This is a genomic window from Streptomyces sp. NPDC001568, assembly GCF_042893755.1.
In the GTDB taxonomy this organism is placed as follows: Bacteria; Actinomycetota; Actinomycetes; order Streptomycetales; family Streptomycetaceae; genus Streptomyces.
In genome coordinates this window covers 1-56905 of sequence record NZ_JBIAVF010000012.1, presented here as the reverse complement: position 1 = coordinate 56905, position 56905 = coordinate 1, and the positions used below count along the sequence as shown (strand labels likewise).

The 56905-nt window shown below is 71.3% G+C and carries 53 protein-coding genes (1 of these 53 cut by a window edge); 14 read left to right on the top strand and 39 right to left on the bottom strand.

What is annotated here, in order from left to right:
- Positions 1-320, bottom strand: the start of a protein-coding gene (infC, locus tag ACFY0I_RS22545; protein ID WP_388899161.1) for a translation initiation factor IF-3. It extends 424 nt beyond the left edge of the window; only the first 320 of its 744 coding nucleotides appear in the window; it begins with the start codon at positions 318-320; its stop codon lies beyond the left edge, outside the window.
- Positions 321-642: 322 nt separating this feature from the next.
- Between infC and ACFY0I_RS22540 the strand changes: the two genes are divergently transcribed.
- Positions 643-1032 (top strand): DUF1844 domain-containing protein, encoded by a 390-nt coding sequence (locus ACFY0I_RS22540; RefSeq protein WP_388898625.1) that lies wholly within the window; start codon positions 643-645, stop codon positions 1030-1032.
- 128 nt (positions 1033-1160) lie between these two features.
- Here the strand turns inward: ACFY0I_RS22540 and ACFY0I_RS22535 are convergent, their stop codons facing one another.
- The 3 genes from ACFY0I_RS22535 to ACFY0I_RS22525 are packed head-to-tail and all read right to left on the bottom strand — an operon-like array spanning position 1161 to position 3936.
- A complete protein-coding gene (locus ACFY0I_RS22535) occupies positions 1161-1907 on the bottom strand; it encodes an SseB family protein (protein ID WP_388898623.1) in 747 nt (248 codons plus the stop codon).
- A gap of 2 nt (positions 1908-1909) precedes the next feature.
- Positions 1910-3124 (bottom strand): type VII secretion-associated serine protease mycosin, encoded by a 1215-nt coding sequence (mycP, locus tag ACFY0I_RS22530; protein ID WP_388898621.1) that lies wholly within the window; start codon positions 3122-3124, stop codon positions 1910-1912.
- The gene (locus tag ACFY0I_RS22525; RefSeq protein WP_388898618.1) at positions 3121-3936 is read right to left on the bottom strand and encodes a hypothetical protein; all 816 of its coding nucleotides are present in this window, start codon (positions 3934-3936) and stop codon (positions 3121-3123) included. Before ACFY0I_RS22525 ends, mycP begins: the two co-directional genes overlap by 4 nt.
- A gap of 258 nt (positions 3937-4194) precedes the next feature.
- Between ACFY0I_RS22525 and ACFY0I_RS22520 the strand changes: the two genes are divergently transcribed.
- On the top strand, positions 4195-5388 hold the full coding sequence (locus ACFY0I_RS22520) for an amino acid deaminase/aldolase (RefSeq protein ID WP_388898615.1): 1194 nt from the start codon (positions 4195-4197) through the stop codon (positions 5386-5388).
- A gap of 19 nt (positions 5389-5407) precedes the next feature.
- Here ACFY0I_RS22520 and ACFY0I_RS22515 read toward each other — a convergent pair whose 3' ends face one another.
- The 4 genes from ACFY0I_RS22515 to ACFY0I_RS22500 form a co-directional block, all read right to left on the bottom strand.
- On the bottom strand, positions 5408-6709 hold the full coding sequence (locus ACFY0I_RS22515) for an HAD family hydrolase (RefSeq protein WP_388898613.1): 1302 nt from the start codon (positions 6707-6709) through the stop codon (positions 5408-5410).
- Positions 6710-6877: 168 nt separating this feature from the next.
- Positions 6878-7672, bottom strand: a complete 795-nt coding sequence (locus ACFY0I_RS22510) for a 3-oxoacyl-ACP reductase (RefSeq protein WP_388898610.1) — start codon at positions 7670-7672, stop codon at positions 6878-6880.
- A gap of 4 nt (positions 7673-7676) precedes the next feature.
- Positions 7677-9056 carry an aldehyde dehydrogenase family protein gene (locus ACFY0I_RS22505; RefSeq protein WP_388898607.1) on the bottom strand — a complete coding sequence of 460 codons (1380 nt, stop codon included), beginning with the start codon at positions 9054-9056 and terminating at the stop codon, positions 7677-7679.
- Between the two features lie 93 nt (positions 9057-9149).
- Positions 9150-10523, bottom strand: a complete 1374-nt coding sequence (locus ACFY0I_RS22500) for a glutamine synthetase family protein (RefSeq protein WP_388898604.1) — start codon at positions 10521-10523, stop codon at positions 9150-9152.
- 77 nt (positions 10524-10600) lie between these two features.
- Here ACFY0I_RS22500 and ACFY0I_RS22495 point away from each other — a divergent pair, with 77 nt between their 5' ends.
- The 3 genes from ACFY0I_RS22495 to ACFY0I_RS22485 all read left to right on the top strand — a co-directional run bounded on the left by ACFY0I_RS22495 (position 10601) and on the right by ACFY0I_RS22485 (position 13799).
- Positions 10601-11347, top strand: a complete 747-nt coding sequence (locus ACFY0I_RS22495) for a FadR/GntR family transcriptional regulator (RefSeq protein WP_388898602.1) — start codon at positions 10601-10603, stop codon at positions 11345-11347.
- A gap of 143 nt (positions 11348-11490) precedes the next feature.
- Positions 11491-12978, top strand: a complete 1488-nt coding sequence (gene eat / locus ACFY0I_RS22490) for an ethanolamine permease (protein ID WP_388898600.1) — start codon at positions 11491-11493, stop codon at positions 12976-12978.
- 86 nt (positions 12979-13064) lie between these two features.
- On the top strand, positions 13065-13799 hold the full coding sequence (locus ACFY0I_RS22485; RefSeq protein WP_388898597.1) for a gamma-glutamyl-gamma-aminobutyrate hydrolase family protein: 735 nt from the start codon (positions 13065-13067) through the stop codon (positions 13797-13799).
- 120 nt (positions 13800-13919) lie between these two features.
- Here ACFY0I_RS22485 and ACFY0I_RS22480 read toward each other — a convergent pair whose 3' ends face one another.
- A complete protein-coding gene (locus ACFY0I_RS22480) occupies positions 13920-14843 on the bottom strand; it encodes a LysR family transcriptional regulator (RefSeq protein WP_388898594.1) in 924 nt (307 codons plus the stop codon).
- 70 nt (positions 14844-14913) lie between these two features.
- Between ACFY0I_RS22480 and ACFY0I_RS22475 the strand changes: the two genes are divergently transcribed.
- The gene (locus ACFY0I_RS22475) at positions 14914-16074 is read left to right on the top strand and encodes a TDT family transporter (RefSeq protein ID WP_388898592.1); all 1161 of its coding nucleotides are present in this window, start codon (positions 14914-14916) and stop codon (positions 16072-16074) included.
- 30 nt (positions 16075-16104) lie between these two features.
- Here the strand turns inward: ACFY0I_RS22475 and ACFY0I_RS22470 are convergent, their stop codons facing one another.
- The 4 genes from ACFY0I_RS22470 to ACFY0I_RS22455 form a co-directional block, all read right to left on the bottom strand.
- Positions 16105-16824 (bottom strand): helical backbone metal receptor, encoded by a 720-nt coding sequence (locus ACFY0I_RS22470; protein WP_388898589.1) that lies wholly within the window; start codon positions 16822-16824, stop codon positions 16105-16107.
- A gap of 4 nt (positions 16825-16828) precedes the next feature.
- Positions 16829-17488, bottom strand: coding sequence for a helix-turn-helix domain-containing protein (locus ACFY0I_RS22465; RefSeq protein ID WP_388898586.1), 660 nt, complete (start codon positions 17486-17488; stop codon positions 16829-16831).
- 130 nt (positions 17489-17618) lie between these two features.
- Complete coding sequence (locus ACFY0I_RS22460) at positions 17619-19610, bottom strand: peroxidase (RefSeq protein WP_388898583.1); 1992 nt, start codon at positions 19608-19610, stop codon at positions 17619-17621.
- 226 nt (positions 19611-19836) lie between these two features.
- Positions 19837-19977: a hypothetical protein gene (locus ACFY0I_RS22455; RefSeq protein WP_388898580.1), complete on the bottom strand. Its 141-nt coding sequence runs from the start codon at positions 19975-19977 to the stop codon at positions 19837-19839.
- Between the two features lie 189 nt (positions 19978-20166).
- Here ACFY0I_RS22455 and ACFY0I_RS22450 point away from each other — a divergent pair, with 189 nt between their 5' ends.
- The 4 genes from ACFY0I_RS22450 to ACFY0I_RS22435 all read left to right on the top strand — a co-directional run bounded on the left by ACFY0I_RS22450 (position 20167) and on the right by ACFY0I_RS22435 (position 24612).
- Entirely contained in the window at positions 20167-21072 is a 906-nt protein-coding gene (locus tag ACFY0I_RS22450) for a 5'-3' exonuclease H3TH domain-containing protein (protein WP_388899158.1), read from the top strand.
- 49 nt (positions 21073-21121) lie between these two features.
- Positions 21122-21967: a siderophore-interacting protein gene (locus tag ACFY0I_RS22445; protein ID WP_388898577.1), complete on the top strand. Its 846-nt coding sequence runs from the start codon at positions 21122-21124 to the stop codon at positions 21965-21967.
- 88 nt (positions 21968-22055) lie between these two features.
- Entirely contained in the window at positions 22056-23621 is a 1566-nt protein-coding gene (locus ACFY0I_RS22440) for a serine hydrolase (RefSeq protein WP_388898574.1), read from the top strand.
- Positions 23622-23640: 19 nt separating this feature from the next.
- Complete coding sequence (locus tag ACFY0I_RS22435; protein WP_388898571.1) at positions 23641-24612, top strand: pseudouridine synthase; 972 nt, start codon at positions 23641-23643, stop codon at positions 24610-24612.
- On the opposite strand, the gene ACFY0I_RS22430 is transcribed toward ACFY0I_RS22435, so the two are convergent.
- From ACFY0I_RS22430 to ACFY0I_RS22370, 13 genes are all read right to left on the bottom strand, one after another.
- Positions 24554-25276, bottom strand: a complete 723-nt coding sequence (locus tag ACFY0I_RS22430) for a helix-turn-helix domain-containing protein (RefSeq protein ID WP_388898568.1) — start codon at positions 25274-25276, stop codon at positions 24554-24556. The two genes, ACFY0I_RS22435 and ACFY0I_RS22430, sit on opposite strands and share 59 nt — an antisense overlap.
- Before the next feature lie 90 nt (positions 25277-25366).
- Complete coding sequence (locus ACFY0I_RS22425) at positions 25367-28219, bottom strand: DEAD/DEAH box helicase (RefSeq protein WP_388898565.1); 2853 nt, start codon at positions 28217-28219, stop codon at positions 25367-25369.
- A 46-nt stretch (positions 28220-28265) separates the two neighbouring features.
- Positions 28266-29153: a diacylglycerol kinase gene (locus tag ACFY0I_RS22420; protein ID WP_388898562.1), complete on the bottom strand. Its 888-nt coding sequence runs from the start codon at positions 29151-29153 to the stop codon at positions 28266-28268.
- Positions 29154-29170: 17 nt separating this feature from the next.
- Entirely contained in the window at positions 29171-30127 is a 957-nt protein-coding gene (gene tatC / locus ACFY0I_RS22415; protein WP_388898560.1) for a twin-arginine translocase subunit TatC, read from the bottom strand.
- Positions 30128-30182: 55 nt separating this feature from the next.
- Entirely contained in the window at positions 30183-30479 is a 297-nt protein-coding gene (tatA, locus tag ACFY0I_RS22410) for a Sec-independent protein translocase subunit TatA (protein WP_388898557.1), read from the bottom strand.
- Positions 30480-30730: 251 nt separating this feature from the next.
- On the bottom strand, positions 30731-30931 hold the full coding sequence (locus ACFY0I_RS22405) for a hypothetical protein (RefSeq protein ID WP_388898554.1): 201 nt from the start codon (positions 30929-30931) through the stop codon (positions 30731-30733).
- 9 nt (positions 30932-30940) lie between these two features.
- On the bottom strand, positions 30941-31249 hold the full coding sequence (locus ACFY0I_RS22400; RefSeq protein ID WP_388898551.1) for a hypothetical protein: 309 nt from the start codon (positions 31247-31249) through the stop codon (positions 30941-30943).
- 14 nt (positions 31250-31263) lie between these two features.
- Positions 31264-32232, bottom strand: a complete 969-nt coding sequence (locus ACFY0I_RS22395) for a helix-turn-helix transcriptional regulator (RefSeq protein ID WP_388898549.1) — start codon at positions 32230-32232, stop codon at positions 31264-31266.
- 66 nt (positions 32233-32298) lie between these two features.
- A complete protein-coding gene (locus ACFY0I_RS22390) occupies positions 32299-33255 on the bottom strand; it encodes a helix-turn-helix transcriptional regulator (protein WP_388898546.1) in 957 nt (318 codons plus the stop codon).
- A 126-nt stretch (positions 33256-33381) separates the two neighbouring features.
- On the bottom strand, positions 33382-33777 hold the full coding sequence (locus ACFY0I_RS22385; RefSeq protein WP_388898543.1) for an FKBP-type peptidyl-prolyl cis-trans isomerase: 396 nt from the start codon (positions 33775-33777) through the stop codon (positions 33382-33384).
- A gap of 28 nt (positions 33778-33805) precedes the next feature.
- Positions 33806-34747, bottom strand: a complete 942-nt coding sequence (locus tag ACFY0I_RS22380; protein WP_388898540.1) for an FKBP-type peptidyl-prolyl cis-trans isomerase — start codon at positions 34745-34747, stop codon at positions 33806-33808.
- A 120-nt stretch (positions 34748-34867) separates the two neighbouring features.
- Positions 34868-36229, bottom strand: coding sequence for a Pup--protein ligase (gene pafA / locus ACFY0I_RS22375; protein ID WP_281206880.1), 1362 nt, complete (start codon positions 36227-36229; stop codon positions 34868-34870).
- A 58-nt stretch (positions 36230-36287) separates the two neighbouring features.
- The gene (locus tag ACFY0I_RS22370) at positions 36288-37580 is read right to left on the bottom strand and encodes an MFS transporter (protein WP_388898536.1); all 1293 of its coding nucleotides are present in this window, start codon (positions 37578-37580) and stop codon (positions 36288-36290) included.
- 137 nt (positions 37581-37717) lie between these two features.
- On the opposite strand from ACFY0I_RS22370, the gene ACFY0I_RS22365 reads away from it, so the two are divergent.
- Positions 37718-38713 (top strand): LacI family DNA-binding transcriptional regulator, encoded by a 996-nt coding sequence (locus ACFY0I_RS22365; RefSeq protein WP_388898533.1) that lies wholly within the window; start codon positions 37718-37720, stop codon positions 38711-38713.
- Between the two features lie 81 nt (positions 38714-38794).
- On the opposite strand, the gene prcA is transcribed toward ACFY0I_RS22365, so the two are convergent.
- From prcA to arc, 6 genes are all read right to left on the bottom strand, one after another.
- Positions 38795-39559, bottom strand: coding sequence for a proteasome subunit alpha (gene prcA, locus ACFY0I_RS22360; RefSeq protein WP_362882551.1), 765 nt, complete (start codon positions 39557-39559; stop codon positions 38795-38797).
- A gap of 46 nt (positions 39560-39605) precedes the next feature.
- A complete protein-coding gene (prcB, locus tag ACFY0I_RS22355; RefSeq protein ID WP_388898530.1) occupies positions 39606-40445 on the bottom strand; it encodes a proteasome subunit beta in 840 nt (279 codons plus the stop codon).
- Positions 40397-40630 carry an endonuclease VII domain-containing protein gene (locus ACFY0I_RS22350; RefSeq protein WP_388899155.1) on the bottom strand — a complete coding sequence of 78 codons (234 nt, stop codon included), beginning with the start codon at positions 40628-40630 and terminating at the stop codon, positions 40397-40399. Before ACFY0I_RS22350 ends, prcB begins: the two co-directional genes overlap by 49 nt.
- Positions 40631-41032: 402 nt before the next feature.
- Positions 41033-41245, bottom strand: a complete 213-nt coding sequence (locus tag ACFY0I_RS22345) for a ubiquitin-like protein Pup (protein ID WP_030233608.1) — start codon at positions 41243-41245, stop codon at positions 41033-41035.
- Between the two features lie 176 nt (positions 41246-41421).
- The gene (gene dop, locus ACFY0I_RS22340; RefSeq protein ID WP_388898527.1) at positions 41422-42933 is read right to left on the bottom strand and encodes a depupylase/deamidase Dop; all 1512 of its coding nucleotides are present in this window, start codon (positions 42931-42933) and stop codon (positions 41422-41424) included.
- A gap of 251 nt (positions 42934-43184) precedes the next feature.
- Positions 43185-44951, bottom strand: coding sequence for a proteasome ATPase (arc, locus tag ACFY0I_RS22335; RefSeq protein ID WP_388898524.1), 1767 nt, complete (start codon positions 44949-44951; stop codon positions 43185-43187).
- A gap of 264 nt (positions 44952-45215) precedes the next feature.
- Between arc and ACFY0I_RS22330 the strand changes: the two genes are divergently transcribed.
- Positions 45216-45536, top strand: a complete 321-nt coding sequence (locus ACFY0I_RS22330) for a ferredoxin (protein WP_388898521.1) — start codon at positions 45216-45218, stop codon at positions 45534-45536.
- Positions 45537-45540: 4 nt separating this feature from the next.
- Here ACFY0I_RS22330 and ACFY0I_RS22325 read toward each other — a convergent pair whose 3' ends face one another.
- The 3 genes from ACFY0I_RS22325 to ACFY0I_RS22315 all read right to left on the bottom strand — a co-directional run bounded on the left by ACFY0I_RS22325 (position 45541) and on the right by ACFY0I_RS22315 (position 48491).
- The gene (locus tag ACFY0I_RS22325; RefSeq protein WP_388898518.1) at positions 45541-46152 is read right to left on the bottom strand and encodes a hypothetical protein; all 612 of its coding nucleotides are present in this window, start codon (positions 46150-46152) and stop codon (positions 45541-45543) included.
- A gap of 224 nt (positions 46153-46376) precedes the next feature.
- Positions 46377-47273: a tRNA (adenine-N1)-methyltransferase gene (locus ACFY0I_RS22320; protein WP_267090166.1), complete on the bottom strand. Its 897-nt coding sequence runs from the start codon at positions 47271-47273 to the stop codon at positions 46377-46379.
- A gap of 18 nt (positions 47274-47291) precedes the next feature.
- The gene (locus ACFY0I_RS22315) at positions 47292-48491 is read right to left on the bottom strand and encodes a site-2 protease family protein (RefSeq protein ID WP_388898514.1); all 1200 of its coding nucleotides are present in this window, start codon (positions 48489-48491) and stop codon (positions 47292-47294) included.
- 144 nt (positions 48492-48635) lie between these two features.
- Here ACFY0I_RS22315 and ACFY0I_RS22310 point away from each other — a divergent pair, with 144 nt between their 5' ends.
- Together ACFY0I_RS22310 and ACFY0I_RS22305 are read left to right on the top strand one after the other, a co-directional pair.
- On the top strand, positions 48636-49553 hold the full coding sequence (locus ACFY0I_RS22310) for a RecB family exonuclease (protein ID WP_388898511.1): 918 nt from the start codon (positions 48636-48638) through the stop codon (positions 49551-49553).
- A gap of 64 nt (positions 49554-49617) precedes the next feature.
- Complete coding sequence (locus ACFY0I_RS22305; RefSeq protein WP_388898509.1) at positions 49618-50292, top strand: response regulator; 675 nt, start codon at positions 49618-49620, stop codon at positions 50290-50292.
- Positions 50293-50381: 89 nt separating this feature from the next.
- Here ACFY0I_RS22305 and ACFY0I_RS22300 read toward each other — a convergent pair whose 3' ends face one another.
- From ACFY0I_RS22300 to ACFY0I_RS22285, 4 genes are all read right to left on the bottom strand, one after another.
- Positions 50382-51965 (bottom strand): ABC transporter substrate-binding protein, encoded by a 1584-nt coding sequence (locus tag ACFY0I_RS22300; protein ID WP_388898504.1) that lies wholly within the window; start codon positions 51963-51965, stop codon positions 50382-50384.
- Positions 51966-52036: 71 nt separating this feature from the next.
- On the bottom strand, positions 52037-53638 hold the full coding sequence (locus ACFY0I_RS22295) for an ABC transporter substrate-binding protein (RefSeq protein WP_388898502.1): 1602 nt from the start codon (positions 53636-53638) through the stop codon (positions 52037-52039).
- A gap of 479 nt (positions 53639-54117) precedes the next feature.
- Positions 54118-54819, bottom strand: coding sequence for an HAD family hydrolase (locus ACFY0I_RS22290; RefSeq protein WP_388898499.1), 702 nt, complete (start codon positions 54817-54819; stop codon positions 54118-54120).
- 112 nt (positions 54820-54931) lie between these two features.
- A partial coding sequence (locus ACFY0I_RS22285; protein ID WP_388898495.1) for a vitamin B12 dependent-methionine synthase activation domain-containing protein occupies positions 54932-56905 on the bottom strand: 1974 nt, incomplete at its 5' end.

Genomic DNA, 56905 nt, shown 5'->3' with positions numbered 1-56905 from the left:
TAGTCGTGCGGGTCGATCTTCGGCCGGAGCTTCATTTCCTTGATGACCGTGTGCGCCTGGTTCTTGCGCGCCTCACGGGCCTTCATGGCCGACTCGTACTTGAACTTGCCGTAGTCCATGAGCTTGCAGACCGGCGGGCGTGCGGACGCCGCGACCTCGACCAGGTCGAGGTCGTACTCCTGCGCCAGTTCAAGCGCCTTGGCAAGCGGCACGATGCCGACCTGCTCGCCGCTGGGACCGACGAGTCGAACCTCGGGAACGCGAATCCGGTCGTTGATGCGGGGCTCGGTGCTGATGGATCCTCCTCGGTAGCACCACACGACTGCCTGGCAGGCAGCCGCTGACGTCATTTGTCGTCCGACCTACCGCGGCGGAGAATGAAAAAAGCCCCGCCGGGCACAGGCAGGGGCTCCAAAACAACCGGAGCACCGCCGCGTGCGAACCGCGGGGCGCAAACTCGGGCAGCTTTCCATCGTCCGTACGGAACGATGGATACCGCCTGACCGGAAGACCTGCCTCCCCGGAGGGCGGTCAGGTGGGAGGGAGCCTCCACTTGTGGGCCGGGCACACAGGTGTCCGGCCGGTCGAAGTACATACTAGCACCCGCGTTGCAAGCCTGCCGCACGGCATATCGTGGGGCGTATGACTGACGCGACGCCCTCCGATTCCACTTTCGCCTCCCCCGGCCCCTCCGACGCCCCCGACTACGACGAGATGACCCGCGACATCGCGGACGTCCCCGCCGTCGAGGTCATCACGACGGTGGCCGTCCACCTGCTGAGCGCCGCGGCGGTCAACCTGGGCCTGGACAAGCCGGACTCGGAGCACAAGGACCTCGACGAGGCCCGCAAGCTGATCACCGCCCTCGCGGGCCTGGTCACGGCGAGCGCCACCGAGATCAGCTCCTTCCACGCGGCTCCGCTGCGCGACGGACTGAAGTCGCTCCAGCTGGCCTTCCGCGAGGCCTCGATCGTGCCGGACGAGCCGGGACAGGGTCCGGGCGAGAAGTTCACCGGTCCCGTCTACGCCTGATCCGGGGCGGTTGATCCGGAGCGCCCGATCCACCGCGCCGCACCCGCCGTTCCGTACGGCGCGAGGGCCCGGCCCCCCGGAAGGTTCCGGGGGGCCGGGCCCTCGTTCGTGTGCGTGTCGGGCGCCGGTCAGCGGCTGAAGAGCGGCTCCCCCGGCGGGACGGGGCCCTGCGGCCCGAGCAGCGCCAGGTCCAGGCCCCGTACGAGCCTGCCGCGCAGGGTCTCGTCCGCGGCCAGCGCCTCGGCCACCCGGCGGGCGGCGGCCTCGGGCCGGTGGCCGGCCTCGTCGGAGAGCACCACGGCGAGGGTGCCGTCGGAGCCGGCGCCGGAGCGGACCAGCTGGGCGCGGACCACGGCGGGATCCGCCGCCACGACGGCCCGTACGGCCTCCCGAACGGCGGGGTCGGCCAGCGGGCCGGCGTCGGTGCGGCCCTCGGCCAGCGCCAGCAGGGCGGAGCCGGTGAGCTGGTAGGGAACGGGACCGGCCAGGTCGACGACGATGGTGTCGGCCTTCTCGTGCGCGGCGGCGGCGAGGGCCTGGTGCAGGGGGACGGCCACCGGCCGGGCGGCCGGGTCCCACAGGGCGAGCGAGGCGATCGAGGTGAAGGCCGGCAGGGCCCGTCGGTCGCCGGCCGTCAGGGTGGGGACGGCCATGTCGCTGGTCTTCTCACGCTTGAGGCCGGTCGCGGGGTCGATCTCGACCTCGCCGAGCATCGCCACGACGGGCACCAGCAGGCGGGCGTCCTTCAGGGCCGCGAGCACCTGCGGCTCGGCCGCGCGGTCCTCGGCCCAGGCGGCCAGGGCCGCGCTCAGTCGGGGATCGGCGGTGCCGTCGTCGTCGGAGAAACCGGGATCGGGAATGTTCTTGGTCGCCACAATTACCCGAGCCTATCCCGGCGCGCCGCGCGCGGACGCCGGGCCAGCACGCCCGCCACCGCGAGCAGCGCGAGCCCCGCGACGGCCGCGGCCGTCGCGCCGAGCCGGGCGGGGCGCTCGGCGGGGCGGACCGGTTCGGGTCCGGGCCCGAAGTACCGGCCGGCGGCCGGGACGGGGGACGGCACGGGCGCCTCGGGGCGCAGCGCGCCGGCCGCCTGCAGGGCGGCGACGGAGTCGACGGTGCCGTGGCCGCGGGCGTCGTCGCGGCCACCGGCCGGGCCGTCGGCGGCGGTGTCCTCCAGCAGTTTCTTGACCTGCGCCGGGGACAGGTCCGGGTGGGCGGCCTTGACGAGGGCGACGGCGCCGGACACGAAGGCGGCGGCGGCGCTGGTGCCCCAGCCCTCGTAGTAGGAGCGGTCGGGGTCGGCGATGACGACGTCGACGCCCGGGGCGCTGACGGTGGCGTACCAGTGCTGGGTGGAGAAGGGGGCCTTGCGGCCCTGCCGGTCGACGGCCGCGACGGCGATCACCCCGGGGTAGGCGGCGGGGTAGGAGGTGCGGTCGCCGCGTTCGCCGCCGTTGCCCGCGGAGGCGACGACGACAACGCCCTTGCCGAGGGCGTACTGGACGGCCTCGTCCTCGGCGGCCTCGTGGTGGGCGGAGTCGCTGTCGTCGCCGAGCGACAGGTTGATGACGTCGGCGCCGTGGTCGGCCGCCCAGCGGATGCCTTCGGCGAGGGCGCCGGACTTGGCGTCGCGGGCCTCGTCGCGGCCGGGGTCGCCCTCCTCCAGGATCACCCGGACCGGGAGGATCTTCGCCCGGGGGGCGACGCCGAGGACGCCCTGGCCGCGGTGGGGGCCGTGGCCGCGGCCCGCGATGATGCTCGCCATCGCGGTGCCGTGGCGGGCCCAGGAGCGGTCGCCGCGGCCGGCGCCCATGCCGACGAGGTCGCTGCCGTCCAGGACCTGTCCGGTGAGGTCGGGGTGGGTGGCGTCGACGCCGGTGTCGAGGACGGCGACGGTGACCCCGTCGCCCTGCGTGGTGCCCCAGGCCTCCTCGGCCCGCAGGGCCAGCAGCCCCCACTGCCGGTCGCGGATGGTGTCGGCGTTGACGGGGTGCGCGGCGGTGAACGAGAGCAGGGCGGCCAGGGCCAGGGCCCCGACGGCCCGCACGGGCATTTTGCGGGGGGCTCCGGCGGCGGGGCGGGGGGCGGTCATCGGGTGGGCTCCGTCGACGGGGGCGCCGAGGGGGTGGGCGGGGCGGCGAGGGTGGACAGGGTGCGTTCGAAGCGGGCGGCGAGGGACTTGGCGTCGTGGCCGAGGCCCGATTCGGTGACGACTCCGGTGGCGCTCGGGTGGGCCGCCTCCTCGGCGGGGACGGGTGCGTCCATGGCGCGGCCGTCGGCGAAGGCCGAGACGGTGTAGACGAGGACCGGGGCCCCTGAGACGACGACGGTGCTCCAGGCGGCCCGGCGGGTGTCGGCGTACCCGTGGGCGGGCGGGGCGGGCAGTCGGCCGCGGAGCCCGTCCATGGTGACGGAGTCGGCGGGGGTGAAGACCAGGCCGACGGTGACCAGGGAGCTGCGGGTGGAGTCGGTGTAGGTGGCGCGGAGCACGCGGGTGCAGCCGGTGGTGGTGAGCGCGGCCTGCCAGTCGGCGGGGAGGGCGGCGGCGCAGTCCGCGTCGGGCGCGAGCGCGGTCCGGGTCCAGGCGCGGTCGGCCCCGCCGGGGCCGGTCCCGGCCCCGTCCACCCGCGGCGGCAGCAGGCTGTCCACGGGTACGGAGCGCCAGAGCGAGGCGGCCTGCCGGTAGGCGGCGTCCGGCGGCAACGGGCGCCGCGCGTCGCGGTGTTCGCTCCAGGCGGTGGCGGCGGCCCCGGCCAGCAGGCCCGCGCCGAGGAGGGCGCTCAGGACGGCGGCGACGGTGCGGCCGGCGCGGCGGGGCGGGCGGCCCTCGGGTGCGGGCCACTCGGTGGGCGCGGGGGGATCGGGCTCGCCGAGGTAAGCCGTCCGTGGTGTCGACGTGGTCATCCGGCGGCTCCGCCCCCCGTTCCGTACGGCTGCCTGCCCGTACTCTATGGGGCCCGCGCCCCGGCGGGGGCGGGGGCCGTGGGCCCCTCGTGGCCCGTGACCGGCGCCGGGCCTCCCCCTTCCGCTTCCCTGCCGGACGGGCGCGCGTCGTCCGATGCCGTGTGTCCGAAGGCGCGGGGCCGCCCGTGCGTCGGGGTGGTCGGGGCGGCCCGCTCCGGGGCCTACCCACTGGTAGGGGCATCTGGCAAGCTGCCGGGCATGACTTCCGACCGGGCCCGGTACGACCGGGCGACCGCGCACCTCGAAGCGCCGCTGGCCATCGTGGACCTCGACGCGTTCGACGCCAACGCCGACGATCTCGTGCGCCGGGCCGGCGGCAAGCCGGTCCGGGTCGCCAGCAAGTCCGTACGGTGTCGGGCCCTGCTCGAACGGGTACTGGCACGGCCCGGGTTCGCCGGGATCATGTCGTACACGCTCGCCGAGTCGCTGTGGTTGGCCCGGTCGGGCTTCGAGGACGTGCTGCTCGCCTACCCCTCCGCGGACCGGGCGGCCTTCGCGGAGCTCGCCGGGGACCCGAAGCTGGCCGAGGCCGTGACGGTGATGGTCGACGATCCGGCGCAGCTGGAGCTGATCGACCGGGCGCGGGACGGCGGGACGCAGGAGGTCCGCGTCTGCCTGGAGCTGGACACCGCGCTGCACCTGCTCGGCGGCCGGGTACGGGTCGGGGCGCGGCGTTCGCCACTGCGGGAGCCGGAGCAACTGGCCGCCCTGGCGCGGACGGTGGCGGCGCGTCCGGGGTTCCGGGTGGTGGGGTTGATGGGCTACGAGGGGCACGTCGCCGGCGTGGGGGACGCGCTGGTCGGGCGGCCGGTGCGCTCCCGGATGATCCGGCTGATGCAGGGCGCGGCCCGCAAGGAGCTGGCGGCCCGGCGGGCCGAGGCGGTGCGGGCGGTCCGCGCGGTGGTGCCGGACCTGGAGTTCGTCAACGGCGGGGGCACCGGCAGCGTGCAGCAGACGGCCGCCGAGGACGCGGTGACGGAGATCGCCGCCGGTTCGGGGCTCTACGTACCGCGACTCTTCGACAACTACACCTCGTTCCGCGGCCGGCCCGCGGCCCTGTTCGCGCAGCCGGTGGTGCGCAGGCCCGGGGTGGGCGTGGTGACGGTGCTCGGCGGGGGCTACCCGGCCTCGGGTGCGCCCGGTGCGGACCGGCTGCCCGTGCCGTACCTGCCGGAAGGGTTGCGCTACGACCCGCAGGAGGGGGCCGGCGAGGTGCAGACGCCGCTGTTGGGGAGTCCGGCGGACGATCTGTTGATCGGGGACCGGGTGTGGTTCCGACACGCGAAGGCCGGTGAACTGTGCGAGCGGTTCGACGCCCTGCACCTGGTCGAGGGCGACCGGGTGACGACCACCGCCCCGACGTACCGGGGCGAGGGCCGCACCTTCCTGTAGCGCGCGGGGCGACGGCCGGTCAGGGCCGGAAGACCGTGTCCGCCTGGTCGGGGATGACGCTCGCGTCGCTCCGCCGGACGGGGCCGGGGGTCCCGTCGTGGCCGGTCCAGCCGGTCGTGGAGCAGGGGTAGGGGCTGCTCCTGCGGGGCTTGGGTTCGATGAACATCGGGTTCACGATCCACTTGCCGTCGCTGTTGTCGTAGGCCCGGCACATGATCTCGTTCTTGTTGCGGTTGACCACCAGGCGCAGGGCGGTCGCGTCGCGCAGGAAGGAGATGTCGGTGTCGGAGTCGCCGGCGGCGAAGACCTGGCGGCGGGAGGCCGGTTGGACCTGTTCGGCGGCCGGACCGCGGATCCCCAGGACCTCCTGGTTGAGCCAGCAGCGCTTGCCGTCGATGTAGGTGATCATCGTGTCGGCTCCGTCGCGTACGGATCCGCAGCCCTGGAGGTGCCCGGTGAGCCGGCCGTCGCGGGTGGTGGTGTTGCGGATGCCGATGACGTGGTCGGCCGGTATGCCGACGCCCCGCGCCCAGACCTCGACGACGGGTTGCGGGGAGGCCGAGCTGATCCAGACGTCGAAGCCGGCCCGGCGGAGCGTGCCGATGAGGTCCTTCTGCTGCTCGTAGTAGCGGACCCAGCCGGTGGCCGTGCCGGTGCCGACCCGCTGTTCGGCGCCGATGGGGGCGGCGAGGTTCTCGGTGCGGGCGGCGGCCGCGAAGCCGCGTACCTGTCGGGCGGTCCAGCCCTGCATGAGCTGGGGCAGCCAGGCGTAGGCGGGTTCGGTGGTGCGCCGGTCCCAGCCGGCGAAGGCGGCGTCGCCGGCGCGGGTCGCGGCGGTGCCGTAGACGGCCCTGACCTCGTCGGCGCAGGCCGCGCCGCGGGCGGTGCCGGTGGGCAGGGGGCTGCCGGGTCGGGCGAGGCTGCCGCAGGCGTCGGCGAGGGCGCGGGCGGCGGCGGGGGTGAGGTGGCGGCTGGTGGTGGACCAGTCGCCGCGGGCGGGCTGGCGGATCTTCCCGTTGCGCAGCAGCCAGAACATGGTGGCGTCGCCGACGTCGTTCTTGACGACGGTGTTGTCCCAGTCGAAGACGGCGACGGGCTTGGTGCGGCCGGGGCGGTACGGGTCGCAGTCGCCGTGGCGGTCGATGAGTTCCTGGAGGCGGGCGCGGTTGTCCCCGTACCAGTCTCCCGCGAGCTTCGGGGTGACGCAGTGCGCGGCGGGGCGGGCCGCGTGGGCGGCGGGTCCGGCGGCGAGCAGGCCGCTGACGGCGATGACGGCGGCGAGGCAGGCCCGCAGGCGCCGGGTGGTACCGGTTCGGGTCACTGGGTGGACGCTCCTGATTCCGGTGAAGGTCTTCCGAAGGTCGGCCGAGGGTCGTCGGGAACGGGGGGACGGGGCCGGGGGCCCGGGAACGCGTCAGCCGGGCGTCGTGCGACGCCCGGCTGACGGGAGGGGTGCGGTACGGGTGGACGTGCGCGGCGTCCGGGCCGGCTACAGGGGGGTGACGTACGCGCCGGCGATGCCGCCGTCGACGAGGAAGTCGGTGGCGTTGACGAAGGAGGAGTCGTCGCTGGCGAGGAAGGCCACGGCGGCGGCGATCTCGGTGGGTTCGGCGAACCGGCCGAGCGGGATGTGCACGAGGCGGCGGGCGGCGCGCTCGGGGTCCTTGGCGAACAGTTCTTGGAGCAACGGGGTGTTGACCGGTCCGGGGCACAGGGCGTTGACGCGGATGCCCTCGCGGGCGAACTGGACGCCGAGTTCACGGGTCATGGCGAGGACGCCGCCCTTGGAGGCGGTGTAGGAGATCTGGGAGGTGGCGGCGCCCATGATGGCCACGAAGGAGGCGGTGTTGATGATGGAGCCGCGGCCCTGGGCCTGCATGTAGGGCAGGGCGGCCTTGCAGCAGAGGTAGACGGAGGTGAGGTTGACGTCCTGGACGCGGCGCCAGGCGTCGAGCTCGGTGGTGAGGATGGAGTCGTCGTCCGGGGGCGAGATGCCCGCGTTGTTGAAGGCGATGTCGACGGAGCCGTAGGTGTCGTGGGCCGTCTTGAAGAGGGCGTCGACCTGTTCCTTGTCGGTGACGTCGACCTGGACGAAGGTGCCGCCGACCTCTTCGGCGGCGGCCTTGCCGGCGACCGGGTCGATGTCGGCGCAGACGACGTTGGCGCCTTCGGAGGCGAGGCGGCGGGCGGTGGCCAGGCCGATGCCGCTGCCGGCCCCGGTGATGACGGCGGTGCGGCCGACCAGGCGGCGGCAGACGATCTCTTCGTTGGTCTGGCTGGTCATGGTGTCAGGCCTCCGTGCTGATGAAGACGTTCTTGGTTTCGGTGAAGGCGGTGAGGGCGTCCGGGCCGAGTTCGCGACCGAGTCCGGATTGTTTGTAGCCGCCGAAGGGCGTCCAGTAGCGGACGCTGCTGTGCGAGTTGACGGAGAGGTTGCCCGCGGCGACGGCGCGCGAGACGCGCAGGGCGCGCCCGATGTCGCGGGTCCACAGGGAGCCGGAGAGGCCGTACTCGGTCGCGTTGGCCAGGCGTACGGCCTCCTCCTCGTCCTCGAAGGGCAGGACGACGGCCACCGGCCCGAAGACCTCCTCGACGGCGACGGGCGCGGTGGGGGCGGCGTCGGTGACGAGGGTGGGCGGGTACCAGAAGCCGGGGCCCTCGGGGGCGGCGCCGCGGACGGTGGTGAGGTCGTCGGTGACGTACGAGCGGACGCGGTCGAGTTGGGCACGGGAGATGAGCGGGCCCATCTGCGTCTTCTCGTCGAGCGGGTCGCCGACGACGACCGATTCGATGCCGGGGGTGACGAGCGCGAGGAACCGGTCGTACACGGAGCGCTGGACGAGGATCCGGGTGCGGGCGCAGCAGTCCTGGCCGGTGTTGTCGAGGAAGGCCATGGGGGCGGCGGCAGCGGCGGCTTCGAGGTCGGCGTCGGCGAAGACGATGTTGGGGCTCTTGCCGCCGAGTTCGAGGGTGACCCGTTTCACCCGGTCGGCGCACTTGGACATGATCCGCTTGCCGACCCCGGTGGAGCCGGTGAAGACGATCTTCGCGACGCCGGGGTGTTCGACGAGCGCGTCGCCGGTGACGGCCCCGTGGCCGGGGAGCACCTGGAAGAGGTGCTCGGGGATCCCGGCTTCGAGGGCGAGTTCGGCCAGGCGCAGGGCGGTGAGCGGGGTGGTCTCGGCGGGCTTGAGGATGACGGCGTTGCCCGCGGCCAGCGCGGGGGCCAGGCCCCAGGCGGCGATCGGCATGGGGAAGTTCCAGGGGGCGATCACGCCGATGACGCCGAGGGGTTCGAGGAAGGTGACGTCGATGCCGCCGGCGACCGGGATCTGTCGGCCGGAGAGGCGCTCGACGCCACCGGCGGCGAAGTCGAGCAGGTCGCGTACGTTGCCCGCTTCCCAGCGGGCGTTGCCGATGGTGTGGCCCGCCTCGCGGACCTCCAGGAGGGCGAGTTCCTCGACGTGCGCGTCGACGACCGCGGCGAAGCGGCGCAGGAGTCGGGCCCGGTCCGCGGGCGCGGCGGCGGCCCAGCCGCGCTGGGCGGCGGCGGCTCGTACGACGGCGGCGTCGACGTCGTCCCGTGTGGCGGTCGGGACGGTGGCGACGACTTCCTCGGTGGCCGGGTTCAGCACTGTCAACTGGACAGGGGCCAGCACTTCGGACACGTGGTGCCTCTCAGGTTCTTCGGGGCGGGCGGTGCGGTGTGCGGTGCCTGGGTGTGCGCTGTGTGCGCTGTGTGCGGTGCGCGCCGCGGCCGGTTACAGGCGTTCGAAGGAGCGGCGCAGTTCCCAGTCGGTGACGGCGGAGTCGTAGGCGTCGAGTTCGACGCGGGCCATGTTCCGGTAGTGGGCGACGACTTCCGGTCCGAAGGCGGCCTTGGCGATCTCGCTGTTCTCCCAGAGTTCCGCCGCCTCCCGCAGGGTCGCGGGGACGTGCGCGTAGTCGGCGGTGTAGGCGTTGCCCGGACAGGACTCGGGGAGCTCCAGGCGGTTCTCGATGCCGTAGAGCCCGGCCGCGACCAGGCCCGCGACGGCGAGGTAGGGGTTGACGTCGCCGCCGGGGAGGCGGTTCTCGAAGCGCATGGAGCGGCCGTGACCGACCACCCGCAGGGCGCAGGTCCGGTTGTCCACGCCCCAGGCGACGGCGGTCGGCGCGAAGGATCCCGGGCGGAAACGCTTGTACGAGTTGATGTTCGGGGCGTAGAGAAGGGAGAAGTCGCGCAGCGCGGCCAGCTGGCCGGCCAGGAAGTGCCGCATCACGGGTGACATCCCGCGTTCGGCGCCTTCCCCGTCACCGGCCATCGCGTTGTGTCCGTCGGCGTCGGCCAGGGAGAGGTGGATATGGCAGGAGTTGCCCTCGCGCTCGTCGTACTTGGCCATGAAGGTGAGCGAGACGCCCTCCTGGGCGGCGATCTCCTTCGCGCCGGTCTTGTAGACGGCGTGCTGGTCGCAGGTGGTGAGCGCCTCGTCGTAGCGGAAGGCGATCTCGTGCTGGCCGAGGTTGCACTCGCCCTTGGCGGACTCGACGACGAGTCCGGCGGCCTGCATCTCGTTGCGGATGCGGCGCAGCAGGGGCTCGACGCGGCCGGTTCCGAGGACGGAGTAGTCGATGTTGTACTGGTTGGCGGGGGTCAGGCCGCGGTAGTTGGCGTTCCAGGCCTGTTCGTAGGTGTCCTGGAAGACCATGAACTCCAGCTCGGTGCCGACCATCGCGGTGTAGCCCAGTTCGCCGAGCCGCTCCAACTGGTGGCGCAGGATCTGCCGGGGCGCGGCGACGACGGGCGTGCCGTCGCTCCAGGCGAGGTCGGCGAGGACGAAGGCGCTGCCGGGGTTCCAGGGGATCCGGCGCAGCGTGTCGAGGTCGGGGTGCATGGCGAAGTCGCCGTAGCCCCGGTCCCAGGAGGACATCTCGTAGCCGTCGACGGTGTTCATGTCGGTGTCGACGGCGAGGAGGTAGTTGCAGCCCTCGGTGCCGTGGGCGAGGACCTCGTCGAGGAAGAACTGTGCGGCGAACCGCTTGCCCTGGAGGCGACCCTGCATGTCGGGGAAGGCCAGGACGACGGTGTCGATCTCACCGCTGGCGACGAGGGCGCGGAGCTCCTCGGGCGCGAGCGGCGGCTTGCGGTCTACCACTGGAATCTCTCCTTCGGTGAGCCGAGGAGGCCTAAGGTATTGAATAGAACCATTGCTTGGGAAGGGGAGGAGCCGAGATGACCGACACGGCGAGCGAGGGTGGCTCGATCGCACGGCTGAATCCGGTGCTGCGGCAGGTCCGGGCGGGCAACGGTTTCGAGGAGGCGCTGGAGCAGATCCTCCAGGTGGTCCGGCTGGGGCTGGTACCGGGCGGCGAACGGCTCCCGCCGGAGCGGGAACTGGCGGAGCGGATGGGCATCAGCCGGGTCACCCTGCGCGAGGTCCTGAAGGTGCTCCAGGACCAGGGCCTGGTCGAGGCGCGGCGCGGCCGGTACGGCGGAACCTTCGTCCTGGCCCGGCCCGACACCCCGGCGGGCGGCGCCGAGGAGGAGTTGCGGCGACGGGTCGCCGGGGTGGACATCGAGGACGCGCTGCGCTTCCGCGAGGTGCTGGAGGTCGGCGCGGCCGGGCTGTGCGCCTCGCAGGGCCTGACCGAGGAGGGCTCCGAGCGGCTGCTGCGCGCCTTGGCCGCCACCCACGACGCCCCGCTCACCGACTACCGCCGCCAGGACACCCTCTTCCACCTGACCCTGTGCGAGCTGGCCGGCTCCGCCACACTGACGGCCCAGTACGCGGCCGTCCGCGCGAGCGTGAACGACCTGCTGGACTGCATACCGCTGCTGGTGCGCAACCTGGAGCACTCGCAGCAGCAGCACTCGGCCCTGGTCGAGGCGGTTCTGGAGGGCGACGCCGACGGGGCGCGCGAGACGATGCGCGAGCACTGCTGCGGCACGGCGGCCCTGCTGCGCGGGTTCCTCGCGTGAGGCGCCGTGACCCGGAGTGAGCAGGGGTGACCAAGAGCGACCGGGAGGTTTTCGTAACCCCTGTTTAACGCACGGGTCTTGCGCGCTCCACCCACCTGACGCAAAGGTACGCCTCACAACCATTGCCCTAGGCAGGAGCGCACATGGCCGACGACATCGCACCCGTGCCCGTCAAGACACCAGCCGGGTCGGGCTCCCCCGGCGGCGGCTCCCCCGGCGGCGCGGACGCCGAGTACCTGCAACGGCGTACCCTGCGGCGCGGCAGCGCCGGTTGGCTGCTGCTGACCGGACTGGGCGTCGCCTACGTGGTCTCCGGGGACTTCTCCGGCTGGAACGTGGGCCTCGACAAGGGCGGCTTCGGCGGCCTGGCCATCGCCACCGTGCTGATGGGCGTCATGTACGCCTGCCTGGTGTTCTCCCTCGCCGAGCTGTCCACGATCCTGCCGACGGCGGGCGGCGGCTACGGCTTCGCCCGGCGGGCGCTGGGTCCCTGGGGCGGTTTCCTGACCGGCACGGCCATCCTGATCGAGTACATCCTGGCCCCGGCGGCCATCGTCATCTTCATCGGCGACTACGTCGAATCACTGGGCCTCTTCGGGCTGACCTCCAGTTGGCCGGTCTACCTGGGTTGCTTCGTCGTCTTCATCGGCGTCCACCTGTGGGGCGTGGGCGAGGCGCTGCGCTTCAGCCTCGTCGTCACCGCCATTGCCGTGGCCGCGCTGCTGATCTTCGCCGTCGGCGCGCTCACCGAGTTCGACGCGTCCTCGCTCGACGACATCGCGGTGGACACGAGCGCGTTCGGCTCGAGTTCGTGGCTGCCGTTCGGTGTCCTCGGCATCTGGGCCGCCTTCCCGTTCGGCATGTGGTTCTTCCTCGGTGTCGAGGGCGTGCCGCTGGCCGCCGAGGAGGCCAAGGATCCGGTCCGCTCGATGCCGAAGGCGCTCGCCATCTCCATGGGCATCCTCGCCCTGCTCGCCGTGATCACCTTCTTCGCGGCCACCGGCGCGCAGGGCGCCGACGCCGTGCGGACCGCCGGCAACCCGCTCGTCGTGGCGCTGGAAGGGGACGGGGGGCCGACCGCGCTGAGCCGGTTCGTCAACTACGCGGGGCTGGCGGGCCTGGTCGCCTCGTTCTTCTCCCTCATCTACGCCGGTTCGCGCCAGTTGTTCGCGCTCTCCCGGGCCGGGTACCTGCCGCGCTTCCTGTCGCTCACCTCGAAGCGCAAGGCCCCGTACCTCGGTCTGGTGATTCCGGGCGCGATCGGGTTCGCCCTCGCGGCGGCCACCGGCAACGGCGCCCGGATGCTGAACATCGCGGTGTTCGGCGCGACGATCTCGTACGCCCTGATGGCCCTCTCGCACATCGTGCTGCGACGCCGGGAACCGGGCCTGGAGCGCCCGTACCGGACCCCGGGCGGCGTGCTGACCTCGTCCGTCGCGTTCGTGCTGGCCCTGTCGGCGCTGGTCGCCACCTTCCTGGTGGACAAGGACGCGGCGTTCATCGCGCTCGGCGTCTACGCCGTCGCCCTCGCCTACTTCGCCTTCTACAGCCGGCGCCGGCTGGTCGCTTCGGCGCCCGAGGAGGAGTTCGCCGCGCTGGCGGAAGCCGAGGCGGAGTTGACCCGGGACTGAAATCCTGGGCCCCGACGGCTCCCGCTCCACCCCGTCCGTCCCCCTACTGAGCCCCACCGTTCGGCACCACCACCGGAGGTAAGCCCGTGCCCAGGCCGCTCATCGGCATCACCACGTACGTGGAGGAGTCCACCCGCTACGGCGTGTGGGACCTCCCCACGTCCCTCGTCCCCGCCGACTACCACGCGCTCGTCCAGGCGGCGGGCGGCGCGGCCGTGCTGCTGCCGCCGGACGAACCGGGGCGGGCGGCGGAGGTGCTGGAGCGGGTGGACGGCCTGGTCGTCGCGGGCGGACCCGATGTGGACCCCCTCCACTACGGGGCCGAGCGCGACCCGCGCACCGGCGCCCCGGCGACGGTCCGCGACGCGTGGGAGCTGGCGCTGTTGGCGGCGGCACTGGACTCCGGCACGCCGGTGCTGGGCATCTGCCGGGGCATGCAGGCGCTGAACGTGGTCCTGGGCGGGACCCTGGTCCAACACATCGACGGCCACGCCCACACCCCGGGGATCGCCGGTTGGCATCCCGTACGCCCGGTCGCCGGCACCCGGTACGCGGCGCTCGTCCCGGAGGAGGCCGAGGTGCCCACCTACCACCACCAGGCGGTGGACCGGCTGGGCCGGGACCTGGTCGTCTCGGCCTACGCCCTGGACGGCACGGTGGAGGCGATCGAACTCCCCGACCCGGCGCCGTGGGTGGTCGGCGTCCAGTGGCACCCGGAACGCGACAAGGACACCCGCGTGATGGCGGCCCTGATCGAAGCGGCCGGCACCCGCTCCCCGTACGGACCCCCACGCACCCTCACCGGCGCCACGACCCGGTAACCCCGGAGCGCCGGCCGAACGGCCGCAAGGCCGGAGCCGGACGGCCGGAAGGCCGCCGACCGGATCCCGGACCCCGCCCACGCGATCCACCCGGTCGGCCCGCCCGGCCACGGCCCCGCCCTACGGGCGTCCCCGGGTCAGGGACAGCAGGTCGCGGGCCGGGCCCGCCGGGCGGTTGCCGGTGGGCCACACCGCGCGCAGGGCCCGGGCCAGGTCGGCGCCGGCGACGGGGACGGCCACCAGCCGGCGCCCGGCCAGCTCGTCCCCCAGCGCGAGCTCCGACAGCACGCACGGCCCGGCGCCGCTCACGGCCGCCGCCTTCACGGCCGTGGTGGACGCCAGCTCCAACAGGGGCTCCGCCAGCCCCCCGCACCCCGCCAGCGCCGCGTCGAGCACCTGCCGGGTGCCCGAGCCCCGCTCGCGCAGGATCAGCGGGGTCTGCGCCAGCTCGGCCGCCGCCACCGCCCGGGTGCGCCGCGCCCAGGGGTGCGAGGGCGCCACCGCGACGACGAGCCGGTCCTGCGCGATGACCGCCGAGTCCAGCCCCTCCGGCACGGACAGCCCCTCCACGAAGCCGAGGTCCGCGTCGTGCGCCAGGACCCGCGTGGCGACGTCCGCCGAGTTCCCCGCGTGCAGGGACACCGCCGTGCCGGGCCGATCCCCGCGCAGGGCGATCAGCCACCCGGGCAGCAGGTACTCCGCGATGGTCATGCTGGCCGCCACCCGCAGCCGCGAGTCGCGACGGCCCCGTAGCGCCTGCGCGCCCGCGTCGAGCGCCTCGGCCGCCTCCACGACGCGCCGGGCCCAGTCCGTGACCAGCGCGCCCTCGGCCGTGAGGGTCGACCCGCGCGGGGAGCGGTCGACGAGCGCCACGCCCAGCCGGGTCTCCATCGCCCGGATCCGGCTGCTCGCGGCGGGCTGGGTGATGCCCATCCGCCGCGCCGCGCCGCTCAGGCTGCCGACGCGGGCGACCTCGAGCAGCAGTTCCAGCGCGCCGAGATCCGGCACGCGGTGCGCCAGCGGAACCCACTCGTCGTTACCCATAACATCAGTTTATGGCCTCATAGGGATGCGACCTCTGCCCACCCCCGGCCCACGGGACCAGGCTGGAGCCATGGCCACCACCCTCGCGCCGACCCGCGCCACCAGCACCACCGCCGACGCCACCCGCGCCACGACCGCGGCCCGGACCCGGACCCGGGCCCACAAGGCCCCGGCGCTGCGGCACCTCGGCCCCAACTGGTACGCCTGCGTCATGGGTACGGCCATCATCGCCAACGCCGGCGCGTCCCTCCCGTACCAGCTGCCCGGCCAGCGCACGGCCTGCCAGGCGATGTGGGCGCTGTCCGCCGTCGCCCTGCTCGTCCTGCTCGTCGCCCGCGCCGGGCACTGGCTCCACCACCGCGATCAGGCCCGGGCCCATCTGCTCGACCCGGCCGTCGCGCCCTTCTACGGCTGCCTCTCGATGGCCCTGCTGGCCGTCGGCGCGGGCACCGTGATCGTCGGCAAGGACCTGATCGGGGAGCGCGCCGCCCTCGCCGTCGACGTCGTGCTGTTCTCCACCGGGACCGTGATCGCCCTGGTCATGGCCGTGGTCGTGCCCTACCTGATGGTGGTCCGCCACGAGGTCCGGGCGTCGCGGGCCACCCCCGTCTGGCTGCTGCCCGTGGTCGCGCCCATGGTCTCCGCCGCCGTGGGCCCGCTGCTCATACCCCACCTGCCCGCGGGCCAGCCCCGCGAGGCGATGCTGCTCGCCTGCTACGCCATGTTCGGCGTCAGCCTGCTGGCGACCCTGACGCTGCTCCCCCTGATCCTCGGCCGGCTGATCGTCAGTGGCCCGCTGCCTCTGGCGCTGACCCCCACCCTGTTCCTGGTCCTGGGGCCCCTCGGCCAGTCCGTCACCGCCGTCAACCAGCTCGCCGACGTGGCTCCGGGCGCCGTCCAGGGCCCGTACGCCGGGGCGTTCGGTGCCTTCGCGGTCGTCTACGGCGTCCCCGTCATGGGGTTCGCCCTGCTGTGGCTGGCCCTCGCGGCGGCGATGCTGGTGCGCGCCGCCCGCGCCGGGATGCCCTTCTCGATGACCTGGTGGGCGCTGACCTTCCCCGTCGGGACCTGCGTCACCGGCGCCGCCGGACTGGCCCGCCACACCGGCCTGACCGCGTTCTCCTGGCTCGCCGCGGCCCTCTTCGTCGGCCTGCTCGTCGCCTGGCTGCTCGCCGCAGCGAACACCCTGCGCGGCCTGTTCGGCGGCCGACTGCTCGCCGCCCCGCGCTGAGCTCGGCCCCCGTACGACCGGGGCCGTCGCTCAGCTCAGAGCCGCCCGCAGGGCCGCCGCCAGGACCGCCGGAGCCTCTGCCAGCGAAGGCCCGTACCAGGTCAGGTGGCGCCCGCCGACCAGCGCGGCGGGCAGTCCGGGGAAGGCCTCGGGTCCGTCGTCGGCGGTGAACCGGTAGGGCTCGTCGGGCAGCACCACCAGGTCGCAGCCGAGCCCGGCCGCCTCCGCCGGAGCCACCTTCGGATACCGCTCGGGGTGGCCGGCGTACACGTTGCGCACCCCGAGGCGGGCCAACAGGTCCCCGGCGAAGGTGTCCCGGCCCAGTACCATCCAGGGCCGCCGCCAGATCGGCACGAACGCGGTGAGCTCGCCCACCGGCTCCGCCCGCGCCCAGGCCTCCCCGGCGTCCGCCAGCCACCCGGGACGCTCCAGGCCCAACGCCCCCACCAGGACCCGGTCCAGTTCGGACAGCGCCTGCGGGAGGTCCCGTACCTCGGTGACCAGCACCTGCGCCCCGGCCTCGCGCAGCGCCGCCAGGTCGGGGGCCCGGTTCTCCTCCTCGTTGGCGATGACCAGGTCCGGGCGCAGCTCCAGCACGGCCCGTACGTCCGGGTTCTTCGTCCCGCCGATCCGTACGGCGCCCCCGAGGTCCGCCGGGTGCGTGCACCAGTCGGTGACGCCGACCAGCAGGCCGGGAGCGCTCACCGCGACCGCCTCGGTCAGCGACGGCACGAGCGAGACGACGCGCACGGGGTCAGTGCCCCGGCGACGGGGGCTCGGACGTGGCGTGGATGTGGTCGCCGACCGCGACGACCAGGATCCGGGTGTCCTCGCCCGTGGCCCGCCAGCGGTGGCGCACGCCGCCCGACAGGAACAGGGCGTCGCCGCTCTCCAGCCGGTACGCCCGCCCCTCGGCCTCCACCTGGCAGGCACCGGAGACCACGTACATCAGCTCGTCGTTGCGGTGCTGGTACTCGCGTCCGGCGTCCTGCTCCCCGGTGAACTCCAGCGCGTGCAGCTGGTGGTGCCCGCGCACGAGCGGCCGGACGCCGGCCACCGGGGTGAGGGCCGATTCGTCGCCGGCCCGTACGAGGTCCACGGTGCGCGCGGTGTCGGAGGCGGCCAGCAGCTCGACCGCGGTGGTCTCCAGGGCATCGGCGACCCGTTCCAGGGACCGCATGCTGGGGCGGGCCCGCTCGTTCTCTATCTGACTCAGGAAGGGCACCGACAGACCGCTGCGCGCCGACACGGCGGCGAGGGTCAGGTGCAGGGCACGGCGCCGCTTGCGGACGGCCACTCCCACCCGCAGCGGTTCCTTGGAGTCCTTCTCCTTGTCGCTTCCGGCGGCGGGACCGTTCTCGCAGTCCCTGCCGCCCGTGCCGTCCGCGATGTTTCCGTCTTCCTTGTCGTTCATTTCGGGGCTGCCCTCCCCTGTCCTCGTCGCACATCGGTGTGCTGTAAGCACCTTACGCAGCAACCGACCCCGGATTCGCGTGCAAGGGCGTACCGGACCCCGCCCCGGGCGGCATCCCGTATCCTCCCGGTCACTCCGGGTGGCCGCCGGGGGCCCGCCACAGCACGCGGTCGCCGTCGACGATCACGACGTCTCCCTCCGGCCGGACCAGCAGCCGGGCTCCGGGGTGGCCGGCGGTGCCGCTGCTCCACACCGTGCGGGCGGCGTCGTCGCGCACGCTCAGCTCGCCGTCGCGGGAGAAGAACGCGTCCCGGCCGGCGCCGGCGGTGTCCGCGCGCCAGGGTCGGCCGCCGTCGCGGTCCAGCAGGACGAGGTCGCCGTCGGAGCCGAACGCGAGGCGGGCGTCGCCCGCGTCGAGGACGTCCCCGGAGCGCAGGACGGTGCCGGGGTGGACCTCGATGGAGGCGTCGAGGCGGCCGTCGGCGAGCCGGCGCAGGGTGGTGAGGGAGGGGGTGAAGGCGTAGAGGGCGCCCTCCGTGCGGACGAAGCGGGCGAACGTGAGGGTGGTGGCCCGGCCGCCGCTGTCGGAGGGCGTCTCGAAGGCGACCGGCGAATCGGGGCCGAGCACGGGGTCGGCGCCGACGCGGGGGTTGCGGCCGGGCGGGAAGTCGACGTCGTTGATCCACCGCTTGGCGACGAACTCGAACTGCTGGACGAGGTCGGCCTGGTAGCCGATGAACAGCAGGCCCCGCGGGGTGTCCGCGCCACCCGCGGCACCCTGCGGCGCCGCGGGGTCGTAGGCGGGCCCGTACGGGATGCCGCGGCGGATGATGCGGCGCCCGTCGAGTTCGGCGGCGCCCAGCGGGGGTCGGCCGGGGACGGTGACGAGGCCGTCGCGCGGGTTGCCCTTGCGGATGTGCGCGAAGAGCGGGGTGCGCCAGCCCTGCGGGTCGTCCCCGTAGGTGAGGTCCGCGTCGGGGTCGCGTCCGGGCGGGCCGGGCTTCTCGGCGGCGGGGCAGCCCGCGATGGGGGTGCCGCCGGGCCAGCGGCCCACCAGCCGGGCGGCGAGCCAGGTCGGGGTCGCCTCGGGCGGCGCGACACCGCCCTTCTTCAGTTCCGCGAGCCGTTCTCCGGCCTGCTCCCACCAGCCGGGCACGTCCTGGGCCAGCCTGCGGACCACCTGGAAGGAACCCCCGGTGGCCCAGGCGGGCAGACCGGCGGGCCGCTGACCCACCTTCTCCTGCCCCACGAGGAACTCCCCGGCGGGCACGATCCGGGTGCCGGGCTTGCCGAGCACGGTGGTCGCGCCGGCCGGGTCGGGCTCGTCGAAGCCCCGTACGCCGGGCTGGCTGATCCCGTCGGCGAACCCGAAGTGCTCGTGACCGCGCAGGGCCCCGGTCAGGGTCGCCCCGTCCTGCCGGAACACGACCGTTCCGCCGACCGCCCGCACGGCGTCCCGGTGCCGGGCGACGGCCTCGGCGAGCCGGCCGGGTTCGTCGGCGGCCAGGCCGAGGACGGCGTGGACGGCCCGGCCGGGTTCCTCGGCGCCGAACAGCCAGGAGTCGGGGGCGCCGGCGCCGGTGTCCCCGAGGGCCTCGGCGCGGCGGGCGGCGCCCTGGGTGAACGCCTCGGCGGTGCCCCCGGCGGGCAGGGCCGGGAAGGGGTCGCGCCCGGCGAGCAGGCGCAGGCCGGAGTGGGTGAGGGAGAAGCTCGTCCACAGCGCCGACAGGGAGGCCGGGTCGGTACCGCCCGACTTCACCCGGGCGGCGCTGAAGGCGGCGTTGAAACGGGCCATCTCCTCGGTGGTGGAGATCTCGGGCAACAGCCGGCCGAGCCAGCGGCGGGCCAGGGCCGCGCCGCGGAAGTGCAGGAGCAGCAGGCAGGCGTGGTCCTTGCGGGAACCGGCCAGGATGTCGCCCTGGGTGTCGCGGTCGCCGCGCAGCGGCAGTGCGCCGGCCGCCGCGCCCGCGCCCGCGGCCCGGCCGGCGGGCACGGCGGCGGGCACCTCACCGGCGGGGACGGCCGCCGCGGCGGCCCAGGGGCACGCGGTCAGCGCGGCGGTGGCGGTTCCGGCCACCAGGACGGATCTGCGGGCGGGGCCGAGGGGCGGGGCGGCGTCCATGAGGGCTCCTGGGTGAGTGACGACGGAGAGGGACGGCGAAGAGACGCGACGGCGGTGGCGCCTCGGAGGAACGACACCCGCGCCCCGACGGACCGACGCGACGGGCGCAGGGCGGACGTGCGGACGCCTGAACCGACGGAAGAGCAGGCGGACCGACAGGCGGACGAACAGGCGGACGGGCGGACGGACGGGCGGGCCCGCACGGCGCCGAGGGCAGGCGTTCCCGTCAGCGGGCGAACCGCCCCGGCACCCAACTCCCGCTCCACGACATCGGGGTGACGCGGCGGCAGCACGCGGTGGAGCCGGGGACGGCGAAGGCGGCGGCGACGGCCGCGCGCACGGCCGGGAGAGCGGTGGCGACAGGCATGGGCGTCCGAAACTCCTCGTACGGGGGGCCGGGCGGGCAGAACGTCCTGCCAGTGGTCACACCCTCCGGGAAAGATCGCGGACGCGCGCGGCGGGACAACTGTTGGAGTGATGAAACGATCACCCCGGGTGACCCGCGGGCCGCCGGGCCGGGTGCGGCATCATCGTCTGCGTGACGACACGACGCCTGATGCTCCTCGACACCGCTTCCCTCTACTACCGCGCCTACTTCGGCGTTCCGGACTCCGTGAAGGCCCCCGACGGCACCCCGGTCAACGCCGTCCGCGGGCTGCTGGACTTCATCGGCCGACTGGTCCAGGACCACCACCCCGACGACCTGGTGGCCTGCATGGACGCCGACTGGCGGCCCCACTGGCGGGTGGAACTGATCCCCTCCTACAAGGCGCACCGCGTCGCGCGGGAAACGGAATCCGGCCCCGACGTGGAGGAGACCCCGGACACCCTCGCCCCCCAGGTGCCGATCATCGAGGCGGCACTCGACGCGTTCGGCATCGCCCGCGTGGGCGTCGCCGGGTACGAGGCGGACGACGTGATCGGCACGCTCACCGCCCGCGCGACCGGCCCGGTGGACATCGTCACCGGCGACCGGGACCTCTACCAACTGGTCGACGACGCACGGCGGCGCCGCGTCCTGTACCCGCTCAAGGGCGTCGGGATGCTCCAACTGACCGACGAGGCCTGGCTGCGCGAGAAGTACGGTGTGGACGGCGCCGGCTACGCGGATCTGGCCCTGCTGCGCGGCGACCCGAGCGACGGACTGCCGGGCGTTCCCGGTGTCGGCGAGAAGACCGCCGCCAAGCTGCTGGACGCCTACGGGGACCTGGCCGGAATCATCGCCGCGATCGACGACCCGAAGTCGAAATTGACCCCCACACAGCGTAAGCGGCTCGATGAATCCCGGCCGTATCTGGCGGTGGCGCCGAAGGTCGTCCAGGTGGCCTCGGACGTCCCGCTTCCCCCCTTCGACCCGGCGCTACCAAGGGTTCCCGCGCAGCCCGAGGTCGTCGACGCGCTCGCCCATCGGTGGGGTCTCGGCGGAGCGATCTCGCGCCTGAGCAGCGCACTGCTCGCATGAGGTGCTAACTTAGGTAATCCTAAGTTTCAGGGGAGTTCAGGGAGACGCCGTGGCAGAAGGACGCGCCCGCACTGTCGGCACCGCAGTGGTCGTACGCACCGAGCGGCTCACGCCGCACATGGTCCGGATCGTGCTGGGCGGTGACGGGCTGTCGGGCTTCGATGCGGGTGTGTACACCGACCATTACGTGAAACTGCTGTTCGCACCCGAGGGCGTGCGCTATGCGGAGCCCTGGGACCTGGAACGGATCCGCTCCGCGCACCACCGCGAGTTCTGGCCGCGCCAGCGCGCGTACACGGTCCGGCACTGGGACCCGGCGCACCTGGAACTGACCCTGGACTTCGTCGTCCACGGCGACGAGGGCCTGGCCGGCCCGTGGGCGGCCCGCGTCCAGCCCGGCGAACTGGTCCACTTCCTCGGCCCCGGCGGGGCGTACGCACCCGACCCGACGGCCGGCTGGCACCTCCTGGCCGGTGACGAGAGCGCCCTGCCGGCCATCGCGGCCGCGATGGAGCGGATGCCGGCGGGCGCGCGGGTCCACGCCTTCGTGGAGATCGACGGCCCGGCCGACGAGCAGAAGTTCGCCACCCCGGACGGGGTCGTTCCGGTGTGGCTGCACCGCGGCGACCGCCCGGTGGGCGCTGCCCTCGTGGAGGCGATCACCTCCTTCGCGTTCCCCCCGGGCGACGTGCACGCCTTCGTCCACGGCGAGGCGGGCTTCGTGAAGGAGCTCCGCCGACACCTGCGCCTGGACCGGGGCGTCCCCCGGGAGCGCCTGTCGATCTCGGGCTACTGGCGTCTGGGCGAGACGGACGAGGGCTGGCGCGCGATCAAGCGGGACTGGAACGCCGGCGTGGAGGCCGAACAGGATCTGCGCCCCCGAGCCGCCGCCTGAGGGAACCTTTCCCCACCCCGAGTCACCCCACCCCGCCCCCCGCAGCCGTCGGAGGGCGGGGTCGCCCGTTCGGCGGGACAATGTCCCCATGCGTACGCTCCGCGCGGCCGGGCTGGCCGGAGCCGCGTTGCTCCTCGTCGCGACGGGTTCCGCGGCGGCGGCGCAGGCGGCCCCGACGCCGCCCCCACCCCCCAAGCCGCTCCTCACCGACGCCGACGTCTCGACCGCGCTGGCCCGCCTCGACAAGACGGTCCGCGACGGCATGCGCAGCACCGGCGTGCCCGGCGTCTCGGTGGTCGTGGTCCACCGCGACAAGGTGGTCCACCTCCAGGGCTACGGCGTCCGCAGGACCGGCGAGGGCGCCGCCGTCGACCCCGACACCGTCTTCCAGCTCGCCTCCCTCTCGAAGCCGATCTCCTCCACCGTCGTCGCCGGCGCCCTCACCTCCCCCGACGCCTGGGACCGGCCCCTGGGCCCGACCCTGCCCGGCTTCGCCCTCAAGGACCCCTGGGTCAGCGCCCACGTCTCCCCCGCCGACCTGTTCTCGCACCGCAGCGGCCTCCCCGACCACGCCGGGGACCTCCTGGAGGACCTCGGCTACGAGCAGCCGTACATCCTGGACCACCTCCGCTTCGAGCCCCTGACCCCCTTCCGCGCGAGCTACGCCTACACCAACTTCGGCCTGACCGCCGCTGCCGAGGCCATCGCCCGCGACCGCGGCACCAGCTGGCAGAAGCTCAGCGAGGACACCCTGTTCCGGCCCGCCGGGATGACCCGTACCAGCACCGAGTTCGCCGCGTACGCGAACGCACCCGACCGCGCGTACGGCCACGTCAAGAACCCGGACGGCACCTGGAGTCCCCGCTTCGTCCGGGACGCCGATGCCCAGGCCCCGGCCGGCGGGGTCAGCTCCACGGCCCGCGACATGGCCCGCTGGCTGCGCCTCCAACTCTCCGGCGGCACCCTCGACGGCAAGCGCGTCATCCCCGCCGACACCCTCGCCCGCACCCACCTGCCCGAGATCGTCGCCCAGGCCGAGACCCCCCAGGGCACCCCGCAGTTCTACGGCCTCGGCTGGAACGTCGGCTACGACCAGGCCGGCCGGCTGCGCCTGAGCCACTCCGGGGCCTTCGACCTCGGCGCCAACTCCAACGTCACCCTGCTCCCCCTGGAGCAGCTCGGCATCGTCGTCCTGACCAACGGCGCCCCCGTCGGACTCGCCGACGCCGTCGCCCTGGACTTCTTCGACACCGCCGAACACGGCGGGCCGACCACCGACTGGTTGGCGCTGACCGCCTCCCTGTACGCGCAGGCGGAGAACGCGAACCGCTCCCGCACCGACTACGCGCAGCCGCCGGCCGGCGCCCGCCCCGCCCGCGACGCCGACGCGTACACCGGCACGTACACCAACCCGTTCTACGGCCCGCTCACCATCACCGCCGACGGCGAGCAGCAGGGCGACGGCAAGGGCCTGACCCTCTCCCTCGGCCCCGGCCCGAAGCGCTTCCCGCTGACCCACTACGACGGGGACACCTTCAGCTTCGTGACCTCCGGCGAGAACGCCGTCGGCCGCACCGGGGTCACCTTCACCGACGGCACCGTCCGCGTCGAGTACCTGGACGAGAACCACCTGGGCACCTTCACCCAGCGGTAGCCGCCTACCCTGGTCCGTGATGACCCGCAGATCCCACGTACCGCCCTCACCCCTGCCCCAGCTCTCCGGCATCGACCCGGTCCGGCTGCGGCTTCCTCCCGACCCGGAGGGCAGGTGGACGAGCCTCGGCGCGTACCTGACCGAACGCTACGCGGGCACCCGCGGCGCCGAGTCGATGGCGCGGCTGCTCTCGGCGGGCCGGGTCGTGGGCCCGGGCGGGCGGGTGCTGCGTCCGGCGGACCCGTACGAGCCGGGCGGCTGGATCTTCTACCACCGGGACATGCCCGCCGAGCCGCTCGTGCCCTTCCCGATCCGCGTCGTCCACCGGGACGAACACCTGTTGGTGGTGGACAAGCCGCACTTCCTGGCGACCACCCCGCGCGGCAGCCACGTCTTCCAGACCGCCCTGGCCCGCCTGCGCGTGGAACTGGACCTGCCGACCCTGAGCCCGGCGCACCGGCTGGACCGGATGACGGCGGGCCTGGTGATGTTCAGCATCCGTCCGCAGGACCGCGGCGCCTACCAGTCGCTGTTCCAGGACCGGCTGGTCCGCAAGGAGTACGAGGCCCTCGCGGTCCACGACCCGGCGGTGGAGCTGCCCCGCACGGTCCGCAGCCACATCGAGAAGGTCCGCGGCGTCATGGCGGCCGGCGAGGTCCCGGGGGCGGAGCCCAATGCCGAGAGCCTGATCGAACTGACCGACGTCCGCGACGGCCTGGGCCGCTACCGGCTCACCCCGCACACCGGCCGCACCCACCAGCTGCGGGTGCACATGAACTCCCTCGGCCTGCCCATCCTCGGCGACCCGGTCTATCCGGTGGTCGCCGAGCCCGTCGACCCGACCGACTTCCGCCGCCCGCTCCAGTTGCTGGCCCGGACCCTCGCCTTCACCGACCCGGTGACGGGCCTGGTCCACCGCTTGGAGACCGGCCTCACCCTCCGCGCCTGGGACGACCGACCCGGCTGGGAAGCGGGCCCGACGCCCCTGTGACCAGGTCCTGGCCCGACTCGGCCACGCCGGCGATGCGCAGCGCGGCGTCGGCCGCGGCCTCGGCGAACGCGGCGGGCTGACGGGCCGGGTCGGAGCGGTGGATCAGCATGACGCCCTCGATCAGTCCGAAGACGAGGTCGTTGCGCAGCGTCAGTCCGGCCTTGTCCCCGGCCAGTTCGGTGCCGACGGACGTTCCCTTGAGCAAGGTCCGGTAGGTGTCGCGCAGTTCGGCCCGCATCCGCCGGAACTGCCCGAAGCGCGAACCCCGCAGTTCGGGGAGCAGGTAGAGGGCGCCCAGGTTGTACGGACCCCCGCACAGCAGCAGGACGTCGGAGCGGCACAGCTCCCACAGCCGCCGCGCGGCCGGCCGGCCGGTCTCGCCCAGCAGCCGCCGGGACAGCGCCAGCGAGGGTGCGACCGTGGACTCCAGGAGTTCGGCCAGGAGTTCCTCCTTGCCGCTGAAGTAGTGGTACATCGTCGCCTGGCGCATTCCGGCCCGTTCGGCCACCGCCCGCGTGGTGGTGGCCCCGTACCCGCGCGCCGTGAACAGCTCGGCCGCCGCGCACAGGAGCTCCTCGCGCGGCGGCCGGCCGGTATCCGGTCTCAGCTGATCGGCACGTGGCCGACCGACCCGTCTCGGTCCTTCGTCCGTTCCCGCACTCATGCGCCGATCGTCGCACAGGACACGGCGAATCGATCATGGCAAGAGATGAGATCCGGCCAGGACGGGTTTAGGAGGAAGCCCCAAAAGCGGCTAGCCGACCGAGCTGTAGGCCACTACACCCCGAAGTAGCCCGTCCACGGCCTTACGGGCATTTCGCGCCACCGTGCTCCCGCCGGCCGAGGACGGCGGAGCGGAGGACGACGGCGCCGCCGCCGCGATCTGCCCCAGGACGTCGATGACCTGCTTGCACCAGCGGACGAAGTCACCGGCCGGCATCTCCGCCTCGCGCAGCACCTCGTCCAGGCTCTTGTCGGAGGCCCACTGGTACGCCGCCCACGCGAAGCCGAGGTCCGGCTCGCGCTGGCCCACGCCCTCCGTCTGGTTGATGCGGTGCTCCTCCTCCAGCGCGTCGAGCCGGCCCCAGATGCGGACCATCTCGCCCAGCGCCGCCTTCGCCGCGCCGCCCGGCACCTTCGGGGCCACCGCGTCGTCGGACTGGCGCGACTCGAAGACCAACGCCGATACGCAGGCGGCCAGCTCGGCCGGGCTCAGGCCTTCCCACACTCCTTCGCGCAGGCACTCCGAGGCCAGCAGGTCGAGCTCGCCGTAGAGCCGGGCCAGCCGCTTGCCGTGCACGGTGACCTCGTCCTCGCGCAGGTAGTCCAGCTCGGTGAGCAGCGCGTGGATCCGGTCGAAGGTGCGGGCGATGGTGTTCGTCCGACCCTCGATGCGCCGCTCCAACTGCTGGGTGTCGCGCTTGAGCCGGTGGTAGCGCTCCGCCCAACGGGCGTGGTCCTCGCGCTCGTCGCAGCCGTGGCAGGGGTGGGCCCGCAGCGCGGCGCGCAGCCGGGTGATCTCCCGGTCGTCGGCCGCCGCGGCCCGGCCCGGCCGGTGGCGTTCGGGGGCGTGGTGGCCGGCCTTGGCGCGCAGCGCGGACGCCAGGTCCCTGCGGGACTGCGGCGAACGCGGGTTGAACGTCTTCGGGATCCGCATCCGGTCGATGGCCTCGACCGGGACCGGGAAGTCGATCGCGGCGAGCCGCTTGACCTGCCGCTCGACGGTGAGGACGAGCGGGCGCGGCCCCTCGGTGTACTCGTGCCCGCGGTGCCCGTTGACCCGCCCGGCCGGCACGCCCGGGTCCAGGACGAGCGCCAGCCCGGCGAACTTGCCGGTCGGCACGTGGATGACGTCGCCCGGCTTGAGCCGCTCCAGGGAACCGGCCGCCTGCACCCGGCGCTGCGCCGCGCCCTGCTTGGCCAGGTCGTTCTCCCGGTCCTTGAGGTCACGGCGCAGCCCCGCGTACTCCTCGAAGTCGCCGAGGTGACAGGTCATGCCCTCCTGGTAGCCCTCCAGGCCCTCCTCGTTGCGCTGCACCTGCTTGGAGATGCCGACGACGGAACGGTCGGCCTGGAACTGCGCGAAGGAGGTTTCCAGCAGCTCGCGCGAGCGGTGCCGCCCGAACTGGCTGACCAGGTTGACCGCCATGTTGTAGGAGGGCTTGAAGCTGGAGCGCAGCGGATAGGTACGGGTACCGGCGAGGCCGGCCAGCGCCACCGGGTCCATGCCGCGCTGCCACAGCACCACCGCGTGGCCCTCGACGTCGATGCCGCGCCGCCCGGCCCGGCCGGTCAGCTGCGTGTACTCGCCGGGGGTGATGTCGGCGTGCTGCTCGCCGTTCCACTTGACGAGCTTCTCCAGGATGACCGTGCGCGCGGGCATGTTGATGCCGAGCGCGAGGGTCTCGGTGGCGAAGACGGCCTTGACGAGCCCGCGTACGAACAGTTCCTCGACGACCTCCTTGAAGGTGGGCAGCATGCCCGCGTGGTGCGCGGCGATGCCCCGCTCCAAGCCTTCGAGCCACTCGTAGTAGCCGAGGACGTGCAGGTCCTCGGTGGGAATGGAAGCGGTCCGCTCCTCGACGATCTGACGGACCTTCAGTCGCGCGGAGTCCTCGTTGAGTCGCAGCCCCGCGTACAGACACTGCTGGACGGCGGCCTCGCAACCGGCCCTGCTGAAGATGAAGTTGATGGCGGGCAGCAGGTTGTCGTTCTCCAGCCGGCCGATCACCTCGGGGCGGGCGGGCGTCCAGATCCGGCTGCGGGAGCGGCGTTCGCGCTCGCGGTCGGCCTCGCGGACCATCTTGCCGCGCCGCCGGTCCTTGGGGCTGTAGGTGCGGCTGTTCTCCTCGCGGGCCATCCGCAGCAGGTCGGGGTTGACCTCGCGGCGGGCGGAGCCGCGGCCTCCGTGGTCGGACTCCTCCTCGAAGAGGTCGTAGACGCGGCGACCGGCCATGACGTGCTGCCACAGCGGTACGGGCCGCTCCTCGGAGACGATGACCTCGGTGTCGCCGCGCACGGTGTCGAGCCAGTCGCCGAACTCCTCGGCGTTGGAGACGGTCGCGGACAGCGAGACGAGGGTCACCGACTCGGGGAGGTGGATGATCACTTCCTCCCAGACCGCGCCGCGGAACCGGTCGGAGAGGTAGTGCACCTCGTCCATCACGACGTAGCCCAGACCCAGCAGCGACTTCGAGCCCGCGTACAACATGTTGCGGAGCACCTCGGTGGTCATCACCACCACGGGCGCGTCGGAGTTGACGCTGTTGTCGCCCGTCAGCAGGCCCACCTTGGTGGCGCCGTAGCGCTTGACGAGGTCGGCGTACTTCTGGTTCGACAGGGCCTTGATGGGCGTCGTGTAGAAGCACTTGCGGCCCTGTTGGAGCGCCAGGTGCACGGCGAACTCGCCGACGATGGTCTTGCCCGAGCCGGTCGGGGCGGCCACCAGGACGCCCTTGCCCGCCTCCAGTGCCTTGCAGGCCTCGACCTGGTAAGGATCCAGGTCGAATTCGTACATCTCGCGGAAGGGTGCCAGTGAGGTGGCCTCTTCGGCGGCGCGGATCCGGGCAGCGGCGTACCGCTCGGCGGGAGAGAGTTCTTCGGTCATCTTGCTATCGAGCCTACCCGTCGCCTCCGACAACAGTCGCGATCATTTACGCGAGCAGTCGCAGGGCTCCGGGAACGCACTCGGCGCTCACCGGAAGGGGTCCGAGCGGCTCGCCGTCCGCGTACGCGCCGAGTCCGGCCGCCTCCAGGGTGACCTTCGCGGCCCGGTGGACGCTCACCTTCGGATGGTCGAGGTGCGTGCCCTTGTAGACCTGCGGGAACACCCGCAGCAGGGTCCGGCGGTCGCAGTCCCCGACGACGATGACGTCGAAGAGCCCGTCGTCGGGAAGGGCGTCCGCGCAGATGCGCATCCCGCCGCCGTACGAGGATCCGTTGCCGACGGCGACCAGCGCGGCCTCGGTCTCGATGGGCGGACCGTCGTCGAGGGTGATCCGGTACGGCACGGGCCGGAAGGCGGCCAGTTCCAGGGCGATGGCCAGGTCGTAGCGGAACCGGCCGAGCGGCAGCCGGATCCGGTTGCCGCGGTCGTTGACCCGCGAGTCGAAGCCGGAGCACAGCACGGTCCCGAACCAGCCGCCGCGGGCGCGCCCGAGGTCGACGTCGCGGATCCGGCCCTCCTTGAGGGCTTCGGCGGCCTGCCGCGCCGCCCGCGCGGGCTCCCGTACGGGCAGGTCGAGCGCGCGGGCGAAGTCGTTGCCGGTGCCGGCGGCGACCACCCCGAGGGGGACGTCCGTGCCGGCCAGGGCCTGGAGGGCGAGGGAGACCATCCCGTCGCCGCCGACCGCGATCACCGCGCCGGTGCCGCCGCGGACTGCGGCGCGCAGCCGGAACAGCGCGTCCGCGGCGTCGGTGCCGACGACGGTCCGCACGACGTGGCCGGCCGCCCGGAGCGCGGAAGCGGCCGGCTGCGCGGCCCGCGCGCCCCGGCCGCGTCCGGCGGTGGGATTGACGAAGAGGGTGATCTCGGCGGTCACCCGACGGAATCTACCCGTCAGGTCGCGTCGTCGTAACCGTTGATCCGCCGGCGTCCGCCGTCGGCCTGTTCGGGCAGCGTGGACGGGGCGGCGACCGGTTCCATCGCGCCGATGGGCGCCGGTGTGAGGTCCAGCTCCGCGGCCTCGTCGTCGTCGAGGCCCGCGTCGGGGTTGTTGCGGGCGCGCCGGCGGTCGTTGACGAGGCAGACGGCGAGCGCGACGAAGTAGAGGGTGACGATGGGGGCGGCCAGCGACAGCATGGTGAGCGGGTCACCCGTCGGGGTCGCGAAGGCCGCGAAGACGGTGATGCCGAGGACCATGGCCCGCCACCAGCTCGCCAGCCGCTTGCCGGTGAGGACCCCGGTGAAGTTCAGCAGGATCAGCAGCAGCGGCAGCTCGAAGGCCAGACCGAAGACGATGACCATGCGCGTGACCAGGTCGAGGTAGTCGTCGACCGGCAGCAGGTTGCGCGCGTGATCGGGGGTGAATTCGAGGAGGATCGTGGCGGTCTGCGGAAGGATCTTGTACGCGAGGACCGCACCGGCGCCGAACAGGGGCGCGCCGATCGCGACGAAGCTCGTCGCGTACTTCTTCTCGTGGCTGTGCAGGCCGGGGGCGGTGAACGCCCACAGCTGGTAGAGCCACACCGGGGCGGAGAGCACCACACCGGCCATCAGGGAGACCTTGAGGGCGATCGAGAACGGCGCGATGAGGCCGTTGACGGTCATGTCGGCGCAGGGGCGACCGTTGCGCTGCGAGACGACGCCGTCGGTACAGCCGACGGAGTCCAGCATCGGCTTCAGCATGAAGTCGATGAGGTCCTTGTAGAAGAAGGCCGCCACCACGGTGATCACGAGGATCGCCAGGACCGACTTCAGCAGACGGTTTCTCAGCTCACGCAGGTGCTCGACAAGAGGCATCCGCCCTTCGGCGTCCTTGTCCGCTTTCTCCTGCTTGCGGGCAGACTTGAGCAACCCACGTCCCTTGTCTCGTTGCAGATGACTGGCGTGGCGGTGGTGACCGCCGGTGTCAGCTCTTGGCGGTGTGGTTGGGCTCGCTGACGGGGCGGGCGCTGGTGACGTCACCGGGGGCGGCCTGGATGGTGCGCGGGGCCGTGGTCGGCTGCTGGGCCGGGTCGGCGACCGTGGCGGCGGTGGCCGCGTCCTCGGCCTCGCCGTCCTTCTTCATGGCCTTGGCCTCGCTCTTGAGGATGCGGGCCGACTTGCCCAGCGAGCGAGCCATCTCGGGGAGCTTCTTGGCGCCGAACAGCAGCACGATGACAGCGATGATCAGAAGGATCTCAAGGGGCTTCAGATTGCCGATCATGTGTGTCTTCCTTCTCACCGAAACGGCTGGTTGTGGTGGCCTCGGCGGATTACCGGATCAAGATCCGCTACCGCTCTGACATCGATCGTAACCCCCGAGGGTTAACGCCCGGCAATCCCCGGGGGTATCCGCGCTGGTGCGCGACTCAGACGGTACGGCTCCCACAGCGCCTTTTCCATGGGTGTGCGGGCCCCGGAATCGGGCCACCGGTCCAAGGTTTGCCCGCACCCGGGCGCCGCACGGACCTCGGACTACGGCCGGGCCGCTCCGCCCGCCCGCGCCAGATCGGCGGCGGCCCGCTCCAGATCGCCCGAGGCCTCGGTGATCCGCCTACTGGCCTCGTCCACCCGACCGGCGAGCCGCCGGACCTCGACGAAGACCCGTACGGCCAGTACGGACAGGACGGCCACCCCGAGGAAGCCCAGGGCAATTGCGAGCATCGGCCACAGCATGGGAGGAGCCTATCCCCTGCCCCGCACGCTGCGCAGCGTGCTCACCCCGCCGCCGGTCAGCAGCTCCACGATGCGCTCACCGGCGGGTTTGCGGACCTGCGCGGCGCACTCGGGACAGGTGAAGGAGTAGAAGGTGGTGCGCCTGCTGCCGCCGATGGCCAGCCGCAGCGCGCCGGCCGCGAGCTCGAAGCACGCTCGACACTCGGGGCAGGCGGCCTTGAAGGTGACCGGCCCGCCCCCGGCGCCGCCGGCAGGCTCCGGCGCACCGGAGGTCCGGCCCGTCGCGGGTCCGGTCGCGGGTCCAGATGTTGCCGCCATCGCTCCCCCGCTCCCTAGACCTGTTCCCCGTACCCGGCGAGGGCCTCCGCCGCGGCCTTGCGGGCGCTGTGCGCCAGGTCGGGCGGCGACACGATCCGCCCGTCGCGGCCCAGGCGCAGCGCGAGACGGCGCAGCGAGGCCGGGTCGGGGCTGCGCAGGGTGATCCGCAGGCCGCCGTCGGGCTGCTCCTCGGCGCTGTCGTGCGGGTAGTACTCGGCGACCCAGCGCCCGCCGGGGCCGACGTCGACCACCACCTCCGGGTCCTCGGCGGCGGGCTGGACCAGCCCCACCGACAGGTCCCGCGGCTCGATCGCGGGCGGCTCGGAACGTTCGTCGAGGAGCCGGATCTCCGCCACCCGGTCCAGCCGGAAGGTGCGGCGGGCCTCCGAGAGGTGGCACCACCCCTCCAGGTAGGTGTGCCCGACGGCGAACAGGCGGATCGGGTCGACGACGCGCTCGGTCAGTTCGTCCCGCGCGGGCGAGTAGTAGCGCAGCCACAGCCGGCGGCGCTCGGCGATGGCCCGGTCGACGTCCGCGAAGACCCCGCCCTCGGACTCGAAGGTCACCGACAGCCGGGAGCTGGCGCCCGCCGCCTCGCCGGCGGCGGCCTCCAGCTTGGCGGTGGCCCGCAGCAGGGCGTCGCGGTCGCTCTCGCGCAGCCCCGGCAGGGTGGCCACGGCGCGGGCCGCGACCAGCAGCGCCGTCGCCTCGTCGGCGGCGAGCCGCAGGGGCTCGGCGGTGGACTCCCCCGAGGCGTCGGGGTTGCGCCACCAGATGCGCTCCCCGTCGGTGTCGATGTCGAGCAGGTCGCCGCCGCGGAAACTGGTCCCGCACATGGGCAGCACGTCGAGGTCCGAGATCAGCTCGTCCTCGGTGATCCCGAAGGCGCGGGCGACGTCGGCGACGTGCGCCCCGGGGCGCTCGCGCAGGTAGGTCACCAGGGACAGCATCCGGCGGGTCTGGTCGATGGCGTTGGCAGCCATGCTGGTACGTCTCCCCCTCAGGGCGTTGCTAGCGATGTTCCGGGCTCGGGACCACTGCGGTCGCGCTCAGCCCCGGGCGACGGCCCGCAGTCGGTCCACCACGTCGGCGCGCAGGTCCGCGGGCTCCACCACGACCACGTCCGGTCCGAACTCCACGAGCCAGGCGTCGAGACCGTGACCGTAGGGGATCTCCAGTTCGTCCCAACCGTCCCCGCCCTCGCGGACCGCGGTGGCCTTGGCCCGCAGCGGGTATCCGGCGCCGACCCGCAGCCGGATCAGCGCGGACCGCTCGGCCCCCTCACCGGCCCAGCTCGCCACGGTCTCCCGCACGGTCACCACGTCGGGCACCTCGGCGGTGTACTTACCGGCCCGGGAGCGGACCTTGCCGGTGATCCGGGAGAGCCGGAACACCCGCTCCGCGCCGCGGTCGCGGTCGTAGCCGGCCAGGTACCAGTGGCCGCGCCAGCACTCCAGCGCCCACGGCTCGACCTGACGCGGCTCGGGGCGGGCGGCGTTGGACCTGCGGTACTCGAAGACCACGGGACGCCGGTCCCGGCAGGCCAGCATCAGCGGCTCGAAGGCCGCCTCGTGAACGGGGATGCGCGGCTCGATGGCGCTGTGCTGGCCCTCGTACGGATCGCCGGCCTCCGGCATCCCGCCCGCGCGCAGCTTCTGCAGGGCCCCACTGGCCGCGCCCGCGAGACGGGCCTGCTGCCAGACCTTGGCGGCGAGCCCGAGGGCCGCGGCCTCCTCGGCGTCCAGGGAGACGGGCGGCAGTCGGTTGCTGTCCCGGCGGGCGAGGTAACCGATCTCGCCCTCGATGTTCTCCACCGTCTCGATGACGAGGCCGAGTTCACGCAGATCGTCCTTGTCGCGTTCGAACATGCGGTTGAAGGACTCGTCGTTGCCCGCCTCCAGGTAGGCCTCGATGGAGCCGCGCAGCTCGCGCTTGCTGAGGGGACGACGGGTCCCCAGCAGACACAGCGCCAGATTCATCAGCCGCTCGGCCTTGGCGATCGCCATCGATGCCGTCCCCCCGTTTTCCGCACACACCCGTGACCGTTGACCGTACCGTCCCGGCGGGCCCGGACAAAAGCGAGGGCCCCCGCCTGACGGCGGGGGCCCCTGCTCGGATCACGGAAGCCCGGATCAGCCGACCTTGACCAGGTCGCAGACGAAGATCAGCGCCTCGCCCGGGGCGATCGCGTTGCCCGCGCCGCGGTCGCCGTAGGCGAGGTGCGCGGGGATCGTCAGCTTGCGACGGCCGCCGACCTTCATGCCCTGGACGCCCTGGTCCCAGCCCGGGATGACCTGGCCGACACCGAGCTTGAACTGCAGCGCGGAACCGCGGTTCCAGGAGGCGTCGAACTCCTCGCCGGTGGAGAAGGCCACACCCACGTAGTGGACGGAGACCAGGTCGCCGGCCTTGGCCTCGGCGCCGTCGCCCAGCCAGATGTCCTTGGACACGAGGTCCTTGGGGACCTCGCCCTCGGGGAAGTCGATCTCGGGCTTTTCGAGCTTGTCGCTCACGGAACTGCTCCTCATGCGTACGAACCGGTCAACCGGAACAGTCTTACATCACCGCGAGGATGTCGAGGCTGAAGACCAGCGTCGAATTGGCCGGGATGGTCCCCTGCTCCTTGTCGCCGAAGCCCTCGGCCGGCGGGATGACGAGCAGGATCCGGCTGCCGGTCTTCTTGCCCAGCAGGCCTTCCTTCAGACCCTTGACCGAGAGCTCGGACATCGGCCAGGTCACCGACGAGTCGGTGGTGTACGTGCTTTCGAAGGACTTGTCGTCCTTCCACGTCTTGCCGTTGAACTTGACGACGACGCTGTCGGTGTCCTTGACCACCGGACCGTCGCCCTCGATCACGTAGTTCGAGACCAGCTTCGCCGGCGGCTCGGTGTCCTTCGGGACGGTCACGGAGACTTCCTTGCCGTCCGTGTTGGTACCGACCTTCGGCAGGTCCTTGTTCTCCTGCGCGACTTCCTTGCCCTTGGCCGAGGCCGGGACGGTGGCGCCCTTGACGATGTCCACGACGAACACCAGCGTGGCGTTCGGCTTGATCTTCTCGCCCGAGCCCTGGGCCCCGTAGCCGAGCTCCGGGGGAATCACCAGCTCGATGCGGCTGCCGACCTTCTGGCCCTCCAGGCCCTGGTCCCAGCCCTTGATGACGGCGCCCGCGCCGATGTTCACGTCGAAGGTCTTGCCCTTGCCGAAGCTGGCGTCGAACGGCTCCTTGCCGTCCCACACCTGGCCGGAGTAGTTGACCTGGGCGATGTCACCCTTCTTCAGCACCGGGCCCTTGCCCTCGCTGATGACCTCCACCTTCAGTTCCTTGGGAGGCGTGCCCTTGCCCTGGGCCAGGGTCGGGGTCTCCCCGAACTTGGCGCCCTTCGTGATCGCGGGCACCCCGTTCGTGGTCTCGGCGGAGTCGGAGCCGCTGTCGTCCCCGCAGGCCGCCGTGGTGAGCAGCAGCATCGGTACGACAAGAAGGCCGGCAAGTCGGCGCACGTGTTCCTCAGATCTCAGACGGCTGGCGGTCGCCCGCCACTCTAAGCCGTGACGAGGGCCCCGTACGAGATCCGTACGGGGCCCTGGCCAAGATCAGTGAGATGTCACACTTTACTTCTGCTACATCCCTGCGATCAGCTTCTCCACCCGGTCATCGACCGAACGGAACGGGTCCTTGCACAGCACCGTGCGCTGCGCCTGGTCATTGAGCTTCAGGTGCACCCAGTCCACCGTGAAGTCCCGGCGCTGCTCCTGCGCCCGACGGATGAAGTCACCGCGCAACCTCGCCCGAGTCGTCTGCGGGGGCACCGACTTGCCCTCGAAGATCTTCAGGTCGTTGCAGATCCGCGCCGCCTGCCCCTTGCGCTCCAGCAGGTAGTACAGCCCCCGCCGCCGATGGATGTCGTGGTAGGCGAGGTCTATCTGCGCGACCCTCGGGTTGGACATGGTCATGTTGTGCTTGGCCCGGTACCGCTCGATCAACTGGTACTTCATCACCCAGTCGATCTCCGTGCCGATCCGATCCAGGTCCTCCGCGTCGATCGCGTCGAGCGTACGACCCCACAACTCCAGGACCTGCTCCACGACCCCGGTACGGATCCCCCGGCGCTCCGCGAAGTCCAGCGCCTTCTCGTAGTACTCCCGCTGGATCTCCAGCGCCGAGGCCTCCCGACCACTGGCCAGCCGCACCTTGCGCTGACCGGTGATGTCATGGCTGACCTCACGGATCGCCCGGATCGGGTTCTCCAGGGTCAGGTCCCGCATCACGGTGCCCGCCTCGATCATGCGCAGCACCAGGTCGGTGGCACCGACCTTGAGGAGCATCGTCGTCTCGGACATGTTCGAGTCCCCGACGATCACGTGCAGACGCCGATAACGCTCGGCATCCGCATGCGGCTCGTCACGGGTGTTGATGATCGGCCGGGAACGGGTGGTGGCGGAACTGACGCCCTCCCAGATGTGCTCGGCCCGCTGACTGACGCAGTACACCGCGCCCCGAGGAGTCTGCAGCACCTTGCCCGCACCACAGATCAGCTGGCGCGTGACGAGGAAGGGAATCAGGATGTCCGCCAGGCGGGAGAATTCTCCGTGCCGGGCCACCAGGTAGTTCTCGTGGCAACCGTACGAATTGCCCGCCGAGTCGGTGTTGTTCTTGAAGAGGTAGACGTCGCCCGCGATTCCCTCCTCGTGCAGGCGACGTTCTGCGTCGACGAGCAGGCCTTCGAGAATCCGCTCGCCTGCCTTGTCGTGCGTGACCAGTTCGATCAGGTTGTCGCATTCCGGTGTTGCATATTCCGGATGCGAACCCACGTCGAGGTACAGGCGGGCGCCGTTCCGCAGGAAGACATTGCTGCTGCGGCCCCATGACACAACACGGCGGAAGAGGTAGCGCGCCACTTCGTCAGGAGACAGTCGGCGCTGTCCCCTGAACGTGCACGTGACGCCGTACTCGTTCTCCAGCCCGAAAATGCGGCGGTCCATGACTGAACATTACGCCTTCTGCCCTCTTCTGAAACCGGGTTCGAGAGCGGCGTTCCGATCAGTTTTTCACGAACGGCTCCGACGGACCCCCGGCAGAAGCCCCTTCCGCCCCCTCCACGACGCCCCCGCCGACCCCCTCGGCCGACACCGCCACCGCCACCGCCCGACCCCGCACCGGCGAGGCCAGCACCCGCTGAGTGGCCGTCAACACCAACAGCGCCGCGACCCCGGCCGCACCCGCCACCGCGAAACCGGCCGTGATCCCACCCGCTTCCACCGCCGGACCGGCCGCCGCCGTACCCATCGCCGCCCCCACCCCGAAGAACGTCACCAACCACGAGAACGCCTCCGTCACCGTGCCCACCGGAGCATGCCGGTCCACCACGATGAACGCACACGCGATCGCCGGCGCCAGGAACACACCCGCCAACGCCGCCAACGCCGTCATGGCCACCGGCCCCACCGTCAACATCAGGGGCAGGTAACACACCGCCAACAACGCCACCAACAGCTGCAACCGCCGCTCCGGAGCCCCCGGCCACTGCCGCGCACCGTAGGTCACGCCACCCACCAGCGCGCCCAGACCCAGCGCCGCCATCATCCAGCCGTACACCGCCGCGCCACCGTGCTCGTCCGCATAGGCGACCGCCGACACCGTGATCGACCCCAACGCCGTCCCCACGAAGAAGAACGCGCCCAGCAACGCCAACAGCCCCCGCGAGCGCAACGCACCCAACCAGTGCGCCTCCCGCGGCGCCGAACGCCACGCGCGCGACGGCTCGGACACCACCACCGACAGCGCACCCAGCACACCCAGTACGTTCAGCGCCACCAACGCCACCGCCGGCGACCACAACGAGACGAACACCGTCACCAGCAACGGCCCGACCGTGAACATCACCTCCTGCGCCACCGCGTCCATCGCGTACGCCGCGTGCACCCGCTCCTCCTTGCCACCGAGCACGCTCGGCCAAAGAGCCCGCAGACCACCCTCCAGCGGCGGCGTGAACAACCCCGCCACCACCACCGCCGCATACGCGACGGCCGCCGTCCCGATCCCCGCGAAGGCCAGCCACACCATGCCCAGCGCCGACACCACCGCGGCCGGCAACTGCACCCGCGGCTGCCCGTACAGGTCCACCGCACGACCCAGCAACGGCTGACCGATGGCGTTCGCCACCCCGTACGCCGCCGCCAACGCCCCCGCCAGGCTGTAGCTGCCCCCCTCCGCCCGCACGAACATCACCAGCGCGATCGAGGCGATGCCGTTCGGCAACCGCCCCACCAACGTGCCCACCAACAACCTCGCGGCGTGCCGGGTCCTGAGCAGCTCCACGTAACCCGCGGCCATGTCCGCCCCCTTCTGCCCGGACCCAGCCGGAGTAATACGTATAACTTGACGAGGTCATACGTACCATGGCCGCAGTCACCCGGTCCACCCCACGGACCCCCCGCACCCCTTCCCACCTCGCACTTCAGGAGCCACCTGTGACGAGACCCACCAGCCGCGACGTCGCCGGCGCCGCCGGGGTCTCCCAGGCCACCGTCTCCCTCGTCCTCGGCGACAAATGGCGCGGCCGCGTCTCCGAACGCACCGCCGCACTCGTCCGCGAAACCGCCACCGCCCTCGGCTACCGCCCCAACCTCGCCGCCCGCAACCTCCGCCTCGGCAGCACCCGCACCGCCCTCCTCGTCGTCCCCGCCCTCACCAACGAATTCTTCGCCCGCGTCTACACCGGCGCCGCCCGCATCGCCGCCGAACACGGCTTCGGCGTCGTCCTCTACCCCTCCCCCGACGGCACCGGCCCCGCCCGCGACCCCTTCGCCTCCGCCCGCGCCGCCCTCGACGGAGTCATCGCCTCCTCCATGGCCGCCGCCGCCCTCGACGCCATCGGCGGCGACGACCTCCCCCTCGTCATGCTCGACAGCGACCCCGCCTCCCCCGCCGCCGCCCACGTCAACCTCGCCATGGCCGACGGCATGCGCCAGATCACCGACCACCTCCTCCACCACGGCCACCACCGCTTCCTCCACCTCGCCTCCGCCGTCGACTCCTGGACCTTCCACATCCGCGCCCGGGCCCTCACCACCCTCCTCACCCCCACCGCCGAACTGCGCACCGTCAGAGCCCCCCTCACCGTCGACGGCGGCCGCCGGGCCGTCGAAACCGCCCTCGCCGGCCCCGGCCCCCGCCCCACCGCCATCGTCTGCGACGACGACATCCTCGCCGCCGGCGCCTGCAAGGCCGCCCGCCGCCTCGGCCTGCGCATCCCCGAGGACCTCTCCGTCACCGGCTTCGACGACCTCGCCCTCGCCACCGCCGTCGAACCCGAACTCACCACCGTCGCCCTCCCCGCCGAACGCGTCGGAGAACACGGCATGACCGCCCTCCTCGCCGTCCTCGACGGCACCCCCTGGACCGCCCCCGACCTCCCCGTCCACCTCGTCGTCCGCGACTCCACCGGCCCCGCCCCCACCCCCTGAACCGCCCGGAACACGACGAAGCCCCGGCACACCCTCACGGGCACACCGGGGCTCACGCACCACCGGACCAGCTCGAACGCCCTACTCGGCGTCCTCCTCCGGCCCCTCGTCGTTCGACACCGCATCCGCCTGCGCCGCCGCCGGAACATCAGCCTCCAGCAACCGCGCCAGCTGCCGACCCCGGATCCGCTTGAACTTCCGCTGCTGCGCGCGCGTCCGGTCCAGCACCGCGACCTCCAGCCGCTCCGCCGGAATCGTCTTGTCGGCACCGTTCGCCTGACTCGACAACGCCTGCACCGCGAGCTTCAGCGCCTCCGACAGCGTCATCGCGTCCCGGTGCCGCTGATCGAGGAACGTACTGATCTGCTCGGCATTGCCACCGACCGCGACCGAACCGTGCTCGTCCACGATCGAACCGTCATGCGGCAACCGGTAGATCTGGTCCCCCGCCGCCGTCGCACCCACCTCCGCGACGACCAACTCCACCTCGTACGGCTTCTCACCCGCACTCGAAAAGATCGTGCCGAGCGTCTGCGCGTACACGTTCGCCAGCCCACGGGCCGTCACGTCGTCACGGTCGTAGGTGTACCCGCGCAGATCCGCGTACCGCACACCACCGATCCGCAGGTTCTCGTACTCGTTGTACTTACCGGCGGCCGCGAAGCCGATCCGGTCGTAGATCTCGCTGAACTTGTGCAGCGCGCGGGACGGGTTCTCGCCGACGAACACGATGCCGTCGGCGTACTGCAGCACGACAAGGCTGCGACCGCGGGCGATGCCCTTCCGGGCGTATTCCGCCCGGTCGGCCATGGCCTGCTGGGGTGACACATAGAACGGAGTCGACACCGGCTGTCCGTCCCTTTCTTCTGGGCTCCTACGGGGCGACGGATGGTCAGAGCAGGGCGGCGCGCGGGCCGTCGGGCTGCTCCAGCCGACGGTTGGTGACCGTACGGGCGAGCTCCTGCGACTCGTCGTCGGTCAACCTGCGGAACCCCTCGTCCGTGATGACGGTGACGATCGGGTAGATGTGGCGGTACAGGTCCGGCCCACCGGTCGCCGAGTCGTCGTCGGCGGCGTCGTACAGCGCCTGCACGACCAGCGTGGTGGCCTGCTCCTCCGTCAGGTCCGGACGGTAGAGCTTCTTCATGGAACCGCGGGCGAAGATCGAGCCCGAACCGGTGGCGGCGTAACCGTGCTCCTCCGAGCGACCGCCGGTCACGTCGTAGGAGAAGATGCGGCCCTTCTCCTTGGCCTCGTCGTACCCGGCGAACAGCGGAACGACGGCCAGCCCCTGCATCGCCATGCCCAGATTGCTCCGGATCATGGTGGACAGCCGGTTGGCCTTGCCCTCCAGCGAGAGGGTCGTCCCCTCTACCTTCTCGAAGTGCTCCAGCTCCAGCTGGAACAGCTTGACCATCTCCACGGCCAGGCCGGCCGTGCCGGCGATGCCCACCGCGGAGTACTCGTCGGCCGGGAACACCTTCTCGATGTCCCGCTGCGCGATCATGTTCCCCATGGTCGCCCGCCGGTCACCGGCGAGGACGACCCCGCCGGGGAAGGTGGTGGCCACGATGGTCGTCCCGTGCGGCGCCTCGACGACACCCTCGGGGAGCTTGCGGTTCCCCGGCAGCATGTCGGGCGAGTGCGCGCCCAGGAAGTCCATGAAGGACGACGACCCCGGCGTCAGGAAGGCTGCCGGTAGACGCCCTGTGCCACGATTGTTGGCTTCCACTCGTGTCCCTCCAAGTATGAGACGACCCGACGAGCAGCGTCGGGATCGTCACCCAACTTGCCGATGGCCGTGTTGCAGTTGAAGCACAGTACGCCTCGGACCCTACCCGTCGAGTGGCAATGATCCACATGAACGGCCGGGGCCTTGAGGCAGATGAGGCAGAGGCCGCCCTGACCTGCGATCATTTCGTCACGTTGCGCCTCGGTCATGCCATAGGACCGCTTGAGGTGGCCTGCTCGACCCTGGATGGCCCTGCACGCCTTGCAACGCGTCGACAGGCCATCCGAGGCCGTTCCGTTCTTGTGCCATTCACTGTGCGGCTTGCTCTCGCCGCACTGACGGCAGAGCTTCCACCCCGGTGGCACTTCCACTCTGTCCTTCACGACCTTCCCCAAGGCCGCTTGCCGGCGACGGTAGTGCGCAGCGCTGTAAGCGGCCACGCACTCCCGGCACCTGGGCTGAAGCCCGTCGCCGCGGTTACGGTCTGCGGCAAAGCCGTTCAGGGGCACGTCGCGGTCAAAGCCGCGACACCATTTGGTTCCGTTCGACACGTACCGAGAGTCGCGGAACCACCTTGGATTCGAAGGCTACTCGCCGCCTTTTTGTACGAAACTCCGAACGAAGTCCTCGGCATTTTCCTCGAGCACATCATCGATTTCGTCGAGCACGGAGTCGACGTCGTCGGAGAGCTTTTCCTGGCGCTCCTTGAGGTCGGTCGATTCCTCGACCGCGGCCTCCTCGACCTCCTCGGTCGAGCGCGTCGCCTTCTGCTGTCCGCCGCCGGTGTCCTTGGTCGCCATGTCTACCTCACCCCGCTCGGTTCGCACGCTCACGTGGAGAGACCCCGGGATTCGGGATCTCTCAAGATCAGACCCTACGCCGGACCCTACAAGGAGGGTCCGGCATTCGTCCCCGCACTTTCCATCAACGTCCGGCTTTCTTCATGATTCCCGGACCGGAGGCCTTTCAGCCTTCCTCACTGCCCCGAAAGCACCCGCACCAGGTCCTCGGCCGTACGACACCGGTCCAGGAGCTCCTTGACGTGGTTGCGGGTCCCCCGGAGGGGTTCCATGGTCGGGACCCGCTGGAGGGAGTCGCGGCCCGGCAGGTCGAAGATCACCGAGTCCCAGGAGGCTGCGGCCACGTCGTCCGCGTACTGCTCCAGGCACCGGCCCCGGAAGTAGGCCCGGGTGTCCTCCGGAGGCTTGCTCTCCGCCCGCTCCACGGCCGGCTCCTCCAGGAGCCGCTTCATCTTGCCGCGGGCCACCAGGCGGTTGTACAGGCCCTTCTCGGGCCGTACGTCGGAGTACTGGAGGTCGACCAGGTGCAGCCGCGCCGCGTCCCACTCCAGCCCGTCGCGCCTGCGGTAGCCCTCCAGGATCTCCCGCTTCGCGATCCAGTCCAGCTCCCCCGACAGGCTCATCGGGTCGGTCTCGAGCCGGCCCAGCACGTCCTCCCACCGAGCGAGGACGTCCTTGGTCTGGTCGTCCGCGTCGGAGCCGAACCGCTCGTCCACGTACTTCCTGGCCAGCTCGAAGTACTCCATCTGGAGTTGTACTGCGGTCAGGGTCCGGCCGCTGCGCAGCGTGATGAGCTGCTGGAGGTCGGGGTCGTGGGAGACGTGGTGCAGGGTGCGGACGGGCTGGTCGACGGCGAGGTCGACGTTGATGAACCCGTCTTCGATCATGGACAGGACGAGCGCGGTCGTGCCGAGTTTGAGGTAGGTGGAGATCTCGGAGAGGTTGGCGTCCCCGATGATCACGTGGAGGCGGCGGTACTTCTCCGCGTCCGAGTGGGGTTCGTCGCGCGTGTTGATGATGGGGCGCTTGAGGGTGGTCTCCAGGCCCACCTCGACCTCGAAGTAGTCGGCCCGCTGGCTGATCTGGAAGCCGTGCTCGCGGCCGTCCTGGCCGATGCCGACGCGGCCGGCGCCGGTGACGACCTGGCGGGAGACGAAGAAGGGGGTCAGGTGGCGCACGATCTCCGAGAAGGGGGTTTCCCGCTTCATCAGGTAGTTCTCGTGCGTGCCGTAGGAGGCGCCCTTGTTGTCGGTGTTGTTCTTGTAGAGGTGGATCGGCTGGGCGCCGGGCAGCTGGGCGGCCCGTTCGGCGGCTTCGGCCATGATCCGTTCGCCGGCCTTGTCCCAGAGCACGGCGTCGAGCGGGTTGGTGATCTCCGGTGAGCTGTACTCGGGGTGCGCGTGGTCGACGTAGAGCCGTGCGCCGTTGGTGAGGATCACGTTGGCGAGGCCGATGTCCTCGTCGGTCAGCTGGCTGTTGTCGGCGGCCTCGCGGGCGAGGTCGAAGCCGCGGGCGTCCCGCAGCGGATTCTCCTCCTCGAAGTCCCAGCGGGCGCGTCGCGCCCGGTGCATCGCCGCCGCGTAGGCGTTGACGATCTGGGACGAGGTGAGCATGGCATTGGCGTTCGGGTGTCCCGGAACGGAGATCCCGTACTCCGTCTCGATCCCCATTACTCGCCGTACGGTCATGCGGCCCTCCTTGCCCGGCGGCGCTCCCGTTCGGGAGCGGCGCTCAAGTACCGCTGGTGCTCCGGTGCGTCGTGTGCGGTGCCCGTCCCCGCACTGCGCGACCGGCGGTACGGAAGAGCCTAGAACCACTGCGCGCTGGTGGGGAGATCATTTCAGTCATTGAATTTGCCCTGTCACCGGCCGAAAAGGGCAGGCGGTAAAACGGGCGGCTGCGGATGCCCGGTGAGGGCACCCGCAGCCGCCCCTTTTTGTCAGAGGTACTGACCGGTATTCGCCACCGTGTCGATGGAGCGTCCCGTGTCCGCGCCTTGCTTTCCGGTGACGAGCGTGCGGATGAATACGATCCGCTCGCCCTTCTTTCCGGAGATTCGGGCCCAGTCGTCGGGGTTGGTGGTGTTGGGCAGGTCCTCGTTCTCCTTGAACTCGTCCACGCATGCCTGGAGGAGGTGGGAGACGCGCAGGCCCCTCTGGTTCTGCTCGAGGAAGGCCTTGATGGCCATCTTCTTCGCACGGTCGACGATGTTCTGGATCATCGCGCCGGAGTTGAAGTCCTTGAAGTAGAGGACTTCCTTGTCGCCGTTGGCGTACGTGACCTCGAGGAAGCGGTTCTCCTCGGTTTCGGCGTACATCTGCTCGACGACGGTCTGGATCATGCTGTGGACGGTTTCGGCCGTGGAGCCCTGGTGCTCGGACAGGTCGTCCGTGTGCAGGGGCAGCGTGGCCTTGAGGTACTTGGCGAAGATGTCCTTCGCCGCCTCGGCGCCGGGCCGCTCGATCTTGATCTTCACGTCGAGCCGGCCGGGGCGCAGGATGGCCGGGTCGATCATGTCCTCGCGGTTGGAGGCGCCGATGACGATGACGTTCTCCAGGCCTTCCACGCCGTCGATCTCGGCGAGCAGCTGGGGGACGATGGTGTTCTCCACGTCCGAGCTGACGCCTGATCCGCGGGTGCGGAAGAGGGATTCCATCTCGTCGAAGAAGACGATGACGGGGGTGCCCTCGCTGGCCTTCTCCCTGGCGCGCTGGAAGACGAGGCGGATGTGCCGCTCGGTCTCGCCGACGTACTTGTTGAGGAGTTCGGGGCCCTTGATGTTCAGGAAGTAGGACTTCCCGGCGGGCTGGCCGGTCACCTCGGCGACCTTCTTGGCAAGGGAGTTGGCCACTGCCTTGGCGATGAGCGTCTTGCCGCAGCCGGGGGGGCCGTACAGCAGGATGCCCTTGGGCGGCCGGAGTTCGTGCTCCTTGAAGAGGTCGGGGTAGAGGTAGGGGAGCTCGACCGCGTCGCGGATCAGCTCGATCTGGTCGCCCAGGCCGCCGATCTTGTCGTAGTCGATGTCCGGGACCTCTTCGAGCGTGAGGTCCTCGACCTCGCTCTTGGGGACGATCTCGTAGACGTAGCCGGAGCGGGGTTCGAGCAGCAGGGAGTCGCCGGGGCGGATGGTGACGTCCAGGAGCGGCTCGGCGAGCCTCACCACCCTTTCCTCGTCGGTGTGCCCGACCACCAGGGCGCGCTCGCCGTCCTCGAGGATTTCCTTGAGGGTGACGATGTCCCCGGCCCGCTCGTATTCCATGGCTTCGACCACGTTGAGCGCTTCGTTGAGCATGACCTCCTGGCCGCGCCGGAGGTCTTCCGGTTCGACGCTGGGGCTCACGTTCACGCGGAGCTTGCGGCCGCCGGTGAAGATGTCGACGGTGCCGTCCTCGTTCGCCTGGAGGAAGACACCGAAGCCGGCCGGCGGCTGTGCGAGCCGGTCGACTTCCTCCTTGAGGGCCACGATCTGGTCGCGGGCCTCGCGGAGGGTATTCGCGAGTCGTTCGTTCTGCGCGGAGACGCCTGCCAGATTTGTCTGGAGCTCTACGATCCGCTCTTCGAGAATCCTCGTGTGCCGCGGAGAGTCGGCGAGCTTACGTCGCAGGACGGCGATTTCCTGCTCGAGATAGGCAACCTGGCCGGCGGGGTCCTCAGACCCTCGCCCGGGCCGGATGCCGCGGTTGATGTCGTCGTCGTGGGCTGCCACGGTCCTCACCTCCTCCAAGGGGAGCTGGACGCTTCCTGACCCTACCTGGGCTGGTGGTGATTGAAACCCCTAGATCACAAAGACGGTAGAGGTGTGTCCGATCTTCACCCTTGCGTACTCCCTCACGCCAAGGAAATACCCACCCATCAACATCGGAAAGCAGCCGGTTGTAAGGTCGAAGTGTTCAACACCCGTCAGGGCTCGTGCGACTTGCTTCGAGTTGTGGCCGGGGTGGATCACTCGGAGCAGGGAACGGCAGGAGATATGAGCGTGCAGCAGGAGGCCCCGGCGGAGGGTGTCGGCGGGTCCGGGCAGCCGCTGGAGGTCTGGATCGATCAGGACCTGTGTACCGGTGACGGGATCTGCGTGCAGTACGCACCTGAGGTGTTCGAGCTGGACATCGATGGTCTGGCGTACGTGAAGAGCCCCGAGGACGAGCTGCTGCAGGAGGCGGGGGCAACGACTCCGGTTCCGTTGACGTTGCTCCAGGACGTGGTCGATTCGGCGAAGGAATGTCCGGGTGACTGCATCCACGTAAGGCGCGTTTCGGACAGGGTCGAGGTGTTCGGTCCGGACGCGGAGTGACGGTTCAAACACTTCCGGCGGACGAGTCCGTCAGCTCCTGGCGGAATTTCCCGGCGGTCCAGCGCCACTTGGCGAGCTGGTTCAGGTCGGGGCTGGAGCGCGGTACGTCCGGCGAGGAGTAGCCGAGGAGACGGACCGTGACGGAGCCGTTGCGGACGGTGAGGTCGGTGGCGGTGCGTCGGCGGTCGGTGTCGAGCAGGGTGGCGACGACGCGGGGCGCGGAGCCGGGTGCGGGGTCCTGGATCAGGACGTAGAGGGCGTGGGGCGGGGTGCCGGAGCCGGCGTCGCAGCGGACGGCGGCCACGGTTTCGGGGCGGCCGTCGCCGTCGAGGTCGCCGTGGGCGGTGTCCGTGACGATCCGGGGTACGCCTTTGCAGTCGAGGGGGTAGGTGGCCGCCCGTGCGTCGGGGGCGGTGGCTCGGGCGGCGGCGGCCTGTGGGCCGTTGCGGGTTCCGCCCGGCGGGGTGGCTCCGCCGGCGGGTTCCGGTTGGAGGAGGCCCGCGCCGGCTATGACGGCGGCGACGGCCGTGGCGGTGGCGGCCCAGTGGGCGGGTCGGGCGCGGTGGTGCGCCTGGGTTCCCGGGGTGGGCGCCGGCGTGGTGGGGCGGTGCGGCACGCGGGGTGTCTCCTGTGCGAGGGGTGACGGGGAGCCAGCATCGTGCCACATGTCACACGGGGGTGAAACGGCTGGGTCCGTGCGGATTCGGGCCGGGGCGCCGGGCGGGTGTTCGTGGGTAACGAAAAGGCGCTGCGGCGCAGTTCCCGTTTGCTCGGGGGAACTGCGCCGCAGCGCCTTCGTGTTGGGCGGGCCCGATGGGCGAGCCGGTCCGGACGTGGCCGTTACGCGGAGCGGTCGCTGCCGGGGCCGTCGTAGTCGTCGCCGTAGGCGCCCTTGGAGGGGCGGCGGCGGCGCATCGGGGGTTCCACGCCGTCGGCGAGGCGGCGGGCGGTGACCAGGAAGCCGGTGTGGCCGATCATCCGGTGGTCGGGGCGGACCGCGAGGCCTTCGACGTGCCAGTTGCGGATCATCGATTCCCAGGGCTGCGGTTCGGCGTAGCAGCCGAACTCGCGGATGGATTCGACGGTGCGCGAGAGCTGGGTGGTGGTGGCCACGTAGCAGCACAGGATGCCGCCGGGGACGAGGGCCTTGGAGACGGCCTCCAGGCATTCCCAGGGGGCGAGCATGTCGAGGATGACGCGGTCGACGTCGGTGTCGGACAGGTTGTCCTGGAGGTCGCCGACGGTCAGCTGCCACGCGGGGTGGGGGCCGCCGAAGTAGCGCTCGACGTTGGCGGTGGCGATCTCGGCGAAGTCCGCGCGGCGCTCGTAGCTGTGGAGCATGCCCTGGTCGCCGATGGCGCGCAGCAGGAAGCTGCTCAGGGAGCCGGAGCCCACTCCTGCTTCCACGACGCGGGCGCCGGGGAAGATGTCGGCGAAGGCCAGGATCTGGCCCGCGTCCTTGGGGTAGACCACGGCGGCGCCGCGGGGCATGGACAGGACATAGTCGGGGAGCAGGGGACGCAGCGCGAGGTATGCGACGTTGCCCGTGGTACGGACAACGCTGCCCTCGGGGGCGCCGATCAGCTCGTCGTGCGGGAAGGAACCCTTGTGGGTGTGGAAATTCTTCCCGGCTTCGAGCGTGAACGTGTAGTGGCGGCCCTTGGGGTCGGTGAGCTGAACCTGGTCCCCGACCTCGAAGGGCCCGCGTCGGCGGGCGGCACCGGTCGGTTCGGACATGTGACCAGTGTATTGGCTTCAGGACTGGGGCCGCGCCATGGCCTTGACGAAGGCCTTCTCGACGTCGAGGGCGGACAGGACCCCGTAGATGGTGCCGCCGGTTTCGAGGACGAGGTATTCGGTGGCGGGGGTGGCGCGGAGGTGGTCGAGGAGTTCTTCGCCGGTGAGTTCCGCGGAAACCTTCATGCCGTCGGTGAGGTCCTGGGCGAGGGTGCTGACGGCGACCCAGGGGCGGCGGTGTTCGGGGACGGAGGCGATGGCGGTCTCGCGGACGATGGCGACGGGGTCTCCGAGGCCGTCGACGACGACGAGGGCACGGGCTCCGGCTTCGTTGGCGCGGCGGAGTGCTTCGGAGAGGGGGGTGGCGTTCTCGACGGGGATGGCGCGTCGGGTGAGGGCGCGGGCGCGGAGTTCGGGGAGGTGTTGGCGCAGGCGGGCCATGCGGAGGCTGTTGCCGGCGCCGGTCCAGATGATGGCGGCCAGGATCGCGGCGAGGAGCGCGTCCATGACGGTGTTCATGCCGCCGATCTCGTCGGTGCGGTTGCCGAGGATGCCGGTGTGGGTGAGGAGCGGGAGGCCGAGGAGGACGGCGACGGCGAGGCCGCGTCCGACCCAGGCGGCGGCGATGGTGCCGGCCATGGGTTTGCCGGTGATACCCCAGATGACGGCGCGGAGCATGCGGCCGCCGTCGAGGGGGAGGCCGGGCAGGAGGTTGAAGGCGGCGACGAGGAGGTTGGAGATCATGAGGCCGGCGAGGAGGACGCCGGGGACGGTGGCGGGGTCGACGGCTTTCATGCCGAGGTAGAAGATGCCGGCGAGGGCGAGGGAGAGGAGGGGGCCGACGAAGGCGAGGACGAATTCGCGGCCCGGTGTTTCGGATTCCTTCTCGATCTCGGAGACGCCGCCGAAGAACTGGAGCTGGATGCGGCGCACGGGGAGTTTGTAGCGGAGTGCGGCGATGGTGTGGGCGAGCTCGTGGACGAGGACGGAGGCGTAGAAGGCGACGGCGAAGAAGAGGGAGACGAGGTAGCGGACGGGTCCGAGGTCGGGGAGGATCTGGTCGAGCTGGTCGCCGAAGACCCAGGTGATGAGGGCGGCGACGAGGAACCAGCTGGGGGAGACGTAGACGGGCACTCCGAAGGGGCGGCCCATGAGGATGCCGCCGCCCGGGTCGGAGCGCTTGGCTGCGCGCTCGCCGGTTTCGTCGGTGTCTGCCACGGCTTTCCTTCGTTCGGTGCTTGGGGTTCCAGTGTGGTTCAGGTGCTGGTGTAGCGGGGTGTGATGCTCCGATCATGCAGTGCGAGGGTGCTCGGCGTCGATGGTATGCGCGTGCTGTCGGCCGTGGACCGTAGGGTTTGACGCATGACGACGAGTCCCGGTGCCGTGCCAGGTGCTTCCGAGGTCGGCGTGGCGCCGGTCGCCGCGCCGCCCAGTTCCCTGTCGCCCTCGCGGGCCGGCGATTTCATGCAGTGCCCTCTGCTGTACCGGTTCCGGGTGATCGACAAGTTGCCGGAGAAGCCGAGTGCGGCGGCGACGCGGGGGACGTTGGTGCACGCGGTGCTGGAGCGGTTGTTCGATCATCCGGCGCAGGAGCGGACGGCTCCGCGGGCGAAGGCGTTGATCCCGGGGCAGTGGGACCGGTTGCTGGAGTCGAAGCCGGAGCTGGCGGAGCTGTTCCCGGAGGGGGACGAGGGGGCGGGGCTGGCGCGCTGGCTGACGGAGGCCGAGGCGCTGGTGGAGCGCTGGTTCACGTTGGAGGATCCGACGCGGCTGGAGCCGGTGGAGCGGGAGTTCTTCGTGGAGACGGAGCTGGAGTCGGGGCTTCGGTTGCGCGGGATCATCGACCGGGTGGACGTGGCGCCGTCGGGTGAGGTGCGGATCGTCGATTACAAGACGGGGAAGGCGCCGCGGCCGGAGTACGCCGAGGGTGCGTTGTTCCAGATGAAGTTCTACGCGCTGGTGGTGTGGCGGCTGAAGCAGGTGGTGCCGCGCCGGCTGCAGCTGGTGTATCTGGGGAGCGGGGACGTGCTGACCTACGATCCGGTGGTCGCGGATCTGGAGCGGGTGGAGCGCAAGCTGCACGCGTTGTGGGAGGCGATCCGGGAGGCCACGGAGACGGGTGAGTGGCGGCCGCGGCCGACGAAGCTGTGCGGCTGGTGTGATCATCGGTCGGTGTGTCCGGAGTTCGGGGGGACTCCCCCGGTGTATCCGTTGGCGGTCGTGCCCAGGCCGGCGGGGCCGCCGGTCGAGGTCGTGGTGGATCGCCCGGCGGAATCCTGATCTTGTCGTCAGGGCAGAATGGGCGACGTCCGCCGTAGCCGCCCGACGAATACGAGGTACCTCCGTGACCATCCGCGTCCTGCTGGTCGACGACCAGCCACTGCTGCGCACCGGGTTCCGGATGATCCTGGAGGCCGAGCCGGAACTGGTGGTGGTGGGCGAGGCCGGGGACGGTCTGCAGGCGTTGGACCAGGTGCGGGCGTTGCAGCCCGACGTGGTGCTGATGGACATCCGGATGCCGCGGATGGACGGGGTGGAGGCGACGCGGCAGATCACGGGTCCGGAGCGCGACGGGCCGGCGAAGGTGTTGGTGCTGACCACGTTCGATCTGGACGAGTACGTGGTGGAGGCGTTGCGGGCGGGGGCGAGCGGGTTCCTGTTGAAGGACGCGCCGGCGACGGAGCTGGTGCAGGCGATCCGGGTGGTCGCGGCGGGTGAGGCGATGTTGGCGCCGAGCATCACGCGGCGGTTGTTGGACAAGTACGCGGGGCACCTGCCGTCGGGTGAGGACAGTGTGCCGGACACGTTGGGGTCGCTGACGGAGCGCGAGGTGGAGGTGCTGAAGCTGGTGGCCCGGGGGTTGTCGAACGCGGAGATCGCGGCGGACCTGTTCGTGAGCGAGACCACGGTGAAGACGCACGTGGGTCACGTGCTCACGAAGCTGGCGCTGCGCGACCGGGTGCAAGCGGCGGTGTACGCGTACGAGTCGGGTCTGGTGCGGCCGGGCGCCACTCCGTAGCCGGCCCTGTTCCTCGTCGGCGTCGCCGGACACGGCAACGGGCCGGCAGCCGCTCCACGCGGCTGCCGGCCCGTTGCCGTGTGCGGGGCTCAGCCCTTGCTGATCTCCCAGAAGCGGAAGACGGTGGAGGCGTCGAGGGACCACTGGAGGCCGGTGACGTTCTGGCGGGTGACGGCGTACTGCTTGCCCTGCCAGAGCGGGAGGATCGGGACCTCGTCGGCGACGATGTCCTGGAGCCGGTTGTAGTCCATGTTGGCCGCGGTGCGGTCGGACTTCGCGGAGGTCGACGGGATGATGGTCCCGCTGATCTCCTTGTTGTCGTAGTTGTTGTGCAGGACGTTGTCCGGGCCGAAGAACGGCTGGGTGAAGTTGTCGGCGTCCGGGTAGTCGGGCACCCAGCCCTTCACGTAGATGCCGTACTTGCCGTCCTGGATGTCCTTCTCGTACTGCTCGTACTCGACGGACTTCATCTCGGCGTCGAAGAGGCCGCTGTCGTTGAGCTGCTTGGCGATGACCTGGAACTGCTGGTCGGTGGAGGGGCCGTAGCGCGAGGGGGTCGAGTAGAGGGTGACCTTGACCTTGCCGGTGATGTTCGCGGCCTTCAGGACGGCCTTGGCCTTCTCGGGCTGGGGGCTGCCGCCGTAGCGGTCGAAGAACGGGGTGGTGTGTCCGGCGATGCCGGCGGGGACGATGGAGTACAGCGGCACGGCGGTGCCCGCGTACACGTCCTTGACGAGTGCTTCGCGGTCGATGAGGTACGCGATGGCCTTGCGCACGGGCAGCTTGCCGACGACGGGGTCGTTGACGTTGAAGACCATGTGCTCGACCTCGGCGCCGGTGCCCTGGACGACGTCGACCTTCTGGTCGCCGGTCTTGGTGGCGGCGAGGCCGGCGATGTCCTTGGCGGCGAGACCGCGGAAGGCGAAGTCGACGTCTCCGCTTTCCAGGACGGTCTTGAGGGCGGCCTGGTCACCGTTGAAGAACTTCAGCGTGACGCCGGTGTTCTTGGCCTTGGCCTTGCCGCTGTAGGACTCGTTGACGGAGAAGCTCGCGCTCTTGTCGCTGAACGAGTCGAGCTTGTAGACGCCGGAGCCGATGGCCTTGTCGTCGCTGCGGAGCTTGTCGGCCGGGTACTCGCGGCTGTCGACGATGGCACCGGCGCCGGAGGCGATCTTGCTGGGGAAGGTCGCGTCGGAGTTCTTGAGGCGGAAGACGATGGTCTTCTCGTCGGGGGCCTCGATGGAGCCGATCGACGCGAGCATCACGGCGGGGCCGTTGTCGTCGTTGATCTTCAGGGTCCGCTCGAAGGAGAACTTGACGTCCTTCGAGGTGAGGCTGTTGCCGTTGCTGAACTTCAGACCGCTGCGCAGGGTGCACTTGAACACCTTGCTGTCACCGCCCTCGAAGTTGCAGGCCTGGGCGGCGTCGGGCTCGGGCGTGGTGCCGCCCTTGGGGAAGCTCAGCAGCGACTGGAAGACGTTGTTGAAGAGCAGCCAGGAGCCCGGGTCGTAGCCGGCGGCGGGGTCGGTGGACTTCACCTTGTCGGATATGCCCATGACGACGCCCTTGCCGCTGCCGGCGTTCGAGCCGTCGGTCGAACCGCAACCGCTGAGCAGCGCGGCGGCGGTGGCTGCGCCGAGCGGGGCCGCCAACCACTGGTTACGTCGGTTCACGCGAAAGTCCTTCACAGTCTGGTCTGAACGTTGCGCCGGCCTGCGACTCCCGCTGCCGGTTGTTGCCGGTCTCAGCCGCTGACACCTCGGCCGAGCTCCCACAGCTGGAGGTCGGAGATGGCGTTGACGGACCACTCCACTCCGGTGATCCCATCGCGGGCGGCGACGTACTGCTTGCCCTGCCACAGGGGCAGGACGGGTACGTCCTCGGCCACGATGTCCTGCATCTCCGTGATCGCGGGCACGGCGACGTTGCGGTCGATCGCGCGCCGGGCGTCGGGGATGAGCCTGGTGCGCACCGCGGTGTTCGCGTACGGCGTGCCCAGGAAGTTGTCCTGCTCCAGGAACGGGGCGAGGAAGTTGTCGGCGTCCGGGTAGTCGGGGAACCAGCCGAGCCCGTAGGCGGGGTAGTCGCCCTTCTTCTGGGCGGGCCGGAAGTCGGTCCATTCGGCGCCCTGGACGGTGATGTCGAACAGCCCGGTGGAGTTGAGCTGGGTCTTGAGGGCCTCGAACTCGGCGGTGGTGCCGTCGCCGTAGTGGTCGGAGGTGTAGTTCAGGGTCAGCTTGACCGGGGTCTTGATCCCGGCGTCCTTGAGGAGGGCCGCGGCCTTGGGGGTGTTGGCCTCGCCGTACTTGTTGAAGAACGAGTTGACGTGCCCGGTGACGGTGGTGGGGACCAGCGAGTACAGGGGCTGGGCGGACTTGCCGTAGACCTTGGAGATGACGTTGTTGCGGTCGACGGCGGCGGCGAGCGCCTGGCGTACGGCCTTGTCCTTGACGACCGGGGCGTCGGTGTTGAAGCCGAGGTAGCGGATCTCCAGGCCGGGCATCGGGACCAGCTTGACGCCCTTGGGGGGCTTGGCCGAGAGCTCGGTGATCTGGGCGGGCGACAGGGTGCGGGAGACGACGTCGATGGATCCGCCGGTGAGGGACTTGCCCATGGCGGCGGAGTCGGCGAAGGTGCGCAGTTCGACCTTGTCGTTCTGGAGCTTGATGTCGCCCTTGTAGTTCGGGTTCTTGGTGAAGACGGCGCGGACGAGGTGGTTGTCCTTGACCTCGGCCTTCATCGTGTAGGGGCCGGAGCCGTCGACGGAGAAGCCGGGGCGGAGCTTCTTGGCCTCGTACTGCTTCTCGTTGACGATGCCCGCGGCGGGCGTGGAGAGCTTGTACGGGAAGGTCGCGTCCGGGGTCTTCAGGTGGAAGACGACGGTGTCGGTGCCCTTGGTCTCGATGCTGTCGAGGGTGGAGAGCAGCGAGGAGGGGCCGTTCTCGTCCTTGATCGCGAGGACGCGGTCGATGGAGTACTTGACGTCCTTGGCGGTGAGGGGGTCACCGCTCGCGAACTTCAGGCCGGGGCGCAGGGTGCAGCGGTAGCTCTCGTTGCCGGTGTCGGTGAAGCGGCAGTCGGAGGCTGCTTCGGGGACGGGCTCGCCGCCGCCGCGCGGGGTGTGCATCAGCGTTTGGACGGTCTGGCGCAGGATGTTCCAGGCGCCGGCGTCGTAGGCGTAGGCGGGGTCGAAGGGGGCGGGGGCGTAGTCGGCAGCCTCGAACCGGTCGGTGGTGCCGACGACGATCGCTCCGGATCCCGCTCCTCCGGTCGCTGTGCCGCAGGCGGCCAGCGTGGGGGTGAGCAGTCCGGCCGCGGCCGTCAGCACCATGGTCTTGCGGTTCATTCTGGAAGTACTCCCTCACCCGGCACTTGCTCAAAGCGGCGTAGAGGGCACTGCGCGGCGGTCGCCCGTTCAGGGCGGAACGATCGGGCCGGTGTTTGACGATCGGTCCACGCGCGTACCGGTCACAGGGGTGTGTGTTCGGTACGGCAGAGGTGCGGCGTAGTGCCCGCGTCGACATTAGTGGCCTGGGACGGGATGGCTGGAACTGGCAGGAGTTGGGGCGTAATCGCACGGTGATGGGTGCGGACTGACAGCTCATGCGGGTGAGTTCGCAGATGGGGCAGGAGCTGATCAATCCGGACACATGGGGAGGCCTCGGGGCCTGCCGGGGAGCCTGCCGGGCATCTCCCGGGTGACCAAGGTCACCCTGCGCAACGCTTCCCTGGAGGATGGAATTTCGGCCTCCGGGGCCAGGGGCGGAAGATCCTCCGCCAAGACCTTCGACCCGCCTCATTCCATTCGGTACGGAGCGTGCGTGCTCAGTTCATCGGAGTGATGAGGGAGCGCAGGAACGTCAGGTCGACGTCCTCCAGCGAGCGGACGATCGTCCGGCCGGGCGCCGGCTCGATCCGGCCGACGGAGGGGATGGCAACGACCCGGCAGCCGGCGGCTTCGGCGGCGGCGACGCCGGTGGCGGTGTCCTCGATGACGGCGCAGCGCGAGGGGTGCGCGCCGAGGGCGCTCGCGGCGAGCAGGTACGGGTCGGGGTGCGGCTTGGTACGGGGCACCTCGTCGCCGGCGACGGTCATGGTGAACCGGTCGCGGCCGAGGGTGAGCAGGACGTGGTCGATGACGCGGCGGTGCGAGGCGGAGACGAGGGCGGTGGGGATGTTGTTGCGGGCGAGTTCGCTCAGCAGCCGCTCGGCTCCGGGCATCAGCGGGACCTGGCCGGCGATCCGCGCCTCGAAGCGCTCGTTGAGGAGCACGCTGAGTTCGGCGAGGTCGATGGTGGCGCCGGTGGATTCGATGAGGAACGCGGCGCTGCGGCTCATGGGGCCGCCGACGACGACGTCCCGCCACGCGTCGTCGAGCCGGTGTCCGAGTTCACCGAAGATCTCGGCCTCGATCTCCCACCAGAACCCCTCGGTGTCGATGAGGGTGCCGTCCATGTCCAGCAGCACCGCCTGCAGGGCGTGCCCGTCGGCCGTGCGGGTGACGGGGGCGGGAACGGTGCTGGTCAATGCGCACACCTCTTTCAGGGGACGATGAGGCCGGTCACCTCGGCCCGTGGGGACGTGCCCCGGGATCAGGTGACCGGCCTGTATGGGACCGTCCAGTGTACGCCGGTGAGTCTCAGCGCGCGTTGAAATACTTCGCTTCGGGGTGGTGGATGACGATGGCGTCGGTGGACTGCTCGGGGTGGAGCTGGAACTCCTCCGAGAGGTGCACGCCGATCCGCTCCGGCTGGAGGAGGTCGGCGATCTTGGCGCGGTCCTCGAGGTCGGGGCAGGCTCCGTAGCCGAGGGAGAAGCGGGCGCCGCGGTACTTGAGGTCGAACATGTCCTGGACCTGGGACGGGTCCTCGCCGCCGAATCCGAGCTCGGCGCGGACGCGGGCGTGCCAGTACTCGGCCATGGCCTCGGCGAGCTGGACGGAGAGGCCGTGCAGCTCCATGTACTCGCGGTAGGCGTTGGCCTGGAACAGCTTGGCCGTGGCCTCGCCGATGCGGGAGCCGACGGTGACGACCTGGAGGCCGACGACGTCGGTCTCGCCCGACTCCTCGGGGCGGAAGAAGTCCGCGAGGCACAGGCGGCGGCCGCGGCGCTGGCGCGGGAAGGTGAAGCGGGTCCGCTCGTTGCCCTGCTCGTCGAGGATGATCAGGTCCTCACCCTTGGAGACGCAGGGGAAGTAGCCGTACACGACGGCGGCTTCGAGGAGGTTCTCGGTGTGCAGCTTCTCCAGGAGGCCGCGCAGGCGGGGCCGGCCCTCGCTCTCGACGAGCTCCTCGTACGTCGCGCCGCCGGCGCGGGCCTGCTTGAGACCCCACTGGCCCTTGAACAGGGCGCCCTCGTCGAGCCAGGAGGCGTAGTCCTTGAGCGGGATGCCCTTGACCACGCGGGTACCCCAGAACGGCGGGGTGGGGACGGGGTTGTCGACGGAGACGTCGGACCGACCGCCCGGCTCCTCCGGCTCGTCCACCTGGAGGACGGGCGCGTCCCGCTTGGCGACGCGGCGTTGCTTGAGCTCGGGCAGGGTGGCGCCGGGAACGCCGCGCTTGACGGCGATGAGGGCGTCCATGAGGCGCAGGCCCTCGAAGGCGTCGCGGGCGTAGCGGACCTCGCCCTCGTAGATCTCGTGGAGGTCCTGCTCGACGTAGGCGCGGGTGAGGGCGGCGCCGCCGAGGATGACGGGGTAGTCGGCGGCCAGCTTGCGCTGGTTGAGCTCCTGGAGGTTCTCCTTCATGATCACGGTGGACTTGACCAGGAGTCCGGACATCCCGATGACGTCGGCGCGGTGTTCCTCGGCGGCTTCGAGGATCGCCGAGACGGGCTGCTTGATGCCGATGTTCACGACGTTGTAGCCGTTGTTGGTCAAGATGATGTCGACCAGGTTCTTACCGATGTCATGGACGTCACCGCGGACCGTGGCCAGCACGATGGTGCCCTTGCCGTCCGCGTCGGTCTTCTCCATGTGCGGTTCGAGGAAGGCCACCGCCGTCTTCATGACCTCCGCGGACTGCAGGACGAACGGCAACTGCATCTGCCCGGAACCGAACAGCTCACCGACGACCTTCATGCCCTCCAGGAGCGTGTCGTTGACGATGTCCAGGGCGGGCCGGGTCTCCAGGGCCTCGTCGAGGTCCCGTTCCAGGCCGTTCTTCTCGCCGTCGATGATCCGCCGCTGGAGCCGCTCGTCCAGCGGCAGCGCGAGGAGTTCCTCCGCCCGACCGGCCTTCAACGACTTCGTGTTGACGCCCTCGAACAACGCCATCAGCTTCTGAAGGGGGTCGTAGCCCTCCGCACGCCGGTCGTAGATCAGGTCCAGGGCCGTACCGACCTGCTCGTCGTCGAACCGGGCGATCGGCAGGATCTTCGACGCGTGGACGATCGCCGAGTCCAGACCCGCCTTCACGCACTCGTCCAGGAACACCGAGTTCAACAGGACACGAGCGGCCGGGTTCAAACCGAACGAAATGTTCGACAGACCCAGGGTCGTCTGAACGTCCGGATGACGGCGCTTGAGCTCACGGATCGACTCGATCGTGGCGATGCCGTCCTTGCGGGACTCCTCCTGACCCGTGCAGATCGTGAACGTCAACGTGTCGAT

Excerpts from the sequence above, each read along its gene's own strand:
- ACFY0I_RS22460 (WP_388898583.1), bottom strand. The coding sequence starts at position 19,610 with ATGGACGCCGCCCCGCCCCTCGGCCCCGCCCGCAGATCCGTCCTGGTG.
- ACFY0I_RS22390 (WP_388898546.1), bottom strand. The coding sequence starts at position 33,255 with ATGGCGATCGCCAAGGCCGAGCGGCTGATGAATCTGGCGCTGTGTCTG.
- ACFY0I_RS22465 (WP_388898586.1), bottom strand. The coding sequence starts at position 17,488 with ATGAACGACAAGGAAGACGGAAACATCGCGGACGGCACGGGCGGCAGG.
- tatA (WP_388898557.1), bottom strand. The coding sequence starts at position 30,479 with ATGATCGGCAATCTGAAGCCCCTTGAGATCCTTCTGATCATCGCTGTC.
- ACFY0I_RS22310 (WP_388898511.1), top strand. The coding sequence starts at position 48,636 with ATGACGACGAGTCCCGGTGCCGTGCCAGGTGCTTCCGAGGTCGGCGTG.
- ACFY0I_RS22345 (WP_030233608.1), bottom strand. The coding sequence starts at position 41,245 with ATGGCGACCAAGGACACCGGCGGCGGACAGCAGAAGGCGACGCGCTCG.
- ACFY0I_RS22395 (WP_388898549.1), bottom strand. The coding sequence starts at position 32,232 with ATGGCTGCCAACGCCATCGACCAGACCCGCCGGATGCTGTCCCTGGTG.
- ACFY0I_RS22430 (WP_388898568.1), bottom strand. The coding sequence starts at position 25,276 with ATGAGTGCGGGAACGGACGAAGGACCGAGACGGGTCGGTCGGCCACGT.
- ACFY0I_RS22330 (WP_388898521.1), top strand. The coding sequence starts at position 45,216 with ATGAGCGTGCAGCAGGAGGCCCCGGCGGAGGGTGTCGGCGGGTCCGGG.
- ACFY0I_RS22525 (WP_388898618.1), bottom strand. The coding sequence starts at position 3,936 with ATGACCACGTCGACACCACGGACGGCTTACCTCGGCGAGCCCGATCCC.
- ACFY0I_RS22320 (WP_267090166.1), bottom strand. The coding sequence starts at position 47,273 with ATGTCCGAACCGACCGGTGCCGCCCGCCGACGCGGGCCCTTCGAGGTC.
- ACFY0I_RS22370 (WP_388898536.1), bottom strand. The coding sequence starts at position 37,580 with ATGGCCGCGGGTTACGTGGAGCTGCTCAGGACCCGGCACGCCGCGAGG.
- ACFY0I_RS22350 (WP_388899155.1), bottom strand. The coding sequence starts at position 40,630 with ATGATCGCAGGTCAGGGCGGCCTCTGCCTCATCTGCCTCAAGGCCCCG.
- ACFY0I_RS22450 (WP_388899158.1), top strand. The coding sequence starts at position 20,167 with ATGCTCCTCGACACCGCTTCCCTCTACTACCGCGCCTACTTCGGCGTT.
- ACFY0I_RS22455 (WP_388898580.1), bottom strand. The coding sequence starts at position 19,977 with ATGCCTGTCGCCACCGCTCTCCCGGCCGTGCGCGCGGCCGTCGCCGCC.
- ACFY0I_RS22435 (WP_388898571.1), top strand. The coding sequence starts at position 23,641 with ATGACCCGCAGATCCCACGTACCGCCCTCACCCCTGCCCCAGCTCTCC.
- mycP (WP_388898621.1), bottom strand. The coding sequence starts at position 3,124 with ATGACCGCCCCCCGCCCCGCCGCCGGAGCCCCCCGCAAAATGCCCGTG.
- ACFY0I_RS22425 (WP_388898565.1), bottom strand. The coding sequence starts at position 28,219 with ATGACCGAAGAACTCTCTCCCGCCGAGCGGTACGCCGCTGCCCGGATC.
- ACFY0I_RS22540 (WP_388898625.1), top strand. The coding sequence starts at position 643 with ATGACTGACGCGACGCCCTCCGATTCCACTTTCGCCTCCCCCGGCCCC.
- ACFY0I_RS22495 (WP_388898602.1), top strand. The coding sequence starts at position 10,601 with ATGACCGACACGGCGAGCGAGGGTGGCTCGATCGCACGGCTGAATCCG.
- pafA (WP_281206880.1), bottom strand. The coding sequence starts at position 36,229 with ATGGACCGCCGCATTTTCGGGCTGGAGAACGAGTACGGCGTCACGTGC.
- ACFY0I_RS22385 (WP_388898543.1), bottom strand. The coding sequence starts at position 33,777 with ATGAGGAGCAGTTCCGTGAGCGACAAGCTCGAAAAGCCCGAGATCGAC.
- ACFY0I_RS22520 (WP_388898615.1), top strand. The coding sequence starts at position 4,195 with ATGACTTCCGACCGGGCCCGGTACGACCGGGCGACCGCGCACCTCGAA.
- eat (WP_388898600.1), top strand. The coding sequence starts at position 11,491 with ATGGCCGACGACATCGCACCCGTGCCCGTCAAGACACCAGCCGGGTCG.
- ACFY0I_RS22475 (WP_388898592.1), top strand. The coding sequence starts at position 14,914 with ATGGCCACCACCCTCGCGCCGACCCGCGCCACCAGCACCACCGCCGAC.
- dop (WP_388898527.1), bottom strand. The coding sequence starts at position 42,933 with ATGACCGTACGGCGAGTAATGGGGATCGAGACGGAGTACGGGATCTCC.
- ACFY0I_RS22480 (WP_388898594.1), bottom strand. The coding sequence starts at position 14,843 with ATGGGTAACGACGAGTGGGTTCCGCTGGCGCACCGCGTGCCGGATCTC.
- ACFY0I_RS22510 (WP_388898610.1), bottom strand. The coding sequence starts at position 7,672 with ATGACCAGCCAGACCAACGAAGAGATCGTCTGCCGCCGCCTGGTCGGC.
- ACFY0I_RS22440 (WP_388898574.1), top strand. The coding sequence starts at position 22,056 with ATGCGTACGCTCCGCGCGGCCGGGCTGGCCGGAGCCGCGTTGCTCCTC.
- ACFY0I_RS22295 (WP_388898502.1), bottom strand. The coding sequence starts at position 53,638 with ATGAACCGCAAGACCATGGTGCTGACGGCCGCGGCCGGACTGCTCACC.
- ACFY0I_RS22400 (WP_388898551.1), bottom strand. The coding sequence starts at position 31,249 with ATGGCGGCAACATCTGGACCCGCGACCGGACCCGCGACGGGCCGGACC.
- ACFY0I_RS22405 (WP_388898554.1), bottom strand. The coding sequence starts at position 30,931 with ATGCTGTGGCCGATGCTCGCAATTGCCCTGGGCTTCCTCGGGGTGGCC.